Origin of the sequence: Labrenzia sp. 011, assembly GCF_003075075.1 — a bacterium.
GTDB lineage: Bacteria > Pseudomonadota > Alphaproteobacteria > Rhizobiales > Stappiaceae > Roseibium.
Map to the genome: position 1 here is coordinate 1 of NZ_QCYM01000024.1, position 57,010 is coordinate 57,010.

General features: G+C 61.8%; 54 protein-coding genes (1 of these 54 cut by a window edge). 21 read left to right on the forward strand and 33 right to left on the reverse strand.

The genetic code is table 11. The features are described from left to right. Positions 1-12: 12 nt before the first annotated feature. The 12 genes from DCO57_RS19325 to DCO57_RS19380 all read right to left on the reverse strand — a co-directional run bounded on the left by DCO57_RS19325 (position 13) and on the right by DCO57_RS19380 (position 15,925). Positions 13-729, reverse strand: coding sequence for an NAD(P)-dependent oxidoreductase (locus DCO57_RS19325; protein WP_165814790.1), 717 nt, complete (start codon positions 727-729; stop codon positions 13-15). Next, the gene (locus tag DCO57_RS19330) at positions 701-3,385 is read right to left on the reverse strand and encodes a nitrate reductase (protein ID WP_116700560.1); all 2,685 of its coding nucleotides are present in this window, start codon (positions 3,383-3,385) and stop codon (positions 701-703) included. Before DCO57_RS19330 ends, DCO57_RS19325 begins: the two co-directional genes overlap by 29 nt. A 22-nt stretch (positions 3,386-3,407) precedes the next feature. Next, positions 3,408-3,857 (reverse strand): cyanase, encoded by a 450-nt coding sequence (gene cynS, locus DCO57_RS19335; RefSeq protein ID WP_116700561.1) that lies wholly within the window; start codon positions 3,855-3,857, stop codon positions 3,408-3,410. Between the two features lie 9 nt (positions 3,858-3,866). Continuing rightward, positions 3,867-5,603, reverse strand: a complete 1,737-nt coding sequence (locus DCO57_RS19340; protein WP_116700606.1) for a bifunctional protein-serine/threonine kinase/phosphatase — start codon at positions 5,601-5,603, stop codon at positions 3,867-3,869. A gap of 68 nt (positions 5,604-5,671) precedes the next feature. After that, positions 5,672-6,517 (reverse strand): formate/nitrite transporter family protein, encoded by an 846-nt coding sequence (locus DCO57_RS19345; protein ID WP_116700562.1) that lies wholly within the window; start codon positions 6,515-6,517, stop codon positions 5,672-5,674. Between the two features lie 30 nt (positions 6,518-6,547). Continuing rightward, positions 6,548-6,889, reverse strand: coding sequence for a nitrite reductase small subunit NirD (nirD, locus tag DCO57_RS19350; protein WP_116700563.1), 342 nt, complete (start codon positions 6,887-6,889; stop codon positions 6,548-6,550). After that, on the reverse strand, positions 6,886-9,333 hold the full coding sequence (gene nirB, locus DCO57_RS19355; protein WP_116700564.1) for a nitrite reductase large subunit NirB: 2,448 nt from the start codon (positions 9,331-9,333) through the stop codon (positions 6,886-6,888). The genes nirD and nirB overlap by 4 nt, the downstream gene beginning before the upstream one ends. Positions 9,334-9,452: 119 nt before the next feature. Beyond that, positions 9,453-11,213, reverse strand: coding sequence for a nitrate ABC transporter ATP-binding protein (locus tag DCO57_RS19360; protein WP_116700565.1), 1,761 nt, complete (start codon positions 11,211-11,213; stop codon positions 9,453-9,455). A 10-nt stretch (positions 11,214-11,223) separates the two neighbouring features. Beyond that, a complete protein-coding gene (locus DCO57_RS19365) occupies positions 11,224-12,306 on the reverse strand; it encodes an ABC transporter permease (protein WP_116700566.1) in 1,083 nt (360 codons plus the stop codon). Positions 12,307-12,397: 91 nt separating this feature from the next. After that, a complete protein-coding gene (locus tag DCO57_RS19370; protein WP_116700567.1) occupies positions 12,398-13,798 on the reverse strand; it encodes a CmpA/NrtA family ABC transporter substrate-binding protein in 1,401 nt (466 codons plus the stop codon). Positions 13,799-14,168: 370 nt separating this feature from the next. Next, entirely contained in the window at positions 14,169-15,278 is a 1,110-nt protein-coding gene (locus DCO57_RS19375; RefSeq protein ID WP_116700568.1) for a CmpA/NrtA family ABC transporter substrate-binding protein, read from the reverse strand. Between the two features lie 59 nt (positions 15,279-15,337). Continuing rightward, entirely contained in the window at positions 15,338-15,925 is a 588-nt protein-coding gene (locus DCO57_RS19380) for an ANTAR domain-containing protein (RefSeq protein ID WP_116700569.1), read from the reverse strand. Between the two features lie 227 nt (positions 15,926-16,152). Between DCO57_RS19380 and DCO57_RS23835 the strand changes: the two genes are divergently transcribed. The 7 genes from DCO57_RS23835 to DCO57_RS19420 all read left to right on the forward strand — a co-directional run bounded on the left by DCO57_RS23835 (position 16,153) and on the right by DCO57_RS19420 (position 22,616). Then, a complete protein-coding gene (locus tag DCO57_RS23835; protein WP_244287979.1) occupies positions 16,153-16,566 on the forward strand; it encodes a LysR family transcriptional regulator in 414 nt (137 codons plus the stop codon). Then, positions 16,563-17,690 (forward strand): TIGR03364 family FAD-dependent oxidoreductase, encoded by a 1,128-nt coding sequence (locus tag DCO57_RS19395; RefSeq protein ID WP_116700570.1) that lies wholly within the window; start codon positions 16,563-16,565, stop codon positions 17,688-17,690. Before DCO57_RS23835 ends, DCO57_RS19395 begins: the two co-directional genes overlap by 4 nt. Positions 17,691-17,702: 12 nt before the next feature. Continuing rightward, positions 17,703-18,485, forward strand: a complete 783-nt coding sequence (gene phnX / locus DCO57_RS19400; protein WP_116700571.1) for a phosphonoacetaldehyde hydrolase — start codon at positions 17,703-17,705, stop codon at positions 18,483-18,485. Beyond that, positions 18,482-19,981, forward strand: coding sequence for a sulfatase-like hydrolase/transferase (locus DCO57_RS19405; RefSeq protein ID WP_116700572.1), 1,500 nt, complete (start codon positions 18,482-18,484; stop codon positions 19,979-19,981). The genes phnX and DCO57_RS19405 overlap by 4 nt, the downstream gene beginning before the upstream one ends. Before the next feature lie 172 nt (positions 19,982-20,153). After that, entirely contained in the window at positions 20,154-20,975 is an 822-nt protein-coding gene (locus DCO57_RS19410; RefSeq protein WP_208978047.1) for a trypsin-like serine protease, read from the forward strand. Between the two features lie 154 nt (positions 20,976-21,129). Next, positions 21,130-21,942: an NAD kinase gene (locus tag DCO57_RS19415; protein ID WP_205756222.1), complete on the forward strand. Its 813-nt coding sequence runs from the start codon at positions 21,130-21,132 to the stop codon at positions 21,940-21,942. A gap of 149 nt (positions 21,943-22,091) precedes the next feature. Continuing rightward, positions 22,092-22,616 (forward strand): Hpt domain-containing protein, encoded by a 525-nt coding sequence (locus tag DCO57_RS19420; RefSeq protein ID WP_116700609.1) that lies wholly within the window; start codon positions 22,092-22,094, stop codon positions 22,614-22,616. A 290-nt stretch (positions 22,617-22,906) separates the two neighbouring features. On the opposite strand, the gene DCO57_RS19425 is transcribed toward DCO57_RS19420, so the two are convergent. From DCO57_RS19425 to DCO57_RS19440, 4 genes are all read right to left on the reverse strand, one after another. After that, complete coding sequence (locus DCO57_RS19425) at positions 22,907-24,058, reverse strand: DUF2336 domain-containing protein (RefSeq protein WP_116700573.1); 1,152 nt, start codon at positions 24,056-24,058, stop codon at positions 22,907-22,909. 100 nt (positions 24,059-24,158) lie between these two features. Next, the gene (locus DCO57_RS19430) at positions 24,159-25,463 is read right to left on the reverse strand and encodes a transglycosylase SLT domain-containing protein (RefSeq protein ID WP_116700574.1); all 1,305 of its coding nucleotides are present in this window, start codon (positions 25,461-25,463) and stop codon (positions 24,159-24,161) included. Positions 25,464-25,826: 363 nt separating this feature from the next. Further along, on the reverse strand, positions 25,827-26,429 hold the full coding sequence (locus tag DCO57_RS19435) for a flavin reductase family protein (protein ID WP_116700575.1): 603 nt from the start codon (positions 26,427-26,429) through the stop codon (positions 25,827-25,829). Between the two features lie 3 nt (positions 26,430-26,432). Beyond that, positions 26,433-27,056, reverse strand: coding sequence for a nitroreductase (locus tag DCO57_RS19440; protein ID WP_347876557.1), 624 nt, complete (start codon positions 27,054-27,056; stop codon positions 26,433-26,435). A 334-nt stretch (positions 27,057-27,390) separates the two neighbouring features. Between DCO57_RS19440 and DCO57_RS19445 the strand changes: the two genes are divergently transcribed. Continuing rightward, entirely contained in the window at positions 27,391-28,434 is a 1,044-nt protein-coding gene (locus DCO57_RS19445) for a hypothetical protein (protein WP_208978048.1), read from the forward strand. Positions 28,435-28,538: 104 nt separating this feature from the next. On the opposite strand, the gene DCO57_RS19450 is transcribed toward DCO57_RS19445, so the two are convergent. From DCO57_RS19450 to DCO57_RS19475, 6 genes are all read right to left on the reverse strand, one after another. After that, positions 28,539-29,387, reverse strand: a complete 849-nt coding sequence (locus DCO57_RS19450) for a lysophospholipid acyltransferase family protein (protein WP_116700577.1) — start codon at positions 29,385-29,387, stop codon at positions 28,539-28,541. Positions 29,388-29,561: 174 nt separating this feature from the next. Continuing rightward, entirely contained in the window at positions 29,562-31,532 is a 1,971-nt protein-coding gene (gene thrS / locus DCO57_RS19455; protein WP_116700578.1) for a threonine--tRNA ligase, read from the reverse strand. A 135-nt stretch (positions 31,533-31,667) separates the two neighbouring features. Further along, positions 31,668-33,134, reverse strand: a complete 1,467-nt coding sequence (locus DCO57_RS19460; RefSeq protein WP_116700579.1) for a RimK family protein — start codon at positions 33,132-33,134, stop codon at positions 31,668-31,670. Positions 33,135-33,138: 4 nt separating this feature from the next. Then, positions 33,139-34,269, reverse strand: coding sequence for a GNAT family N-acetyltransferase/peptidase C39 family protein (locus tag DCO57_RS19465; RefSeq protein WP_116700580.1), 1,131 nt, complete (start codon positions 34,267-34,269; stop codon positions 33,139-33,141). Positions 34,270-34,649: 380 nt separating this feature from the next. Continuing rightward, entirely contained in the window at positions 34,650-35,000 is a 351-nt protein-coding gene (gene yidD / locus DCO57_RS19470; RefSeq protein ID WP_116700581.1) for a membrane protein insertion efficiency factor YidD, read from the reverse strand. A 27-nt stretch (positions 35,001-35,027) separates the two neighbouring features. After that, positions 35,028-35,480, reverse strand: coding sequence for an iron-sulfur cluster assembly scaffold protein (locus DCO57_RS19475; RefSeq protein ID WP_116700611.1), 453 nt, complete (start codon positions 35,478-35,480; stop codon positions 35,028-35,030). A 299-nt stretch (positions 35,481-35,779) separates the two neighbouring features. On the opposite strand from DCO57_RS19475, the gene folE reads away from it, so the two are divergent. Together folE and hisI are read left to right on the forward strand one after the other, a co-directional pair. After that, positions 35,780-36,415, forward strand: a complete 636-nt coding sequence (folE, locus tag DCO57_RS19480; RefSeq protein WP_116700612.1) for a GTP cyclohydrolase I FolE — start codon at positions 35,780-35,782, stop codon at positions 36,413-36,415. 44 nt (positions 36,416-36,459) lie between these two features. Next, a complete protein-coding gene (hisI, locus tag DCO57_RS19485) occupies positions 36,460-36,915 on the forward strand; it encodes a phosphoribosyl-AMP cyclohydrolase (RefSeq protein WP_116700613.1) in 456 nt (151 codons plus the stop codon). A 70-nt stretch (positions 36,916-36,985) separates the two neighbouring features. Here hisI and DCO57_RS19490 read toward each other — a convergent pair whose 3' ends face one another. Both DCO57_RS19490 and DCO57_RS19495 read right to left on the reverse strand, forming a co-directional pair. Next, the gene (locus tag DCO57_RS19490; RefSeq protein WP_116700582.1) at positions 36,986-37,417 is read right to left on the reverse strand and encodes a CBS domain-containing protein; all 432 of its coding nucleotides are present in this window, start codon (positions 37,415-37,417) and stop codon (positions 36,986-36,988) included. Between the two features lie 103 nt (positions 37,418-37,520). After that, a complete protein-coding gene (locus DCO57_RS19495) occupies positions 37,521-38,306 on the reverse strand; it encodes a rhomboid family intramembrane serine protease (protein ID WP_116700583.1) in 786 nt (261 codons plus the stop codon). Positions 38,307-38,850: 544 nt separating this feature from the next. On the opposite strand from DCO57_RS19495, the gene DCO57_RS19500 reads away from it, so the two are divergent. The 3 genes from DCO57_RS19500 to DCO57_RS19510 all read left to right on the forward strand — a co-directional run bounded on the left by DCO57_RS19500 (position 38,851) and on the right by DCO57_RS19510 (position 41,547). Continuing rightward, positions 38,851-39,516, forward strand: a complete 666-nt coding sequence (locus tag DCO57_RS19500; RefSeq protein WP_116700584.1) for a PAS domain-containing protein — start codon at positions 38,851-38,853, stop codon at positions 39,514-39,516. A 336-nt stretch (positions 39,517-39,852) separates the two neighbouring features. After that, positions 39,853-40,488 carry a PilZ domain-containing protein gene (locus DCO57_RS19505; RefSeq protein WP_116700585.1) on the forward strand — a complete coding sequence of 212 codons (636 nt, stop codon included), beginning with the start codon at positions 39,853-39,855 and terminating at the stop codon, positions 40,486-40,488. A 537-nt stretch (positions 40,489-41,025) separates the two neighbouring features. Further along, positions 41,026-41,547, forward strand: coding sequence for a transglutaminase-like cysteine peptidase (locus DCO57_RS19510; protein ID WP_208978049.1), 522 nt, complete (start codon positions 41,026-41,028; stop codon positions 41,545-41,547). A 165-nt stretch (positions 41,548-41,712) separates the two neighbouring features. Here DCO57_RS19510 and DCO57_RS19515 read toward each other — a convergent pair whose 3' ends face one another. Further along, positions 41,713-42,240: a gamma carbonic anhydrase family protein gene (locus DCO57_RS19515; protein WP_116700587.1), complete on the reverse strand. Its 528-nt coding sequence runs from the start codon at positions 42,238-42,240 to the stop codon at positions 41,713-41,715. Between the two features lie 6 nt (positions 42,241-42,246). Beyond that, positions 42,247-42,573: a hypothetical protein gene (locus tag DCO57_RS19520; protein ID WP_116700588.1), complete on the reverse strand. Its 327-nt coding sequence runs from the start codon at positions 42,571-42,573 to the stop codon at positions 42,247-42,249. A 213-nt stretch (positions 42,574-42,786) separates the two neighbouring features. On the opposite strand from DCO57_RS19520, the gene DCO57_RS19525 reads away from it, so the two are divergent. Then, entirely contained in the window at positions 42,787-43,500 is a 714-nt protein-coding gene (locus DCO57_RS19525; protein WP_133192713.1) for a hypothetical protein, read from the forward strand. 155 nt (positions 43,501-43,655) lie between these two features. Here the strand turns inward: DCO57_RS19525 and DCO57_RS19530 are convergent, their stop codons facing one another. Then, positions 43,656-43,868 carry a DUF3126 family protein gene (locus DCO57_RS19530; protein ID WP_116700590.1) on the reverse strand — a complete coding sequence of 71 codons (213 nt, stop codon included), beginning with the start codon at positions 43,866-43,868 and terminating at the stop codon, positions 43,656-43,658. Positions 43,869-43,972: 104 nt separating this feature from the next. Continuing rightward, positions 43,973-44,809, reverse strand: a complete 837-nt coding sequence (cysE, locus tag DCO57_RS19535) for a serine O-acetyltransferase (protein WP_116700591.1) — start codon at positions 44,807-44,809, stop codon at positions 43,973-43,975. A gap of 165 nt (positions 44,810-44,974) precedes the next feature. On the opposite strand from cysE, the gene DCO57_RS19540 reads away from it, so the two are divergent. Next, the gene (locus DCO57_RS19540; RefSeq protein ID WP_279629138.1) at positions 44,975-45,790 is read left to right on the forward strand and encodes an enoyl-CoA hydratase; all 816 of its coding nucleotides are present in this window, start codon (positions 44,975-44,977) and stop codon (positions 45,788-45,790) included. A gap of 70 nt (positions 45,791-45,860) precedes the next feature. Here the strand turns inward: DCO57_RS19540 and DCO57_RS19545 are convergent, their stop codons facing one another. Both DCO57_RS19545 and DCO57_RS19550 read right to left on the reverse strand, forming a co-directional pair. Then, positions 45,861-46,745 carry an alpha/beta hydrolase gene (locus DCO57_RS19545; protein ID WP_116700592.1) on the reverse strand — a complete coding sequence of 295 codons (885 nt, stop codon included), beginning with the start codon at positions 46,743-46,745 and terminating at the stop codon, positions 45,861-45,863. A 35-nt stretch (positions 46,746-46,780) separates the two neighbouring features. Then, positions 46,781-47,536, reverse strand: coding sequence for an alpha/beta hydrolase (locus tag DCO57_RS19550; RefSeq protein WP_116700593.1), 756 nt, complete (start codon positions 47,534-47,536; stop codon positions 46,781-46,783). 228 nt (positions 47,537-47,764) lie between these two features. Here DCO57_RS19550 and DCO57_RS19555 point away from each other — a divergent pair, with 228 nt between their 5' ends. The 5 genes from DCO57_RS19555 to DCO57_RS19575 all read left to right on the forward strand — a co-directional run bounded on the left by DCO57_RS19555 (position 47,765) and on the right by DCO57_RS19575 (position 51,835). Next, complete coding sequence (locus DCO57_RS19555) at positions 47,765-48,010, forward strand: zinc-finger domain-containing protein (protein ID WP_116700594.1); 246 nt, start codon at positions 47,765-47,767, stop codon at positions 48,008-48,010. Between the two features lie 15 nt (positions 48,011-48,025). Next, positions 48,026-49,237 carry an FAD-dependent monooxygenase gene (locus DCO57_RS19560; RefSeq protein WP_116700595.1) on the forward strand — a complete coding sequence of 404 codons (1,212 nt, stop codon included), beginning with the start codon at positions 48,026-48,028 and terminating at the stop codon, positions 49,235-49,237. Positions 49,238-49,610: 373 nt separating this feature from the next. Beyond that, positions 49,611-50,354: a molybdopterin-binding protein gene (locus DCO57_RS19565; protein WP_116700596.1), complete on the forward strand. Its 744-nt coding sequence runs from the start codon at positions 49,611-49,613 to the stop codon at positions 50,352-50,354. A 15-nt stretch (positions 50,355-50,369) separates the two neighbouring features. Next, the gene (gpt, locus tag DCO57_RS19570; RefSeq protein WP_116700597.1) at positions 50,370-50,879 is read left to right on the forward strand and encodes a xanthine phosphoribosyltransferase; all 510 of its coding nucleotides are present in this window, start codon (positions 50,370-50,372) and stop codon (positions 50,877-50,879) included. A 290-nt stretch (positions 50,880-51,169) separates the two neighbouring features. Next, positions 51,170-51,835 carry a L,D-transpeptidase gene (locus DCO57_RS19575; protein ID WP_205756223.1) on the forward strand — a complete coding sequence of 222 codons (666 nt, stop codon included), beginning with the start codon at positions 51,170-51,172 and terminating at the stop codon, positions 51,833-51,835. A 26-nt stretch (positions 51,836-51,861) separates the two neighbouring features. On the opposite strand, the gene sfsA is transcribed toward DCO57_RS19575, so the two are convergent. Together sfsA and DCO57_RS19585 are read right to left on the reverse strand one after the other, a co-directional pair. Continuing rightward, entirely contained in the window at positions 51,862-52,566 is a 705-nt protein-coding gene (gene sfsA, locus DCO57_RS19580; RefSeq protein ID WP_116700598.1) for a DNA/RNA nuclease SfsA, read from the reverse strand. A 42-nt stretch (positions 52,567-52,608) separates the two neighbouring features. Next, a complete protein-coding gene (locus tag DCO57_RS19585) occupies positions 52,609-54,033 on the reverse strand; it encodes a TrkH family potassium uptake protein (protein ID WP_116700599.1) in 1,425 nt (474 codons plus the stop codon). A 530-nt stretch (positions 54,034-54,563) separates the two neighbouring features. Here DCO57_RS19585 and DCO57_RS19590 point away from each other — a divergent pair. After that, entirely contained in the window at positions 54,564-56,687 is a 2,124-nt protein-coding gene (locus DCO57_RS19590; protein ID WP_116700600.1) for an EAL domain-containing protein, read from the forward strand. 95 nt (positions 56,688-56,782) lie between these two features. On the opposite strand, the gene DCO57_RS19595 is transcribed toward DCO57_RS19590, so the two are convergent. Further along, a protein-coding gene (locus DCO57_RS19595; RefSeq protein ID WP_116700601.1) for a MarR family transcriptional regulator crosses the window boundary here: on the reverse strand, positions 56,783-57,010 show its end. The gene runs 249 nt beyond the window's last position; only the last 228 of its 477 coding nucleotides appear in the window; the start codon falls outside the window, past its right edge — the gene reads right to left on this strand; its stop codon occupies positions 56,783-56,785.

Genomic DNA, 57,010 nt, shown 5'->3' on the forward strand with positions numbered 1-57,010 from the left:
GCCCGAGGCCCTTCAGACCTGGGCCGCCCTTGCCTCATCGACCAGCGCAGCCTGCAGGCCACCGCTCTCCTCGGGCGCCATGCGTCCACTAAAGGCAAGATCCGAAAACCGTTCCCAGAAGCGGCGCCGTTCCTGCCCGGCCTTGAGCATGGCCAGCGCACCGGACCGCAGCTTGCCCGCAAGGCCGGCCCAGGTCTGAAGGGCCTCGGGCAGCAGGGTTTCGATGCGTCGCCTGATGGCCTGACCCAGGATCGGCGCGACACCATTGGTCGAGATGCCGATCACCACCGGCGACCGGTTGACGATGGAGCCGAACTGGAAGTCGCAAAAGGCCGGATTGTCGATCACATTGACAGGCACGCCTGCCTTCCGGGCCGCACAAACGAAGGATTGCGCCTCGCCGTCACTCTCCGCATCCGCGATCGCAAGTGCCGCCCCGTCGAGGCTGTCCGGCACCCAGGGTCCGGCGTGATGCACGAGCCGCCCCCCTCGGCTGCCGGCCGCAGACAGGGCATCGAAGGCCGCGTCCAGCTCCACCGCATGGACATGAACCTCCGCCCCGGCAGCAACCAGGAGCTCTGCTTTCCAGGCGGCAGCCTCCGTTCCCCCCGCAACCACGACCTTGCGGCCCGCAAGCGGAAAGAACAGAGGTAGACTGGCCAGCGCACCGATCCTTGCCGGACGGCGGCGGCGTTCGACTTCAACCGGCTTGCGCGATGTCACTGTCATTGGAGGTGTCCCTTGTGATGTCGTCGAGAAGCGCACGGATTTCCGAACGGCAGGAACCGCAATTGGTACCCGCCTGCAGGCTTTCCCCGATGGCTGCGACACTATCGGCCCCCCTCAGGGCCGCTTCGGTGATCTGGTTGCAGCCGACCTGGAAGCAGGAGCAGACGATTGCTCCACAATCCGGCCGGTCCGCCGGAGCACGCCCGGCAAGGATCTGCGCGCGCAAATCCTTGCGGCCCGGCGTGGCGGCAAGCAGCCCGCAGGCCCATTGCCGTGACACCTGCACCGGCCCTGCGGAAAAGAAGAACGCCGCCTGCAGCAGATCGTCCTGCCAATATGCCTGCCGGCTGAGCCCGGCCACCGTATCCTCGATGCGGATCCGGTCCTCGCCCGAGGCTCCGAGCGAGACGGCGATGGCCTGAAAGTCCGCTCTGTTCCTGCCGGCACATTCCAGCCGGTAGCCCCCATCCACCGGCGCAAGTGCCCAGTAGTCCGCGTCGATCCCCTCCGGACGTTCCTTCAGCACCGCGAAGCCGAACCAGGCCATGTCGGCCCTGGCAAGGGCAACCGGCGTGAATTTCAGTCCCGGCTGGCCCGAATGCGGATCGGTTTCGGGGGCCACCACCGCGTCGACCCGGCCGCGCGCGGCGAAGCGGTCAGTCCAGTGCATGGGCACATAGATCTCGCCCCTGCGCACCCGGGAGGTCACCAGCGCCCGTACGAGAACGGAGCCATGCTGGCTTTTCACCTCGACGATATCCGCTGCTGCGATTGCGAGCCGACCGGCGTCTTCAGGATGTATCTCGGCGAAGGGTTCCGCGATATGCGCCATCAGCCGCGGGGCTTTGGCCGTGCGGGTCATCATGTGCCACTGGTCGCGGACACGGCCCGTGTTGAGGATGAACGGCCATGTTCTCTCCCGTTTGCGGGGCGCCTGAAAGGCGACCGGTACGAAGCGGCCTTTCCGGCCGTCCGTGAAGAAACCGCCGTCGGCGAAGAAGCGCGTTTCCGCCGCAGCGCTCCGTGCCGCCTGAGGCCATTGAAACGGCTGCAGGCTGTCGTAATGCGCGTCGGATATATCCTTGTAGGCTCCGATATCGAAATCCCGGGTCCCGCCGTTGCGAAAACCGGACAGTGCGGCATGTTCGCGGAAGATGGCCGCAGCATTGCGATAGGAGAACCGCTTGCCGAACCCCATTTTCCGCGCCATCTCGCTCATCTGCCACCAGTCGGGCCGCGCCTCTCCCGGCAGGGCGAGGAACGGCTTCTGCCGGGAAATGCGGCGCTCGGAATTGGTCACCGTGCCGTCCTTCTCCCCCCAGGAAGCGGCGGGCAGAAGAACATCGGCGAAGGGCACCGTGCCAGCGCTCCGCGACACCTCCGACACCACCACGAACGGACAGACCTTCAGTGCCTCGGCGATACCATCCGCATCCGGCAGGCTGTCGACCGGACTGGTCGCCATGATCCACAGCGCCTTGATCCGCCCTGCCCCGACTGCCTTGAAGAGATCGACCGCTTTCAGGCCCGGCCTGTCCGCAATGACCGGACTTTGCCAGAAGTCCTGCACGATCCGGCGATGATGGGGATTGCCGAGCTCCATATGGCCCGCGAGCATATTGGCCAGCCCGCCGACCTCGCGCCCGCCCATGGCGTTCGGCTGGCCGGTAACCGAGAACGGACCCATGCCCGGCCTGCCGATCCGCCCCGTTGCCAGATGGGTGTTGATGATGGCGTTGACCTTGTCCGTTCCCGCCACCGACTGGTTGACGCCCTGGCTGTAGACGGTCACCGTCTTTTCCGTGCGTGCAACCATCTTGTAGAACAGGGCAATATCCTGCCGCTCCAGTCCGGAGGCCTCGGCAATGGCTCCGATTTCACACGGTCCGGACACTTCCAGTGTTTTATGAAAATTCTCCGTGAACCTCTTGATATAATTCTTGTTGATAGATTTCGACTCAACGAGAAAACTCAGCAGGCCATTGAAGAGTGCGACATCCGTGTCCGGCTTCAGCGCAAGATGAAGGTCGGCGATGGCACAGGTCGCCGTCCGGCGCGGATCGATCACCACGATCCGCATCGCCGGATTGACCGCCCTCGCGGCTTCCAGCCGCTGGAACAGGACCGGATGGCACCAGGCCAGGTTGGAGCCGACCAGAACCACCAGATCGGCCAGCTCCAGGTCCTCATAGGTCCCCGGCACCGTATCGGATCCGAAGGCACGCCTGTGTCCGGCCACCGATGAGGCCATGCAAAGCCGCGAATTCGTGTCGATATTGGCCGATCCGATGAACCCCTTCATCAGCTTGTTGGCGACGTAATAGTCCTCGGTCAGGATCTGCCCGGACACGTAAAACGCGACACTGTCCGGACCGTGATCGTCAATGGCCTCGGTGAATTTTCCGGCGACAAGATCCAGCGCCGTATCCCAGTCGCTGCGCCTGCCGGCGATTTCCGGATGAAGCAGCCGATCCTCGAGCGACAGGGTTTCCCCCAGCGCCGAGCCCTTGGAGCAGAGCCGGCCGAAATTGGCCGGGTGATCGGGATCCCCCGCAACGGTCACGGTCCCGTCCCCATGCCGGGTGGCGAGCACACCGCAACCGACTCCGCAATAGGGACAGGTCGTCCGGGTGGTCGTCTTGTCGATATCGGTCATGCCATCCCTTCCGGCGCCGGTCTCACCAGGCGTTGTAGGCAAGATATTTGCCCGACATTTCGATCTTCACCCGATCGCCCTTCGGGTTCTCGACCCGGGTTACCGACATGTCGAAATCGATGGCCGACATGATGCCGTCGCCGAATTTCTCATGGATCAGCGCCTTGACGGTCGGCCCGTAGACACCCACGATCTCGTACAGACGGTAGATGCAGGGGTCTGTCGGAACCGTCTGTTCCCAGATCTTGGTCGGGCTTTCCTGCAGGAGGAGCGCCGCTTCCCCGGACAGCCCGAGGGTCTCCGCAAAGGCGGCCGCCTTGTCCTGCGGCATGGCGTTCATGCCCATGGCAGCAGAGTGGGTCCAGACTGGAGACATGCCGATCTTCTCGGCGATGCCCTCCCAGGTCAGACCCGCCTCGCGCTTCGCGGACAGGATCATTGCGGTTACATCTTCACGGCTGAGAGCAGACATGGGTACCTCCTAGGGGTTGCCGGACAATTGGACGAAGAGCGCCAGGCACAGCAGTGCGAGGACCGCCGAGACAAGCTGCCAGAAACGGACGGGGTCGCGTTCGGCAAGGGGAACGAACGTGCCATGTGTGTTGGCCGGATCGGGGCGGCGCAGATCTTCCAGAAATGCGCTCAGCGCCTCATACCGCTTGCCCGGAACGGGATGCACCGCCCGGCACAACGCGCTGTCGACCCAGTCCGGCACCCGGGCGGTGACAGCCGAGGCACTGCGGTAACGGAGCGCCGCCTGGGCCTTCGCGCTGCCGGCCCTGGCAACCCCCGCGCCATAAGGCAAACGCCCGGTCAGCATCTCGTAGGCGATCACGCCCAGGGAGAACTGGTCGCTGAGTTCCGTACCCAGATAGCCGAGAAACACCTCCGGGGCGGTATACTGGTGGGTTCCAAGAATTTCCGCCCTGTCGAGCGCCGGCGCGGCTTCCATGACACCGGCAATGCGCACCGCGCCGAAGTCGATGATCTTCACCGTCCCTGACGTGTCGATCATGATGTTTTCAGGCCTGAGATCCTGGTGAACCATCTCCTTGCGGTGAAAGGCACGCAGGCCTTTCGCGATCTGCTCCAGCAGTCCGCGAACGGTTTCCAGATCGGGATGGGGATTGTCGCGCATCCATTGCCGCAGGGTCTGGCCTTCGACAAATTCCGTCGCCAGAAACAGGGTCTGCCGTCCCTGCGGATATTCGCCCGCCTTCAGGACATGCGGAGAGGCCATCCGGCGGGCAACCCATTCCTCCATGGCGAAACGGCGCAGGTAGTCTTCGTCGCCGCGCAGGTCCAGGGAGGGGAACTTGAGGGCGACCCGCGCGCCGCTGGTCTCGTCCTCCGCAAGACAGATGTGACTGCGGCTGCTGTCATGCAGACTGCGCAGCAGCCGGAAGCCTTCGAAAGATCCCGGAACGCGCGGCAGTGGAGCCGGCGGCAGGCCCTGCTCCTCCGCCAGCAGTTCCGGAGCCGCCGGATCCGGCAATCCGGTGACCCGCACGATCTGGATGGTCAGATTGTCCGTGCTGCCGGCCTCCAGCGCCTGAGCGACGATCGCCGAAGCGGCGGCCTCCAGGCAGCCGGGTCCGCTAACTTCCGTTGCGATTTGCTGCGGCGTCAGGACATCATGCACCCCGTCGGTGGTCAGAACGAAAACATCGCCCGGCCGCAGGTCGACCGCCAGATAATCGATCTCCACGGACCGCGAAAGCCCCAGCGCCCGGCCGAGATAGCTTTCGTCCGGTGAGACCTGTACCCGGTGATCCTCCGTCAACTGCTCGAGACTTTGTCCGGAAAGCCGCCAGATCCGGCTGTCGCCCGCATGAAAGAGATGCGCCTTGCGCCCTTTCAGCACCAGGGCGGAAAAGGTGCAGACATAACCGCGGTCGCCGATACCGCCGCCGCGTCTCGACTGGTCGAAGAGCCAGGAATTCGTCGCTGCGATCACCCGGCCGGCAGCGGTTTTCACCAGCCAGGCCTCGGACGTGCAGTAGTAGTCGGCGAGGAAGGATTTGACCGCCGTCTCGGCGGCCACACGGGCAACCGGACTGGAGGAAATGCCGTCGGCCAGGGCGAAGGCAATCCCCTTGTGAAGCAGCGCCGGCCCCTCCGGAATCACGGCACCGTGGAAATCCTGATTTTCGGATTTCCTGCCTGCCAGCGTTTGCTGGCCGGACTCGATGCTCAGATGTGACCTGGATGTTTGCATCAGCACTGGAAGGGTTTCCTGTGAAAGTGAAACCTCCCGCCGCGGGTGCGGCGGGAGAAAGACCGCACTTATTCGGCCGGTGTTGCTGCCGGTGCTTTTTCATAGCCGGCGTTGCGTTTCGGCGAGGTCCTGTAATGGGTGGCGTAGATCATGCCGCCCACGAAGGTCAGGCCGCCGACCAGATTGCCGATGACCACCGGAATTTCGTTGTAGGCGAGGTAGTCGAACCAGGTGAACTGACCGCCGAGCATGATGCCGGAGGGGAACAGGAACATGTTGACGATGGAGTGCTCGAAGCCGAGATAGAAGAACACCATGATCGGCATCCACATGGCCATGATCTTGCCGGAAACCGAATTCGACATCATCGCCGCGACGACACCGGTGGAGACCATCCAGTTGCACATGACGGCGCGGATGAAGACGGTCAGGAGGCCGGCGCCGCCCGCCTCCGCGTAACCCAGTGTCCTGACCTCACCGATCTTGCCGATCCTCTGGCCGATGGCATTCGGTTCCTCGCTGAACCCCATGGTAAAGATGATGGCCATGAAGACGGCGGTCGTCAGCGCCCCGGCGAAGTTGCCGCAGAACACCAGGCCCCAGTTGCGCAGCACGCCACCCCAGGTGCAGCCCGCCCGCTTGGCGATGACGGCCAGCGGCGCGAGGGTGAATACGCCGGTCAGAAGATCGAAGCCGAGCAGATAGAGCATGCAGAAGCCGACCGGAAAGAGGATCGAGGCGACGAGAAAATTGCCGGTGTTGACGGCAATGGTCACGGAAAAGGCAGCCGCCAGCGCGAGAATGGCGCCGGCCATATAGGCGCGGATGAGCGTGTCCTTGGTGGACATGAAGATCTTCGATTCCCCCGCATCGATCATCTTGTGGGCGAATTCCTGGGGAGTGACATAGGACATGCAAGTTCCTTTCGCGGTTGAGCCGTCGGTTCAGACAGCTTCGTGTGAGTAGGAAAGGTCGATATAGATCCGGCTGTTCTCCAGCCGGACGGGGAAAGCCAGGGTCCGGCCCTCGTCGGCGCCTTGCGCGGCACCCGTTTCCAGGGCGATCACCCAGTTGTGCAGCGGACAGGTCACGCAGCCGTCATGCACGATCCCCTGGCTGAGTGGCCCGTTCTTGTGCGGGCACCTGTCTTCCAGGGCGAACACATCGTCCGTGGCGGTGCGGAACACCGCGACGGTCATGTCCCCGCTTTTCACGCAGCGTGCGCCCTGCCGGGGAATGTCTTCCAGGGATCCGATATGAACCCAGTTGCGGATTTCGGCGGTCATTCTGCTGCCTCCCGGGTAAGATCGGCCATCGGCTTGAACTCGTGCTTGTCCTTGCCGGACACGCGTTCCGACCACGGATCGACCTGGGCAAATTTCTGGGAATGGACGAAGCGGTCGTAATAGGCCTTGCGCCTGTCCGCATCCTCCATGATCTGGCGGCGGACCTCGTCATGGCCGATGCGCTTGGCCCACTTGTAGATCCGCTCCAGGTAGTGCCCCTGCTCGCGGTACATCTGCACCAGGGCCACGATGTGCTCCAGGGCCTCGTCCTCGCTCCCGACGTGGCCGAGAACCTCCGTGCCCTTGATGTCCAGACCGGCCGCGCCGGCGAAATGGATCTCGAATCCGCTGTCGACGCAGATCACCCCCACATCCTTGCAGGTGGCTTCCGAGCAGTTACGCGGACATCCGGAAACCGCCATCTTCACCTTGGCCGGAGTCCAGGAGCCCCACATGAATCTTTCGATCCTGATGCCCAGACCGGTGGAATCCTGGGTGCCGAAGCGGCACCAGTCGGTTCCCACGCAGGTTTTCACCGTTCTCAGGCCCTTGGCATAGGCCTGGCCGGAGACGAAACCGGCCTTGCCCAGATCCGCCCAGACCGCCGGAAGGTCCTCCTTGCGGATCCCCAGCATGTCGATCCGCTGGCCACCGGTGCATTTGACCGCCGGGATGTCGAACTTGTCGACGACGTCGGCGATCGCCCTGAGTTCCTTGGAGGACGTCATGCCCCCCCACATCCGCGGCACGACCGAATAGGTACCGTCTTTCTGGATGTTGGCGTGCACGCGCTCGTTGATGAAGCGGGACTGGTAGTCGTCCGCATATTCGTCCGGCCAGTCCGAAACGAGATAGTAGTTCAGCGCCGGGCGGCACTTGGCGCATCCGCCCGAGGAGGTCCATTCAAGCTCCTGCATGACGGCGGGAATGCTCTTCAGCTGCTTGGATTTGATCAGCCGCCGCACGTCGCTGTGCCCCAGATGCGTGCAGCCGCACATGGGCGTGACCGCCGCCGGATTATAGGACTCACCGAGCGTGACCTGCAGGAGCTGTTCGACAAGCCCCGTGCAGGTGCCGCAGGAGCCGGACGCCTTGGTGTGCGCCCTGACCCCATCCAGATTGCTCAGGCCCTTTTCCGAGATGGCGGAAACGATGGTTCCCTTGCAAATGCCGTTGCAGCCGCAGATTTCCGCATCATCCGGCAAGGCTGCAACGGCCGCCGTAGGGTCCAGGGGAGCGCCCCCCTGAAACGCCTGGCCGAAGATCAGCGTCTCGCGCATGTCCGAGACGTCTGTTCCCTTTTTCAAAAGATCGAAGAACCAGCCGCCGTCGGACGTCTCCCCGTAAAGCACCGCACCGAGAATGCGGTTTTCCTTCAGCACCAGGCGTTTGTAGACCCCTGCCGCGGCATCGCGCAGAATGATCTCCTCCCGGTCCTCGCCGTCGGCAAAATCGCCGGCGGAGTAGAGCGTGACCCCGGTAACCTTCAGCTGCGTCGCGGTTTCGACCGGCCGGAAGGCCGCTTCCTTGCCCGCAAGCGTATTCGCAGCGACCTTCGCCATGTCGTAAAGTGGCGCGACGAGGCCGTAGCACATCTTGTTGTGCTCGACGCATTCGCCGATGGCCAGAATATCCGGATCGGACGACTGCATCCGGTCGTCGACGATGATGCCCCGCTCCACATGGATGCCCGAGTCCGTGGCGATCCGGACTTCGGGCCGGATTCCCACTGCCATCACCACCAGATCGGCGGGATAGACGGTCCCGTCGTCCAGCAGAACCGCCTCTGCCCGGTCCTCGCCGAGAATTGCCTTGGTCTGCGCCTCGCAGTGAACCCGGATGCCGCGCCCCTCGAGATCCTTTTGCAGAAGGAAACCGGCGGCCGGATCGAGCTGCCGCTCCATCAGGTGTCCCATCAGATGAAGGACGACGACCTCCATGCCGCGCAGACGCAGTGCGGCGGCGGCCTCCAGACCGAGCAGTCCGCCGCCGATGACAACGGCCTTGGCGTTCGGCCGGCCCGCCGCGGCCACCATCGCCTCCACATCGTCAAGATCCCGGAAGGCCCGTACACCCGGAAGATCCTTGCCGGCGATGGGAATGACGAAGGGCGCGGAGCCCGTCGCCACGACGAGCCTGTCGTAGGGCGTCTCGCCCTTGCCGGTGACTACCGTCTTGTTCTCGCGATCGATGGCGATAACCGTTTCGCCGAACCGGCAGTCGACACCGTGTCCGGCATACCAATCGGCGTCATGGGTAACGATCTGGTCGAAGGACTTTTCTCCCGCCAGCACCGGCGAGAGCATGATGCGATTGTAGTTCCCGCGCGGTTCGGCGCCGAAAAGCGTGACGTCATAGACGTCCGGCGCAGTTTCAAAAAGATGTTCGAGCATGCGGCCGGAAGCCATCCCGGCGCCGACGACAACAAGTTTCTGTCTGGTCATGGGGTTACTCCGCTGCTGCAGCGTTCGAAGACGCAGGCCCGGCCCATGCGCCCGAAAGGGCGGCACAGGCGGTCTGCACGAACTGGATCTGATCTGGCGTCACGTCATTCACCTCTCTTTCATTCGGCCGCTTCGACGGCAGCCTTCTGCCGGGCCATGCGTACGGCCCGCTTTTCCTGGATCGATTTCAGCTGGTCCGGACCCGGATCCGCGCCGCCCTCATAGGCTTCCAGGAAGTCCAGAAGCTCCTCGCGGTAGGCGTAATAGTCCGGGTGGGCGAGCAGCTCCCGGCGGGAGCGCGGACGCGGCAGATCGACTTCCATGATGTTGCCGATGCGGGCATTCGGGCCGTTGGACATCATCACCACCCGGTCGGCGAGCAGGATGGCTTCATCCACATCATGGGTGACGCAGATCGCCGTCACCCGGGTGCGCTTCCACACATCCATCAGGACGTCCTGCAATTCCCAGCGCGTCAGGCTGTCCAGCATGCCGAAAGGCTCGTCGAGAAGCAGCAGCTTGGGCGACAGGGCGAAGGCCCTGGCGATGCCGACGCGCTGCTTCATGCCATTGGACAGATCGGCCGCGGCCTTTTGCATCGCATCGCCCAGCCCGACCTTGCCGAGATAGTATTCGATCACATCCCGCTTTTCGGACCGGGAAGCGTCCGGATAGACCTTGTCGACACCAAGCTCGACGTTTTCATAGGCCGTCAGCCAGGGCATCAGGCTCGGCGCCTGAAAGACCACGGCCCGGTCCGGACCTGCCTTGGTCACATGCGTGCCGTCGAGGATGATCGCCCCGTCGGTGATCGGGTTGAGACCGGCGACCATGGACAGGACCGTGGACTTGCCGCAGCCGGAGTGCCCGATCAGGGTGACGAACTCGCCCTTTTGCATTTTCAGGTCGAACCCGTCGACGACCGTCAGCGGCCCCTTCGCGGTCGGATAGACCTTCCTGAGCCGGGAGAACTCCAGATAGCGGTCTTGCGTGGCGGTTTCGGCCGCACGCTCATAGGCCTCGGGCAACGCCTCCCCGCCCTTCGTCCGCCGGGTGATCGGAACGATATTCGGCAGGACGATTTCCCGTTCCGCTTCCGCCCCGCGCCGGGCACCGGCCTCCATCAGATAGGCGGTCACCTCGGCGCGCAGACTGATGAAATCCTCGTCGTGATTGAGCTCCGCCCGATCCCGGGGGCGCTTGAACGGCACCTTGAATTCCGGGCCGAGCGTCGCGCTCGTTCCCGGCTTGAGAGGAACGATCCGGTCCGCCAGCAGGATCGCCTCGTCCACATCGTTGGTGATGAGGACGATGGTCTTTTTCTCCTCGTCGCAGATCGCGGCGAACTCGTCCTGCAGCTTGGCGCGGGTCAGCGCGTCCAGTGCCGACAGGGGCTCGTCGAGCAGCAGAAGGTCCGGCTGCATCGCCAGTGCGCGGGCAACGGCCACCCTCTGGCGCATCCCCCCGGAAAGTTCCGCCGGTTTCCTGTCCCTTGCATGCTCGAGCCCGACCATGGCGATATACCTGTCGCCGATGGCCCTGCGCTGCGTGGCGCTCTTTTTCCTGAAGACACTGTCGACGGCCAGCCCCACATTGCCCGCGACCGTCAGCCAGGGCATCAGCGAATAGGACTGGAAAACCACGCCCCGGTCAGGACTTGGTCCGTCGATTTCCTTTCCCTTGAAGACGATGCCGCCCGTATCCGGCTCCATGAGACCTGCAAGCAGGGAGATGAGAGTTGTCTTGCCCGTGCCGGAAAAGCCGACAATGGCGATGAATTCTCCCTCCTCCACCTTCAGATTGATGTCCTTGAGCACATCCGTCCGGTTGGCGCCTTCGCCGTAGGATTTGGAGACACCGGAGATTTCCAGAAAGGCCATGTCGGTCTCCTTACCTGTTCGCCGAGAAGGTGAAGGCGCGTTGCAGGGCGAACATCAGCCGGTCGAGCAGGAAGCCGATGATCCCGATGGTCAGGACCGCGACCATGATCTTCGCGAGCGACTGGGAAGAGCCGTTCTGGAACTCGTCCCAGACGAATTTTCCCAGCCCCGGATTCTGCGCCAGCATTTCCGCGGCAATCAGCACCATCCAGCCCACGCCAAGCGACAGGCGCAGCCCCGTGAAGATCAGCGGCAGGGACGACGGCAGAACCAGTTTGGTGATGGTCTTCCAGGTCGGCAATTGCAGCACACGGCCGACATTCATCAGATCCTTGTCGACGGAGGCAACGCCCAGCGCCGTGTTGATCAGGGTCGGCCACATGGAACACAGCGTCACGGTGACGGCGGAGATCAGCAGGGATTTCGACAGCCAGTCGACGGGATTGGCATAGGTCGCCGATATGATCATCGTGACGATCGGCAGCCACGCGAGCGGCGAGACCGGTTTGAAGATCTGGATCAGCGGATTGATCGCTCCGTTGAAGGACCGGGACAGGCCGGAAGCGATCCCGAGCGGGACAGCGATGATCGTCGCGATCAGGAAGCCCAGCCCGACGGTTTTGAGCGATGTGCCGATCTGGTCGATATAGGTCGGCTTGCCCGTATAGCTGCGCCACTTGACCTTGTCGGACCTGCCCTCGGCTTCCAGCTTGGCGTTGCGCTTGTCCTGGCGCGCGAAAAAGGCTTCCGCCTTGCCGCGCTCGCGCACATGGTCCTCCCAGAGATTGACGGTCTGCTCCCAGACCTGCGCCGGACCGGGCACCGCTCCCAGAGACGTTTGCACCTGCGGTGCCAGAACGCCCCACAGGACCAGGAAGGTGGCAATGCCCAGCAGCGGGATCACAAGCACCCGCTTGAGTTCCCCCATCTGTTCCTTCGGGCTGTCTCCAGCGGCAATTTTCAGAAGCGGCACGGTCCAGGACAGACCAAGCGCGTCCAGCCAGCCGGCTGCCTTGTTGATCCGCGTGAAGAGCTTCTCCCGGCGCGCGGCGCGGGCAAGATCCTTGCTGCCTGCGGTATCGGCATTGGCCATGATGAGGGTCCCCGTTTCGAGTATCTGTTGGTTCGTTTCATTGGAATGGGACGGCACGGCGGGGCTGCGACCGCCGTGCCGTCGCAGGCCGCTAGCCGCCGACGACGTCGTTTCCGGTCACGACCTGCCTGCCTTTCAGGCCGATCGGCAGGCTGTCGATGTAGGCGTTGGGCTGTTTGCCGTCGTAGGCGATGCCGTCGATGATGTCCGCGGCCGGGGTCGGCGCACGGTAGCCGTCGCTCTCCCAGGGAAAGTCTTCCCTGGCGACCTGGCCTTCCTCGACCAGCATTTCGGCGGCCTTGAGATAGATGTCCGGGCGGTAGACGGAGCGGGCCACCTCGTCGTACCAGCTGTCCGGCTTGTATTCGCCGATCTGGCCCCAGCGGCGCATCTGGGTCAGATACCAGACCGCATCGGAATAGTAGGGATAGGTGGCGAAGTAGCGGTAGAAGACGTTGAAATCGGGAACATCGCGCTTGTCGCCCTTCTCGTATTCGAAGGTGCCCGTCATGGAGTTGGCGATGACTTCCGCGTCCGCGCCGACATATTCGGATCTGGACAGGATTTCGACCGCTTCCATCCGGTTGGCGTTGTCGTTCTCGTCAAGCCATCTGGCCGCACGGATCAGGGCCTTGGTGACGGCAAGCGTGGTGTTCGGATATTCCCGGGTGAAGGCTTCGGTCATGCCGAAGACCTTCTCCGGATTGTTCTTCCAGATTTCGTAGTCGGTGATCACCGGAACGCCGATCCCCTTGAAGACCGCCTGCTGGTTCCACGGTTCGCCGACGCAATAGCCATAGATGGTGCCGGCCTCGAGCGTTGACGGCATCTGCGGCGGCGGCGTGACCGACAGAAGCGCCTCCCCCTGGATCTGTCCGGAAATGTCGGTGTCGGAATAGAAACCCGGGTGAATGTCGCCGGAGGCCAGCCAGTAGCGCAGCTCGTAATTGTGCGTGGAGACCGGGAACACCATGCCCATGTTGAACGGCTTGCCGTCGGCCTTGAATTTCTCGACCACGGGCTTGAGCGCGGACGCCTTGACAGGATGCACCGGCCTGCCGTCCGCCTGCATTTCCAGATGCGGCTTCATCATCTCCCAGATCTCGTTGGAGACGGTGATGCCGTTGCCGTTGAGATCCATGGAAAACGGCGTGACGATATGTGCCTTTGTGCCGAAACCGATGGTGGCGGCCAGCGGCTGGCCTGCCAGCATATGCGCTCCGTCCAGTTCGCCGGTAATCACCCGGTCGAGCAGAACCTTCCAGTTGGCCTGCGGCTCCAGGGTGACGAAAAGCCCCTCGTCCTCGAAATATCCCAGCTCATAGGCCACCGCGAGCGGCGCCATGTCGGTCAGCTTGATGAAACCGAAGGTCAGCTCGTCCTTTTCGACATCCAGCATGTCGGCAAGGGCGCCGGAAGCGGGTACCAGCGCCGTGGCTGCCATCAAGGCGCAAAAAACGACCCGGCGGGTGATCCTGTTCGTAGTCGACATTTTGTCTCGTCCTCTTCCCTCTTTGCCCTGCACAGACCTCAACAGGCCCCCAGGCAAAAATAAAAAAAGCCGCCGACTGACTTGCATGTATGGAAGGAGGACCATGCAAGTCAGTGCGGCGGCTTTGCCTGAGCGCCCTGCGGTGAGCGCGATATGAATTGGGCCAACGTCGGCCACGCCAAACTCAAGCAGGATGCGTGCCAACCCGAAGAATTTGATATTATCTTATTATTTTCAGACTGTTAGAAAAAAGGGGAAGTCAGGGACTTTGCTACCCGTGCACGAAACAGTGGCGCAAACCGCAGGCAATTGGTCTTTTTTTGTGCAACGCAACGTGCCGATCCGGAAACCACAACCACCTTTTCCGCATCTAGATATGCGGTTCGTCGAACATGTGAAGCGGCGTGTCATCGGAAAGCTTTTCCAGTCCCAGCGCATCCAGATAGAGATCCGGGGAAAAGATCCTCGCCGTGGCGGCGGCGGCCGCGGCGGACCGCTCCACCTGCCCCCAGCGCACCATCTGATCGTAGAACCACTTTCCGTGTGAGGGCATCGGAGCCGCCCGCGCGCCGCCCGAGAAACTCAGGAAATCGGGAATCTGTTTTACGGTGTTCCTGCCAAGGCGTATGCGGCCAGTAAGCGCCGGCAGGCAGATGTCAGCAGGACAGGCCAGAAGATCACTGCGTGAGAGCAGCGCGGCCAGCTCCTCCCCGTTCCCGGTCTCGGCACACCAGTCCGCGGCCCTCGACAGGGCGCGCAACAGGGCTGCCAGCGTCTCCGGATTGGCCTCCGCCCATTTCCGGGTAACACCGAGAACCTTTTCCGGACTGTCCGGCCAGATGGCCTGCTTGAAAGTGGCGATTCTGCCCGTTCCGGCAGTCACCGCAGCCGTATTCCACGGCTCTCCGGCGCAATAGCCGTCGAGCTGGCCGGTCGCGAGCGCATCCGCCATGATCTGCGGCGCCAGCACGGTGATTTCCATATCCCTGTCGGGATCCAGTCCGGCGGCGGCGATCCAGTAGCGCAATTCATAGGCGTGCCCGGAAAACGGATGGACCACGCCGAAGCGCAGGGGCGGCGCCCCTTCAGTCCGTCGCGTCGCGATGACCGTCCCCAGAGCCTTGCCGGTCGAGGCAGGATCGCCGCCGCTGTCAGCACCAGCGGCAACCATATCCGCCCACAGGCCTGTCGAAACCGTGATGGCGTTGCCGCCCAGACCGAGCAGCATGGGTGCCAGCATCGGCACCGCCAGACTGGTCAGGTTCAGGCTCGCCGCTATCGGCATCGGCGCCAGCATATGGGCGACATCGAAATGACCGACGGCGATCCGGTCGCGGATATTCGCCCAGGACGTTTCCCGCACAAGCTTCAGCGCGATGCCTTCCTGCCCGGCAAAGCCCTTTTCCGCGGCCGCCACCAGAACCGCGCTGTCCAGCAGCGGAATGAAACCGGCAATGACGGGTGTTGCGTTCTTGTCCATTATCCTCCGGTCTCCCGGTTGGCCGTTCTGCTCCGGCAGGTTCTTTTCACAAGCATGGCCTAGTCCCCCAGCAGTCCGCTGGCGATGACCAGGCTCCGGGCCACTTCGATGATCTTGCGACTCTGGTTCATGGCCGACCGGCGCAGGAGGTCATAGGCTTCCTGCTCCGACAGCCCCTTGGATTTCATGAGAATGCCCTTGGCCCGGTCCAGGGTTTTCCGGTCGGCAAGTTCGTTGCGGGCTTCCTCCAGCTCTTCTGCCAGCTTGGAAAAGGCCCGGAATCGGCTGATGGCCATGTCCAGGATCGGTTTCACCCGCTCCCGCTTCAGCCCGTCGACCACATAGGCGGAGACCCCGGCATCGACGGCCTCCTCGATCGAATGCCTGTCAGACTTGTCGACGAACATCGCGATCGGGCGCCGGACCGCCCGGGAAACCTGGAACATGTGTTCGAGCTGGTCGCGATTCGGGTTTTCCAGGTCGATGACGATCACATCAGGATTGATATCGGCGATCCGCCGCATCAGGCCGTCCATCCGGTGCACGAGAATGACCCGGTCATGCCCCGCATCGCGCAATCCCTGCTCGATGATGGATGCCCGGATCTTGTTGTCGTCAATGACCAGAATGGAAAGCCCGCCGCTCATGCCGCCATTATGCGCAGGGCTAGTTTTTATGCAACATTCATGCTGCGGCGCAGCAACAAATTTATCGCCGGATTGTTTTAAGGCCGAAAATTTCTCCCGGTTTCTTGAGCATTTTCATGTATATGGTGCCTCAAAACAGTGTTGGAAACTTCTGAACCGGACAGTCGGCACCGTTCCCTGGAAGGGTCTGGCCAGTGGCTGAGGCAATGCGGATGGCAGGTCCCGAAATGGAAAAGCAGCAGATCCGAACCAGGAACACGCTGACGCTCGCCCGGCTCCGGGCACTGGAAGCGGTGGTCCGCACAGGCAACTGTTCCGCGGCCGCCAAGGAAACCGGCGTTTCGCAGCCGTCGGCCTCCAACCATGTGCAGGATCTGAAAAGCCGCTTCAAGACCAGGCTCCGGGGCTTTCGAAAGCGCCCCTCAGCGTGGACACCCTGCATCACCGGCAGTCTCCCGTACCCGGCGATATTCCGAGCCCCACGGAAAGACCCTTGGGTTGCCCGTTTGCAAGGGAACGCTGCGTGGTGGAAACTCCCCAATGGCAGGAAGCGGCACCGGAACATTTCGTGGCCTGCCACTTCGCCGAAGAATTCGATTTTTCAAGACCAAACGCAAAACGCCACGAGCACCATTGAATGAAACAGACATCATACGACCTCGCGATCGTCGGTGCGGGAATTGTCGGGCTGGCCCATGCCCTGGCTGCGGCAAAACGGGGCAAGAAGGTTCTGGTGATCGACCGGGACAGCGTTGCCAACGGTGCCTCCATCCGCAACTTCGGCTTTGTCACTGTCACCGGACAGCAGGCGGGGGATTGCTGGCAGAAGGCCTCCCGCAGCCGCCAGGTCTGGGCGGAAGTTGCCGAGGCGGCCCGGATCCCGTTGCTGCACCAGGGACTGACCATGACAGCCCGTCTGCCGGAATCCGAAGCGGTGATCGATGCCTTTCTGGACACCGAGATGGGCACGCACTGCTGCCGCCTGACAGCGGAAGAAGCCGCCCTGAAGGTGCCGTCACTGCGGCCCGGCAGCATTTCCTGTGCGCTCTATTCTCCCCTGGAAGTGCGCGTTGAATCCAGGGATGCCCTTCCGCAGATCGCCAACTGGCTTGAGGAAGTCCATCAGGTCGATTTTCTCTGGCAGACAAGCGTCAATTCCGTGGCAACACCGACCCTCGAAACCTCGCGCGGTACGGTGAGCGCGGATACGGTGATCGTTTGCCCCGGAGACGACGGAACGACCCTGTTCGCGGAGCGCATCGCCGCCTACGGACTCACCCGCTGCAAACTGCAGATGTTGCGCGTCCGTCCCCGCGAGCCCATGCGTCTGGGGACCGCCGTCATGTCCGATCTCGGTCTTGCGCGCTATCTCGGCTATGCCGAACTGCCCGAGGCGGAGGCGCTCAAGGCACGGCTCGACCGGGAAATGAGCGGACACCGGGAGAACGGCATTCATCTGATCGTGGTCCAGTCGGAAGACGGCAGTCTGGTCGTCGGCGACAGCCACCACTACGACCTCACGCCGGATCCCTTCATCGACCGGTCCGTAAACGACCTGATCCTCGCCGAAATGGACACTATCCTCGATCTCGGATCATACGATATCTCCGAAACCTGGATTGGCACCTACGCCTCTGCCCCCGACCGCTGGCGGCTGACCGACACGCCGGACGACGCGACACGCATCGTCATCGTGACGGCGGGATGCGGTGCTTCCACCGCTTTCGCCATTGGCGAGGAAACCGTTGCCGACCTCTATAGATAGGACAGACACAAAATGAGCAAATTCAAGGCCGTGGTATTCGACTGGGCCGGCACGATGATCGACTTCGGATCCTTCGCCCCCATGGGCGTCTTCGTCAGCGCCTTTGAACGGTTCGGTATTACCGTGTCCATAGCCCAGGCGCGTGCGCCCATGGGCAAGCCGAAATGGAACCACATCCGCACCATGATGGACGATCCGGATATAGCGGCCCAGTGGACCGAGCGGTACGGACACGCCCCGACAGATGCGGATGTCGACAAGGTCTACGAGGTTTTCGTACCGATGAACGAAGAGGTTGTCGCCGATTACGCCGATCTGGTTCCGGGAGCGGCCGAAGTTGTCAAAACGCTGCGGGACAAGGGGCTGAAAATCGGCTCCACCACCGGCTACACCCGCTCGATCATGGAGCGGGTGCTCCCGAAGGCTGCGGAACAGGGTTACGTGCCGGACAACCTGATCTGCGCCGACGATCTGCCGGAGGGCCGCCCGGGCCCCCTGGGCATGTACCAGTGCTTTGTCGATCTGGTCGCCTATCCGCCGAGCGCGGTGATCAAGGTGGACGACACGGAGCCCGGCATCGCCGAAGGCGTCGCCGCCGGATGCCTGACGGTTGGCCTGGCGCTGTCCGGCAATTACGCCGGCAAGACACCCGACGAGCTCGCGGCCTTGTCCGAGGCGGAAGTCGACAGCCTCCGGCAGCACGCCACATCAAAGCTGAAGGACGCCGGCGCCGACCATGTGATCGACACGGTCGCCGATCTTCCCGCGCTCATCGAAAAACTCGAACACGCATGAGCCGGCGCCCGAATATCCTGCTGATCACCGCCGACCAGTGGCGCGGTGACTGTCTTGGCACCATGGGGCATCCGGTCGTCCGGACGCCCAATCTGGATGCCCTGGCCGAGACGGCAACGGTGTTCGAACACCATTATGCGGCGACCGCCCCCTGCTCTCCGGCACGCGCATCGCTGTATACCGGGCTCTACCAGATGAACCACCGGGTGGTGTGGAACGGTGCTCCGCTCGATGACCGCTTCGACAATATTGCCCGCGCGGCGCGCCGGGCCGGATACAGGCCGACACTCTTCGGCTACACCGACACCTCGCCTGATCCGCGGCAGCTCCACCCGGACGACCCGGCCCTGCAGACCTATGAAGGCGTCCTGCCCGGATTTGCCGTCCGCCAGGCTCTGCCGGAAGATGACGCGCCGTGGCTGTCCTGGCTAGCCGCACGCGGCCATGATCCCGCCTCCCTCGATACGATCCATCTCGTGGAGGAGGAAGACGGCGAGCTGATTTCCAGGAACGCCCCCCGCTATTCCAGCGACGAAACGCAGACCGCCTTTCTGACGGACGCCTTTCTGACCTGGCTGCGGGAACAGGGCCGGGAACAGCCCTGGATGGCCCATATCTCTTTCCTGCGCCCTCACCCGCCCATTGTCGTCCCGGCGCCGTTCAACACCATGTACGATCCCCATGACGGCCCGGAGTTTGCCGGGGCAGAAACTGCGGAGGCGGAAGCCGCCTTCCATCCGCTGATCGCGGCGCTGCAGGATTATCAGCACCTTGCCAGCCACATACCGGGCACTGACAGGCATGTCCGCGACCTCGGCCGGGAGGACCTCAGGCGCATCCGCGCCCTCTATTACGGCATGATTACCGAGGTCGACGCCCAGCTCGGCCGCATCTTCACTGCCCTCGAAGATCTGGAAGACACCCTGATCATATTTACCTCCGATCATGCGGAAATGATGGGTGACCACTGGATGCTCGGCAAGGGCGGCTTCTACCGCGAAAGCTATCACATCCCGCTGATGATCCGCGCGCCGGGCGGTGCGAAAGGCAACCGCGTTTCGGCCTTCACATCCGCCACGGACATTTTCCCCACGCTGCTCGGATTTCTCGATATCGACGCCGAGCACGCCCCGGACGGTGAGAGCCTGTGGCCCTTTCTCCGCGGCGGGACGCCGCTTTGCTGGCGGGATGCCGCCCTGTGGGAATTCGACTACCGTCAGCTGCTGGAAAGAGCGCCGCAGCATTTCCCCGACCAGACAGGAAGGAACTCTCCCGCGCTGATCAGCCGGATGGGACCTGACTGGCAATATATCCATTTTTCCGGACTGGAAAGTCTGCTGCTGACTTCCACGCCCTCCTCCGGCCGGCTTGAAAACGCGGCAGCCGATCATCCCGACGCCGTGCTCGCAAATCTGGATCTCCTGCTGTCCGAGCGTCAGCGGCACAATGACGAAACGCTCGCGCGCTCCATGGTCTGGGACTATCATTCGGCTTAGGGTGTGATCTCCTGAATGCAGATGAACCGGTTTGGGGCGACCTGATCTTCATCAGGGAGCGAAAGCTCAGGACACGGGGTGAAGTTGTTTCGTCATCATGTATGAGGTCACACCCCAGAACCGCCCGGCAGTCCCGGCCCGCAGGAGGGTTGAAAGCGGCAAGACAGGTGATATGCGACCCGCAGTGCGCTACAAGCAAGGCATGAAGCCCGCAAGACTGCTCCCTTCCCGTCCCCGGGCCGCCATGCTGCTGGCCGCCTGTCTCTCGGTCCTCGCACCGGGGTCCGCGGGTGCCGCAAATCTCCAGGTGATCGACAGTACCCAGGCCCCCTGGCCCTCCATAGGCCGGGTGAATGTCGCCGGATACCGGACGACATCCATGTGCACGGGAACGCTGATAGCCCCAACGATCGTGCTGACCGCGGCTCATTGCCTCTACGACAGCCGGACCCTGAAGCCCTTTCCGCCTGACCGGCTCCTCTTCATAGCCGGTGTCCGGCGGAACGAATATGCGGCCCGGCTGGAGACCGCCTGCTTCCTGACCGCCGAGGGTTTCGTTCCTTCCAAAGACGTCAGCCTGGACGACATCCGCAAGGATGTCGGTATCCTCATCCTGAAGGAAGCCAGCTCGCTTGCGCCCGTGCCGCCCCTGGCGGCACGGCAGGCGGTCCACATCGGAAAAGACACGCGATTTCGATCCGTCGGATACCGGCGCAGCCGGCGCTATCTTCCGACGGTGGTTCCCGCCTGCCGGATCCTGGGAAGTCCCCGGGGGATCTGGATCACGGACTGTTCCGCCGAAAGCGGCGTGTCCGGCGGACCTCTCCTCATCGAGACGCAGGACGGACCGCGGGTGGCCGGCGTGACGTCCGCACGGATCGATGCGGACCGGTCCGCGATCGTACCGTTTTCCAATTGGCAGGCCTTGCTGGAAAATCCCTCCTGCCGACAAAGTGCCCCGGCAGCAAAGCCGCCCGCCATCACGGGGCAATGATCCGCATCGGCCTTTTGGGTCTGTGGTGATTTTTCGCTGCCCCTTGCCGGACGGCCCGGCTATGGTGCCGGGATATTGCCGGTGTGCGCGAGATGTCTATGGAAGACCTCCGCTCCCCGGACCCCAGATCGACAGATGCAAAGATTATCGGACGATGAAACAATCCGCGCCGCCGCTTCAACAAGACCAGATCCGGGAGATCCCCCTGAACAAGCTGGCCTTCGTCGCCAGCGACACGGAGGAAGCCCGCACGGCGCTTGAAAGCCTGACCCGCCGCTACGGCAACTTTCCTGTCGATGAAGCCGATGCCATCGTCGCCCTGGGCGGTGACGGGCTGATGCTGCAGACGCTGCACGCCCATATGGACTCCGGCAAGCCGATCTACGGGATGAACCGGGGGTCGGTCGGCTTCCTGATGAACGAATACCGGGAAGACAATCTGAAGGAGCGGCTGGCCAAGGCGGATATCACCACCATCCGCCCGCTTGAAATGACGGCAGTCGACGTGGACGGCATCACGCGAAATGCGCTCGCGATCAATGAAGTCTCGCTCCTGCGCCAGACGTCCCAGGCCGCTCGCCTGAGAATTTCCGTCGACGGCCGGGTCAGGCTGGAAGAACTGGTCTGTGACGGCTGTATCGTCGCCACCCCTGCCGGAAGCACGGCCTATAATCTCTCCGCGCACGGCCCTATCCTGCCGATTACGGCGCATCTGCTCGCACTGACCCCGATCAGCGCCTTTCGCCCGCGGCGCTGGCGCGGGGCGTTGTTGCCGAATCTTGCCAAGGTCGACATTGAAATCCTCGATCCGGGAAAACGGCCGGTGAGCGCTTCGGCCGACCACCGGGAAATCCGGTCCGTCACCCATGTCGCGATCGAGGAATCGACCCGCCTCGAAGGGCTGATCATGTTCGATTCCGATCACGGCTGGGACGAGCGCATCCTGACGGAAATGTTCCGCTACTGATCATGGGCGCCATGTTCGTCCGGGAACAAAGGCTCTGACAAAAGCCGCTGCGGCAACATCCTGTTAAGTATGATTGACGATACTCGACCCCTCGGGAGCGTTTCCGGCGTCTCCCCCTCCAGTCAAAGCGGATGAGGACGAAATCCGACATGGCCGACACCGCCAAGGATCAGACCTGCGAAATCCTGTCGCCGCCAAGCGATCTGCGCAGCAAGGTGCGTGAACTGACGCCCCGCGAAAGCAGGAAGTTCGACCCGGTGAAGGCCGCCGAGGACGCCCTGCACCGCCTCTCGCAGAATTTCGGCACCTGGATGGACAACGAGACCCGGGACCTGACCCGTGCCTGGGAAATCGTGCAAAGCGAAGGCCTGTCGGAAGAAACCCTGGCAACCCTGTTCCAGGCAGCACACAACATCAAGGGTCAGGCCCTCACGCTCGGCTTTCCCCTTGTCGGGGAAGTCGCCGCCAGTTTCTGCCACCTGATCGAAACCGTCCCCTCGCCGTCCGCCCTGCCCCTGGATCTCACCGAACGCTATGTGGAAGCCATTCGGGCGATGGTCAAGGAAGGCGCAAAGGACGACGCCAACAGGACCGGCGTCCAACTGCTGGAAACCCTGAGAGCCGTGACCGGCGATTTCCTGGCACAGTTTCCGCCCGAACCTGACGACATGTGATCTTCGCCGCCCTGCGGATGTTGCCGGGCCTGCCCACAAGCCAGTCGTAATTTCCGATTGACGCCGCCGCTGACGCGCGGTGACGCGGACCCAGGGCGAAGCCGACGTCAAAACCGCCGCCCTTCAAGCAAACCGGCTCATGACAACGCCCCGGTGGGAAGACCCCACGGGTCGGGACGCCGGAGCCTGCCTGTCCATGCGGCGAAAAATCTGCCCGTGGAGGGACAAGAGCGTGTTGCGTCGAACTGAAGAAAGAAAATCGCCCCAGCACATCTGCAATGCAAAAGGCGTCAGGCCGCCGTCGTCAGCAGTCCGCTGTTCTTGAGCAACAGACGCGCTTCCAGGCGGGCCACGTCGATGGCAAACCGGCGCAGGAACGCCGTGACATCCTCATCCGCGCCCAGGGCGCCGTCCTGCATTTCCGCCAGCAGGGTTTCCGTCAGCATCCTGGCTTCATCGAGAGCCAGATCATAGGTGAAGTCCGCATCGGCCTGCCGGGCGATATCGATGGCCAGCAGGAAGGCCTGATGCGCCCTGATAGGCAGACCGGCCTTGCGCAGCATCGCCTGAAGGGCGGAACGCCGGACCGCGATCAGCAGGCTGCGCAGGCGCGGCAGCGGCACCTGGCCCAGATTGGCGAGAGCCGCCGCGAAAAACCGCAGGCGGCCGCAGCACACGGCGCGCAGCAGCAGACGTGTGGTCAGCTTGCCCCTGACCCGCAGATGTTCGACAAAATCCGTCAGATCCTCTTCACTCGCCTCCAGGGCCAGACGCAGGACCACCTTGTCTTCGGCATCGATCAGGAAGGTGTCTCTCTGGTGCTCGGGAACCCGTTCCAGAACAAGCGGGTGATCGTCCAGGCTTTCCGCCAGCCGCATGAGCAGCTCATAGCGGGTCGGCAGCGGAAGATCCCGCGTCTTCAGGAGCGCGTCGCAAATGTCGGGACGGTGTTCGAACCGTTGCGCCAGACGCAGCAGCGAGGACTGCAGTACCTGCGCACTGGAATTGCGCAACAGCGTCCTGCAGGCAATTTCACTGCCAACCTCGCAAACCGCGGCGCAGACGGACGCGGGCAGTCCGACCCGTTCGGCAATGGCGCATTGCACGGCATCGCTGCCTTCAGCGAAGAGATCCACCAGTTCGGCGTCGGAGAGAATCGGCGAGAATTTGAGGACAGGAACCGCCACTTCGTCGACGTCGCCGGCAAGACAGCGCACGACATGACCCGGCGCATGCGGACTGCCGGCAAGGACCTTCGCAATCGCCTTGCGCACGCCGCGGCTCGGATCATCGAGAAGAATTGTCAAGGCCGCAACCATGCTGCTCCAGTCCCTGCTACCGGGTTCGGCTGCCAGACAGTGCTGCGCGAATTCCCGCGCGGCCCGGATGTCCAGCGTGCATTCATCTTCGTTATTCAGCTGCAGAATGTCGTGTACGGTCATGGCGGTAAAACAATCTTCCCAAGTGTCGGATCCTATCCTGACATCAAAGGCTTAACGATCGGTTCACCATAATTTTCACAAGGGTGCCGGATCCCGGGGATCAGGCCGGCGGCAGCAGATCCTTCTGTTCCTCTTCCGCCTTCTGGCGCAGGAAACGCGTGAGATCCAGCGGGCCACCCTGATCGGCAAGGGCCAGTTCCTGGGCCGCTACCTGGTTGGAGGCGCCGGAAAGTGCCCCGAAAAGAGCCACTTCGTCGACAGCGGCAAAAGCGGAAGCAAACCGTGGATTGACCTCGGCCTGCGTGGATCCGTTGTCGTTGCGGAACAGCGCCTCGAAGGGATTGACGGTTTTGGCCGCCTGAAAAGCCGACACGACACGGGTGGTGGCAGCATCAACACTCCCGCCGTTTATGGAGGCCACACCCCGATCCTGTGACACAGTCTCGCCACGGGGTGCCCCGGCCCGCTCCTCCTGCAGGAAAACGGCGCTTGCCGCAGTGCCCGTGGATTGATCGGACCGGGTTTCCGGAAGCTCCAGGCGTGCCTGCGCGAATTCTGGCATCTTGCGTCCGGAAAGCGCCGCTGCAGCAGCGTCGGCCGTCTGCGCGGACGCCGAAGGTTTGCCGCGCATGGCGAAAGCGGCTGCCGGATCGCCGGCCAGATGGTCGAATGAATTCCGGTCGACGCCGGGAGCCCCGTCCCCGGGCTTGGCGTTCGGCAGCTGGGCCACGCCGGTCAGCGCGCCGGAGGTGCGAAGGTTCTTCTTGCCGCTGACTTCCGCGATCATCGTGACCGCGTCGTGCTTGGAGACGATGACGTCATAGACTTCCTGCATCGACCGGGCATTGCCGTTGCGATGATAGAAGATCGGCTTGTTCGCCCTGGCCTGGGCGGAGAACATGCTGTCGGCGCGCACGTCCGGATTGGCGGCCGTGGTTTCAATCAGCTTGCTGGCCCCGTGCGCCCCGAGGAAATGCGCCATATAGAGCTCGCCGTCCGTCGGTTCGCGGCCGATCCTCTGCTCAAGGTAATTGGCATTCTTCTGCGTCAACGCTCCCGCCATCATGGACGAGATCTCCGGATCCTTGCGCAGATCCAGGATCTCGCGCCGCATCTGGGGATCGCTGACGTAAAACCGGCCGTTCTTGCTCTGCTTTATCTCGTCGGAATATTTGCCCAGACCGTGTTTCGGTCCGGCTTCCTTCATTGTCTCCAGCCATGTCGATTCAATGAACTGGAACAGCCCGGTCGCGCTCGAGGTCTTGGCCTTGGCTGCCGGATCGAACGAGGATTCCCGTGCAGCCGTCTTCACCAGGTAGTCGAACGACGTACCTGTTGAACTACTTGCAGACTGAAACGCTAGCTCGATCCGAGACGCGATCGAGGTGGTGTCAGCTATCAGCATGACCCTGTCTCCTCGACGGAACTAAATTATGGTTTCGTTAACCTTAGTGCTCACTTCACGCCCAAAAGGTTAACAATACCTTAACAGCACACAGATGATGGACAGGGCAACTACGGCAGCATGTTTTTTACTTGAACCTGCGCAGTTTTACGCATGCAATCCGCCGGATTTGTGGACACGAAAGACAATCCGAACCTTTTCTTGGGAAAAACATTCCGGCAAACAGATCGTCCGCGCCGGCGAAATACCGACGGTTACGGTGAGTCGGCCCCTCTCGAAGACAAAAGACACCGGCGTCTTCTTCGGATCAATCGTACTGCGCAGAAAAATTTCCGCAGGGTAAGGGAAAGACTCTTTCGCCGGTTACACCTTCGGCCGGTCCATCTGAAAGACCTCGGTAACGACCGCATAGTCCATGTAGCCAAGGCGCGACAGCGGCTTGTAGCGGGTGACATCCACACAACCGTCGACGATGACATCGTCGTCGATATGAACACCGACCACCTGGCCCAGAACCATGTAGCTGTCGGTTTCCACCCCATCGAGCCCCTTCAGACGCACCGTCTGCAGATGCTTGCATTCGAGCGCCGTCACCGCTTTCGCCACCCGGGGGGCCTTGACCATCCGCGAAGGCGTCATCTCCAGACCGGTCAGATCGAACTCGGAAGTTTCGTGCGGCACGGCGGCGGAGGAGATATTCATCTGGTCCCTCAGGTCCCAGCTCGCCATGTTGCAGACGAATTCCCCGGTCGCGTCGACATTCGCGACGCTGTCCTTGTAGCCGGTGGAGGAAAACAGCACGATCGGCGGGCGGTCGCACACGCAATTGAAGAAGCTGTAGGGCGCCAGGTTGGCACGCCCTTCCCCGTCCACCGTGGAGATCCAGCCGACGGGCCGCGGAGCGACAATCGCCTTGAACGGATTGTGGGGAAGCCCGTGATCGTTCTTTTCCGTTTCATAAAACATTGGCTACTCGGTCTCCGTCCAATTGGTGATCAAATCCGCAAGCTCGGGGCGCGGACGTTCGAAAGGCGGCTGGGTCGGCGTGCCGATCTGAATGAATCCGGCGAAACGCTCTCCCGGACGGGCGCCGAGATAGCGGGCGGCCTCGTCGTCCAGGCAATACCATTCGCTCAGCCATTGCGACACGAAACCGGCTGCGGCAGCGGCCGTGACGAGATTCATGCATACGGCGCCCGCGGAAAGCTGCTGTTCCCAGAGGGGAATCTTCGGGTGTTCCGACGCGGTGCTGATAACGCCGACCACGAGCGGCGCCCTTGTAAAGCGGGTCAATTCCTTTTCGCGCTGGTCCGGTTCCAGCGGGCCGTTCCTGCGCTCGCACAGCGCTGCAAGCCAGGCCCCGATCCGTTTCCCCTGCTCCGCCCGATACAGAACGAAACGCCAGGGCGCCAGCTTGCCGTGATCGGGCACGCGCGCGGCGATAGTGAGTATTTCCCTGATCTGCGCCTCGTCCGGCCCCGGCCCGGTCATGGTAACCGAGGGATGGGAGCGCCGTTTACGCAGGAATTCGAGAGTTTCCGGCGAACCGGAATGGAAACTCGGCATGAACGTGTCCTGTACAGATAGTCGCATGTGCAACTATCCCCCTAATTGATTGCCCATATTTGTCAACTTTTACCGCAAGGGCAGGCAAGACGGTTTTGCCTTCCCGGCCCCGGTCCTTGTCACAGGGGACGGAAGACGAAGTCCGCTACATGTCACACTGATCGCCCAATTGAAACGGCAGCCCTGGCGGCATTGCTCGCATTGTCTTGAATTTGCCCGATTTTCAGTCCCAATAGGGAAAAAGGTCTCTCGACTCAAAAGACGGCTTTTCCTGTCGGAGAAAAATGATAATGAAGTGGGCATGTTGAACGCAGGATCTGTTTCAATCCGGAGATTTTTCGCAAGTCGCATCATCAGGAGCGTGGCGCTTCCGCTGATGCTTTGCGCCTCGGTGCTGTCCGGCTACGGCCTTTCTGCCCGGGCCCAGTCTCCAGAGCTGCCGCCTCCCCCCGCGGTCAAACCGGATCCAGACGCGCCTTCCGCACTCCCCGAAGAACCGATCATAAATCTGCTCGACCGGGAACCGGAGCCTCTCTTTTCCGATACCCTCGTTCCCTATGCTCCGGCGCGCTCCGCCACAACGGGCATCTCCGAAGGCCTTGATCAGGGCGCCCTCTATCTGATGGCGAAACTCACCCCGGACAGCCCGCCCCTCAACGACGGCCTGATCTGGCGCATCTACTCCGAGACAACCAATGCGGACGGTCGGCTGCAACTGGTCGCGACGTCCCACGGTGGTGATGCGGAATTCCGGCTCGATCCGGGAACCTATCTCGTCCATACCGCCTACGGCTTTGCCCAGGCGACAAACCGGATCATGATCGGCAAGGAAGTCCAGTCCAAGATGCTGACCCTCAATGCGGGTGGCATCAAGTTCGGCGCCGCGCTCAAGGACGGCGAGGATCTGGATGACCCCACCGTGGTCTTCGACATCTACGGCAGGGAATTTGACGAGCGCGGCGAACGCGACCTGATCGCCAGCAATGTCAAACCTGGTTCCATTGTCCGGTTGGCCGCCGATACCTATCATGTGGTCAGCCGCTACGGCAACGTGAACGCCGTCGTGCGCGCTGACATTCAGGTCCTTCCGGGGAAGCTGACGGAAGCGACCATCTTCCACAAGGCCGCGGATATCACCCTGAAGCTGGTCAACGAACGCGGCGGCGAAGCCATCGCCAACACCACCTGGTCCGTCCTGAGCCCCGGCGGCGACATCGTGGTGGAAGCCACCGGCGCCTTCCCGGATTTCGTGCTGGCCGAGGGGGAATACGAAGCGGTCGCCCGCAACAACGGCCGCACCTACATGCACACCTTCGAAGTCGCACCGGGTGACGACCGCGAAGTCGAGGTCGTCACCAGCATGGCCGAACTGGCTGACCAGCAAGAGACCGTATCAAGCAACTGACGGCCCGGCGCCTCGGCGCTGACAGCGGAGGCTGCCACGTCTCGCGTTCCGTCCAGGCGGCTTCAAGGTTTCATGAATTCAGTTCAATGCAACAGGCTGTGGAACTACAGGCGCCGGGCAAGCACGCGGTGTGCCTGTGTCGCCGGCTCCATTTCCATGACCTTGGTCTGCAGGAAATCCATGATTTCCTTCTGGTCGCCGAGCCCTTCCAGGGTTTCGAACGGGATCGGCTGACCGGCGCGGGCGGTCATCACCGAACCGATGATGCGGCGGAATTCACGCACCAGCAACGACAGGCGCAGGGTCAGCGAATATTTGCTCACCAGATGGAACAGCCAGGAATTCTGCCCGTCGAAATAGAGCGGCAGAACCGTCGCCCGTGAGGAGCGGATCATCTTTGCCGTGAAGGTCTTCCAGGGCAGTTCCTGCGCGCGGCCGAACGGTTTGGCAGCCGTGGCGACGCCGCCCCCCGGGAACACGATGATCGTCGTGCCTTCCTTCAGAAGCCGCAAAGCCTCCTTGCGGGTCTGCATGTTGGTTTTCAGCGCTTCCTTGGTTTCCTCGAAATCCACGGGAAGCGAAAACGGCCGCACCTCCGGCACTTTCAGAAGCTCGTTGTTGATCAGGATCTTGAACGGCCGGTCGAGTTTCTCTGCCAGCGCCAGGAGCGCCAGGCCATCGCCGATGCCATAGGGATGATTCGCGATCAGCACCAGCGGACCTTCGGGCAGGTTCTGCGGCGGCCACTCGCCACCGGCGACGGAGACATTCAGATTGATCAGTCCGAGAAGATCGTTCCAGATGTATTCCGACGTGCCGACCATGGTGTCTTTCCACACCTCGTAAAGGTCAACAAGCTTTCCTCGCCCGGAAAGACCTTCAATCGCCCGGATGGTCCAGCGCTTGAGCGGCGGATGTTCGGGGTTTGCGTAACTGAATTCGGTGTGGTGCACGGTGGTCGTCTTGAACCTGGTTTCATTCTGGCAAATTTGGAACCCAATACCAGACAGAGTGTATCACGAATATGACAACAGGACACGGCAGATCGGCTTGCCTCATGCGGAGCGGGATGCCCTTGAAAAAGGGCATCCCTCAATCTGCGGTTTTCCCGCCGACAGGAAAAGAGGCTAGCGCAGGTCCGGCGGCAGAGCCTCCTCGACAAAGGCCGCCACGGCGTCATCGAGCCCCATGGAGGTCTGGTCCTTGGAGCCGAGACGGCGGACATTCACCGTCCGCTCCTCCGCCTCGCGCATGCCGCAGACCACGATCACCGGAACCTTGGCGAGCGAATGTTCCCGGACCTTGTAGTTGATCTTCTCGTTGCGGAAGTCGGTCTCCACTTTCAGGCCTTTCGACTTCAGAAGATCGGCGACTTCCTGACCGTAGGAATCGGCTTCGGAAGTGATGGTCGCCACGACGATCTGTAACGGTGCGAACCACAGCGGGAAATGGCCGGCGTAGTTCTCGATCAGGATCCCGAGAAACCGCTCCATCGAGCCGCAGATCGCCCGGTGGATCATCACCGGCGTCTTCTTCTCGCCGTCGCTGTCCACATAGAAGGCACCGAACCGCTCCGGCAGGTTGAAATCGACCTGGGTCGTTCCGCACTGCCACTCGCGGCCGATCGCATCCCGCAGCGTATACTCGAACTTCGGGCCGTAGAACGCCCCCTCACCCGGAAGAATGTCGGTCTTCACCCGTCCTTCCGACTGGGCCTCGATCTGTTTCAGAACCTCGCCCATGACCTCTTCGGCATGATCCCACATCTCGTCGGTGCCGACACGCTTGTCCGGACGCGTCGACAGTTTGACGACGATCTCCTCGAAACCGAAGTCCTTGTAGACCGACAGGATCAGGTCGTTTATCTTCAGGCACTCGTCCGCAAGCTGCTCCTCGGTACAGAACACATGCGCATCGTCCTGGGTGAAGCCGCGCACGCGCATCAGGCCGTGCAACGCCCCGGAAGGCTCATACCTGTGCACCACACCGAACTCCGCGAGCCGCATCGGCAGATCGCGGTAGCTCTTCAGTCCGTGCTTGAAGATCTGGACATGTCCGGGGCAGTTCATCGGCTTCAGCGCGAAGACACGATCGTCCTCGGCCTCCGGATCGGCGCATTGCACGGAGAACATGTTCTCCTTGTACCAGCCCCAGTGACCGGAGGTCTCCCAAAGCGAGGTATGCAGGATCTGCGGCGCGTTCACTTCCTTGTAGGTGTCTCTCAGGATCCGGCGCTTGTAGGCGATGAGGTTCTGGAACATGTCCCAACCGTTCGGATGCCAGAAGACGACACCCGGTCCCTCTTCCTGGAAGTGGAAGAGATCCATTTCCCGGCCGAGCTTGCGGTGGTCGCGCTTTTCCGCTTCCTCCAGCATGTGAAGGTAGGCCTTCAGTTCCTTTTCATTATGCCACGCCGTCGCATAGATACGCGTCAGCATCTCGTTGTCGGAATCGCCGCGCCAGTAGGCGCCGGCAACCTTCATCAGCTTGAACGCATCGCCGATCTGCCGGGTGGAAACCATATGCGGACCGCGGCACAGATCGAGCCACTGGCCCTGTTTGTAGATCTTGAGTTCCTGATCCTCGGGAATGGCGTCGACAAGCTCAACCTTGTAGGTCTCGCCCTTGGACGCGAAATAGCGCTTGGCTTCCTCGCGGGACCAGATTTCCTTGGTGAACTGCGCACCGCGCGCGATGATTTCGCGCATCTTCTTTTCGATGACCGGCAGCTCTTCGGGCGTGAACGGCCAGTCGTCGCCGCTGTCCGGATGCACACGCTTGAAATCGTAGTAGAAACCGTTCTCGATCACCGGTCCGATGGTGACCTGGGTACCGGGCCACAATTCCTGAACCGCTTCGGCCATCACATGGGCCGCATCGTGGCGGATCAGCTCCAGCGCGCGCGGATCGTCGCGGGTGACGATCTCGATCTTGTGGCTGGTGTCGATCGGATCGGTGAGATCTCTCAGCTCCCCGTCCAGTGTCATCGCCACGGCCTTCTTGGCCAGCGACTTGGATATGCCTTCGGCGACCGCCAGGCCGGTAATGCCTGCTTCGTAGTCGCGCACGGAATTGTCGGGGAAAGTCAGTTGGATCATTTTTTTCTCCTGCTCACTCCTGCAGACAAGGCAGGTAAGCTGTTCTAAGAACTTGCAACGGGTCGGGAATACGGGATTCAGAATAACCCGGCAACCTTTTCCGAAGGTTTCCTTACGTTTTATATCGGCAGCCCGTCACCTGACTTCAAGTCGGCGGACGAACCAGCGGATTAGCCGCTCCCAGACCGTATCCCTTTCCGCAAGATCCTCGACGCCGTGCTCGAGATTGGGGTTGTCGTTGATTTCTATGACCACGACCCGGTCATCGATCAGCTTCAGGTCCACGCCGTAAAACCCGTCGCCGATCAGCCGGGCGGCCCGCACGGCAAGCTCGACGACGGCCGGCGGGGCCTCGGCCAGGGAGACGGTCAGGAAGCCGCCCTCCACCGATTTCTTTCCCGCTTCGTGACGCACGATCTGCCAGTGCTTCTTGGCCATCTTGTACTGGCAGGCAAACAGCGGTTCACCGTCGAGCACGCCAATGCGCCAGTCGAAATCGGTCGGACAGTACTCCTGGGCCAGGAGAATGGCGCTCTCCTGAAAGAGTTCCTTCAGCTTCGCTCCGATCTGTTCGTTCCCGGCAACCCGGAAGACGCCGCGGCTGAAGGAACCGTCAGGGATCTTGAGTACCACCGGCGTTCCGAGCCGGTCCTCCAGATCCCCCGCATCTCTCATGGACGACAGCACGATCGTCTTCGGCGTGGCAATGCCGTTGCTGTTCAGTAGTTCCGTCAGATAGACCTTGTTGGTGCAGCGGATCATCGACACCGGATCGTCGACGACGGGCATGCCTTCCTGGACCGCCCGGCGGGCAAAGCGATAGGTGTGATTGTCGATGTTGGTGGTCTCGCGAATGAACAGCGCGTCGAATTGCGCCAGCCTGTCGAGATCTCCCCTGCCGATCGGCACCACCTCGACACCCTGACGTGCAGCGACTTTCGCCATGTGCCTGAGCGAGGCCTGGCTGGAGGGCGGCAATTCCTCCTTCGGGTCGGACAGGACCGCCAGCGAGTATTTCATCACCGCGCGCTGCTTCGGGGCCCGCCATGGCCGCGTCGTATAGCTGTCGACGGCAGCCAGAAACAGCTGCCGTTCCGGCGGAGCAAGATCATTCACTGCAAGCACGCGGATCCGCCTGATGCTGCGCCATTCTCCCGGCTCCACCACGACTTCCAGAACCGGCGCGCGAAACCAGTCGAACAGCAGACGGGCGAAACGATCCAGAAGCGGGACGCCGGTCTGGCCGAGGTGGACCAGCAACCGTCCGACCCCATCGGCCTCCTGCGCCGCCATCTTGCGCAGGCACCTGTTCAGCTTGTCTTCCAGTTCCGGCAGGGCATGCTGGTAGAGCTGCTTGCGTGACAGTTCGATCATCGTTTCGACGGCCGGCACGACCCGGTGCTGACGGGCTTCCGCCAGGAGGGAAGCGTAATATCCGGCGCCCTGATAGGCATAGGAGCGCGACAGGTTCAGGATCGACGGATTGGAACCGGCAAACAGCTTCGGATGCATGAGATATTCACGCACCGTCATGACCTTGTGCGGTGTTTCCGCGTTGGAAACATCCTTGAGATGGTCGACCAGAATGACCCAGGAGGACATGGGGTCAGGGTTCCTTTCGTATGAGTATCTGCGCACGAACACCGTCGCGGCCCCAGCGGGCCATGCGGTCGAATTCGGCAAAGGGAACGGGAAGATTGGCGGCATCCGCCGGACTTTCGTGGCGTTCATGCCCGAGCCAGGGATCGTGCAGGATCAGATGCCGGTCGTCCGCGTCATGGACCAGCACCCAGTGCGGGGTTTTCTCGCCGAACATCCGGTATCCCGAGATCAGCACGATCGCCATCGCCCCGCCGGAGACCCGTTCCGCAAGAGCCGGGGCGTCCAGCGGGTGACCGGACCGCGCCACTCCGAGCATTTGCGCTTCCGCCCGGTAGCCTTCCTGCACCAGGATCAGCACCTTGCGCTTTTCCGGATCGCGAACGGAACTCACGAACAGCGGCCCGTCGGGGGACAGGCGGACTTCCGCCGACAGTCCACGGCGCGCAAGCGCGTTGGCAAGGCCGAAGGGACCGCAGCCGCCATGGCCGGCGGCAAGATAGATCGTCGTCGCCTCACGCCACAAGGTAAGTTCCTGCAACGGGCCGGTGGGAAACGTCCCGTCGAAATGCCGGATCGCCATCAGCGCGCAGGCAGGACCGCAGGTGAAATCGGTGGTCTGCGAATAATAAGGCGCCCTGCCGGAACCGAGATCCGGCCCGTGAAGAAGCCTTTCCATCCGAAGAGCCGCGCAGCCGTCCTCATAGTAGTTTGCAACCCGCCCCAGCACCCGGTAGCCGCTGGCCTCGTAAAGACCGAGAGCGGCCCGGTTGTCGGCGCGCACCTCGAGCCGCAGGACGATCCTGTCGGCCTCGAAGGCGGCTGCTTCCGCCGCCTTCAGCAGCGCCGCGCCCACGCCCTGTCCCCGATGCCCGGTGTCCAGTGCCAGCGAATAAAGCCGTGCAAGCGCTGTTCCGCAGCGCAAAAGCAGCAACGCATAGCCGTACACGCCCGCGTCCCCGCAGGCGACCAGTATCCGTGCTCCCGGACTGTCCAGAAACCTGCGGAAACTGCGCCTTGAGATCCGGTCTGACGAAAAGGCGTCGTTTTCGATATGAAGAAGCGCGGCAAGATCGTCCGAAACGGCCGCACGGATCTGGATATCCCCGGTTCCGGCCCGGGGCAGAGCCTTGTTCATGGCGTCCTGATAGACCCCAATCGCCCGGTGTGCCGCGCCCGGTGTCCATCCATGATTGGCAACGGTCCGGGAGGGCGCTGCAGTCAGCGTTTCATCTCACCCGCAACCTGTCGGCGGCTCTTGCCGAATACACCCGATTTCACGCTCTGTCTTTCGATTTTCGCGTTGCCTCGAAAAATTTTCACCGGCATCCGCACAGGCCAGATGAGGAGGCGCGCTTCGTTCGTCGCGGGTCGGCCAGATCATCGCGACATGGAAGCCGCATTCGGTCATATCCATTCCACCTTTCGGTCGATGGAAAGAGCACGGCACCAGCTTTCCGATACATCGACATTTTACCGAGGAATTGGGCTTCTCCGGCTTCGGGGCAAGGACCCGCCTCAGTCGAGCCGGTGTTCTTCCGCGATATGGCTGCCCGTCCAGCGGCCATAGCGCCAGGGCCTCCACCACCGGGCGTTTTCCGGCAAGGTCTCCGGCACCGGATCGAAGCCCGAGGCGCCCCAGGGATTGCACCTGAGGATCCGCGCCAGCCCGATCCAGCCACCTGTCCAGAAACCGAACCTGCGGATGGCCTGCTCGGTATAGTCCGAGCAGGTCGGCGCGTAGCGGCAGCCGCGCCCCATGAAGAGCGACAGGGAATGACGGTAGATCCAGATCAGCGAGATTGCCGCACGCCCCGCGATGGAGAGCGGCCTGCCGTGCGCCGAGCCGGGTTTCGGGGATGGACACATGATGTCGAATTGCGGGCCCTGCCGGCGTCAGGCTGCGGCGCCGCCCTCTTTCCGTTTCGCCTCGATCTGATCGAGCGCATCCACAACGGCGTCGAAGGTCAGCAGGGTGGAAGCGTGTCTGGCCTTGTACTCGCGCACCGGCTCGAGAAACTTGAGGTCGGCGAAACGCCCCTCTGGCGGGGAGCCGCCCTCCTTCAGCATCGCACGCATGGTGTCGCGCAGCTCACGCAATTCCCCGGCGGTCGCGCCGACGATATTCTGCGCCATGATGGAGGAGGATGCCTGACCGAGGGCGCAGGCCTTCACGTCATGCGCGAAATCCGTCACCACACCGTCCGACAGGCAAAGATCGACGAGGACGGTCGAGCCGCACAGCTTGGAATGCGCCTTCGCGGTTGCGTCAGGATGCTCCAGACGGCCGATCCGCGGAATATTTCCGGCGAATTCCAGTATCCTGGCATTGTAGATATCGTCGAGCATTCTCGCCTCTTCGTGAAAGCCTGTGATACGCGACACATTGATGGCGCACATCTTTCATATATATAGATCAGACGCCACGGCAAATTCGCAAGGGGCTGAGTGGTCGCAGCCGGTGATTGCAGGAGACGCATACGTGCTTGCACCCGCCCCGCGCCACCCGGAAACTGCGCCTTGGCTTATGGACGAAGTGTGATAAGGATCCGCGGCCTGAAAACCCGATCTTTATGATTGGATGTCATGATCTGTGCACAAACGAGCGCCGTATGACGAGTGACGAAGGTAATATTGCGAGGATTTCCATGGACGCCGTCCTCAAGCCGGTTGCGAAACCGATCGAACGGAAGTCACCTGATCAGCTGCAGCGCCCGAGCCGGGAAGAGGCGGAGGCCGCCGTGCGGACGATCCTGGCCTGGACCGGAGACGATCCGGACCGCGAAGGCCTTGTTGAGACGCCCAAGCGGGTCGTCAAGGCACTGAGCCAGCTCTACGGCGGGTATTTCGAGGATCCTGCCGAACATCTCGAGCGGACTTTCGAGGATGTCGGCGGCTACCGGGACATCGTCGTCGTCCGCGGGATTCCGTTCAATTCCCACTGCGAACACCACATGCTGCCCTTCATCGGCGAGGCGCATATCGCCTATTATCCGGCCGAAGGCGTCGTCGGCCTGTCCAAGCTTGCCCGTGTTGTCGATATCTATGCCAAGCGCCTGCAGACTCAGGAGAACTTGACGGCGCAGATCTCTTCCGTCATTGACGACGCGCTGGCACCGCGCGGCCTTGCAGTGATGCTGGAAGCAGAGCATCAGTGCATGACCATGCGCGGCGTCCAAAAACCGGGGGTCTCCACGATCACCACCCAATTCACCGGCGTTTTCCAGGACGATCCGGCCGAGCAGGCCAAATTCATGACCCTGGTACGCGGCAAGGGCGCCTGATACCACCGCCCTTGCGCCAGGAATTCAGGCAAGGGCTGTTTTTCATGCAAAATTCCCGACTGTCAGACCGCGGCGAAAACGATGCCGTGGAAAACGGCGACCTTCTCATGCCCAAATTCGATGCCGACGGTCTGATTGCCGCCGTCGTGACCGATGTGGCCTCCGGAGAGGTCCTCATGGTCGGCTACATGAACGCCGAGGCGTTGCAGCGGACTGTCGAGACCGGTGAAGCCTGGTATTGGAGCCGGTCGCGGCAACAATACTGGAAGAAGGGCGAAACATCCGGTCAGGTCCAGAAGGTGCATGAAATCCTCACCGACTGCGATCAGGATGCCCTGGTTCTCAAGGTCTCCGTGGCCGGGAATGGCGCCACCTGTCACGTCGGCTACAGAAGCTGCTTCTACCGCAAGATCGTCAAGCCGGAAACCGGTCCCCTGCGCCTGGAAAACATCGAGGCCGGCAAGGTCTACGATCCGCAGGACGTTTACGGAAAAAAATAGCGCAGGTATCTGCGAAAACACGATGCCCCGGCAGGACCGCACGATTCGGCAGGTCCTGCCGGGCGACTGTTCAGGCCATCGTGATGTAGCTGCGCATCTGCTCGGCTTCGAGTTCGACCTGCGCGATCTTGAACTTCACCACGTCGCCGATGGAGATCACGCCGGTCAGCTTGCCGTCCTTGACCACGGGCATGTGCCTGAACCGGCCCTGGGTCATCCGCGCCATCACCTCGTTGACACTGTTTTCTTCCGTACAGGTCATGACTTCCCTGGTCATGACACTGGAAACAGGATGCTTCAGCGCCGATTCGCCCTGGTTTCCCAACACACGGACGATGTCGCGTTCGGACACGATGCCGTCAATGGCCTCCGGGCCATCGCAGACAACGACGGCGCCGATCTTGTGTTTTGCCAGGGTTTTACAAACTTCGCTCAACGGCACATCACCGGAAACAGTGATTGTGTCGTGGCCTTTTCCACTCAAGATTGCGGCAACGGTCATTTTTGCACCTCTCCCATGGCATCAACCGGCCCGCTTTTCACGGGGGGTTCGCTCATCATGGCAAAAAAAACCGGTCACGCAAACCGTTGAGGTGGCCGCCCCGTTAAAAACGACGTCGGGGAACCGGGTCCAGAAGAGGGAAAAGGGCAAGGCCGGCGACAAATCCGCCGATATGCGCCTGCCAGGCAACGCTGGCCGGCTGGCCTGCAACCGGACCGCTCATCAGGCCGAAGAAAAGGTTCAGGCCGAACCATACGGCCACGAACACCAGGACCTGCCGGTTCTGCAAGCAGTCGGCCAGCGGCTGGGCGGGTACGGAATAGGCCGCATGATCGGACCGCCGGATGGCACCCAGGGGACCACCGAGTTCGAAAACGAAGCGGATGGCCGCCGCCATCTGGCCGGAAACCGCGGCCGAAGCCCCGATCATCGGCGCGGTCTCGCCCCAGTTCGTCGCCAGATGCGCGGCGGCCCCGCCGACCGAACACAGGGCGGAGAAGACCAGAAAGCGCATGGCTCCGAACCGTCGGGCGACGGCGCTGCCGAAGATCGCCATCCAGAGCAGGTTGAAGATGATGTGCGTGGCACCGCCATGAAGCAGGCTGTAGGTCACCGTTCCCCAGAGGCTCGATGCCATGTCCAGCGGGGTCAGATGCAGGAAAGCGGCATATTTCGCCGGCCAGAAGGCAAACAGATAGATGATCCAGTTGTCCCAGCTCTCCGGCAGAGCGTAGGAACGCAGCAGATGGATGGCGATCATCGCCCCTCCCAGCCAGACAATGACATCGGGAAGATTGAACACAGGCGGTGCGACAGGCGGCCGAGCCTCCTTTTCCTGCCGGGCCTGCTCCCTCCGGGCGCGCTCTTCGTCGAATTTGTAGACGTTCATGTACCCTGTGCCTTTGACTGTTTGTCTTCCGGGTGAACCTGCTTTCGCGTCCCCATAGTGACAGCAGAAAGGTTGATCGATCTTGAAGTGACGATGGGTAACTTGTCCATATTCATCCAATTGCGGCATTTCAAGAACAGCAAAGCGAAGCGCCGGCCACCCGAAGGATGACCGGCGCTGCCCCCCTGCCCCCCTGGATCGGCCGCGTCCCCACACGTCCGGTCAAGGCAGTCGTTCACGGATTCTCCGGCGCCTGTTTTCCCCGGCGGACCTTACGGCCATTCATTCCGGTTCGCAGCCTGGAAAACGGCAAGGTCCTCCCACCCGCAACTCATTGTGAACAGAACCTTAAGCTGCCAGCGGACACGACACGAAACAACCTTTACCCGATTTTAACCTTAACAGAGCCACCCGGAGCGGCGGAAAACCGCGACCTGCAGAGTTGGCACACCACCTGCTTAGCTTCAGCCAGAAACCAACAGGGAAGCATATTCGTCCCGTTTTGAAACAGACAGTGTCTTGAGACGGAACAGCGGACGAAAGAATGGCGAAGAGGCGAAACAAGATGAAACACGGCGTAACGCAAACTCTTTATTCCTACTGGGACAATCTGCGCGGCGCCCGTCCCGCTCCAAACCGCAGTGAAGTCGATCCGGGCGAAATTCGCGGCCTTCTCGGAGACACGTTCATCCTGGAGGTCAACGATCCGCAGGATGTCCGCTATCGCCTCGCCGGCACCCGGCTGTGCTCGGCACATTGCCGGGAGCTGAAGGGCCGCGATTTCCTGCGCGGCTGGAGCACCAAGGACCGGGAAGCTCTCGAAAGCCTGATCGCCGCCATAACGGAAGACGCAGCGGTGGCGGTCATCGGCGTGAACGGCCAGACGGAACGTGGCCAGGTCCTGCAGATGGAAATGCTGCTGGTACCGCTCAACGTTCCCGGCGAAGGGCGCATCCGCATTCTGGGCAGCTGCACCCCGATGGAGAAACCCTACTGGATCGGTCTCCATCCGATTCTCAGCCAGTCGATCAGCAGCCTGCGTCTCGTCTGGCCCGATGAACGTCCCTATTTCATGGAGGCGCGGACAACCGTCAATCCGATCCTCCCGCGCTTTACCGCGGAGGGCATGACCATGCCGACACCGCCGCTTCCGAGAGGCGCCGAAAAGAAGGTTGGACACCTGACGGTCTATTCCGGCGGCAAGGCCTGACATCTGACACGAACCGATGCGGCACCGCCGGACCGGCCTTGCGGATCGGCGGCACCCGATTCAGGCCGCGCAGACCTGCCCGATTCGAGTCACGTCGAACAGGTTGCATTTTGGAAAGATTCAATTTCAACAGGTTATTTCAACCCTTCATTCCACCTTCCCTGCGTTTTGCCACCCGAACGCGAAATTAATGCCCCGTGAGGCTGGACCTGAGCGGCGTGTAAGCTAAACTCTTACACATCGTTAACCTCAACTGCCTAAAGTGCTTAAGGTAAATACCGGGATTCTTCCCGGCGGGAGGCAGTGCGGTTTCCGCACGGTATTGGATAGACAGGCATGGGCGCCGGATTGGCAACAGCACCTGAGGGAAGCAGATCGCTTCAAGTCACTGATCGTCGGCGACATCAACGGGTTCAGGTCAATATTCTGGGCCGGTTCATGCTTGAAGACCGGCGTGAATATCCCTGCCAGGTTATCGACATGTCCCCCGGCGGAATGGCAATGATCACTCCCGTCGTCGGCCGCGTCGGCGAACGCGTGGTTGCCTATCTCGACCATCTCAGCCGTGTTGAAGGGCAGATCTCACGCCTGATCGAAGGCGGTTTCGCCGTTCAGCTGCGCAACACGGCACGCAAGCGCGACAAGATCGCCAATGTCCTGACGTGGCTCGCCAACAGGGACGTGCTCAATCTTCCCGAAGACCGCCGTCATGACCGCTTCGTACCGAAGAACCCCATGACCCGGATGATCCTGCCGGACGGCTCCCAGCACATGTGCCGGGTCATTGACGTTTCCCTGTCCGGAGCAGCCATCGCGACCGACATCATACCGCAAACGGGCGACAGTATCACTCTGGGCAAGATGCGTGCCCGCGTTGTCCGTCCCATCGAGGGCGGCATCGCGGTGGAATTTGCCCCGGTTCAGAACCGCGATCTTCTGGAACAGCATATCACCTCCACCGGAGACAGCTGATCCGGGTCCCGGCGGCGATTGCGCGCCGCCGGCTGCCGCACCACTTTCCAGGTGAAAGCATCTCCAGCCGCCTGCCTTGCGGCCATCAGCGTCTTCCTTTCCCCTGCGCTCCGATTTTTTTTCGCCCGAACAGATAAAAGTTTTCGCGACCGTTACGCCGCAAAACCCGCGTCTGCGCGTAAAAAACGCTGCGTAAACCAGGCGGAACCTCCCCCCCTGTTTCCGGGTCGAAATTCAATGAATCTCCAAGATTTCAGATACTTATCGAGGATACATACAATTTTACTAAAATTTGGCGACAATTTATCTAAAACAAACATCGAATTAAGATCATATTTGAGTAAAACTCGCCTACAATTATATTATTGTTTTACGACCCGGATTTCACTCAAGTAAAATTCAGTAATGCATCGTTGCGTCAGCCTTGGGGAGGGCGTAGCGATGAATTTACTTCGAAATATCTTGTTGGCATGCGCCATAGTGTTACCGGCAGCCGTAGCGGCAGGAACCGCCGCCAGTGCAGATCCGGGCCGTTTCATGGAAATGAACACCGTGGTGAAGGCCCCCATCGGTCACAAGCAGTTCTGCCGAGACAACGCCTGGGCCTGCCCGGATGAGCAAACCGAGCCTGTCGTGGTGCGCCTGGATGAGGCACGCTGGCAGGAACTTATCGACATCAATGCCGAGGTCAACCGGCGTGTCCGGCCCATGACCGACGAGGATCTCTTCGGCGTGGCCGAACGCTGGACCTATCCGGTCGAGGGTTACGGCGATTGCGAGGAATATGTGCTGGAAAAACAGCGCATCCTGGAGGAAGCCGGCTGGCCCAGGAGCGCGCTTCTGATCACCGTTGCCAAGGACGTCAAGAACTCGGGACATGCGGTCCTGACCGTCAGGACGGACCATGGTGACGTGATCCTCGACAACCAGATCGAGGCGGTTCTGCCATGGTATTCGACGCCTTACCGCTACATCAAACGCCAGTCGGCCAGTTCCCCCGTGATCTGGACCGGTATTTCCGACACCCGTGTCACGACGGTCAGCAGCGTATCGAATTAAGGCCGACACCGGCCTCAACAGGATAGGGATTGGTTCGGTTCGCCGAACCTCTTGGACGATCCGGTCGCGTCCCCACCCTCCCCATCCCTACCACGACCGGATCCAGGAAACCGGCCTGCTCCCCCGCTGGCCGGTTTCCGCTTTTTTCCGATAGTGGCAGACCGTTCAGGTCTCGCTCAGTCCGGCCTTGAAGCGCCGCCAGTTGCGGACATAGCCTGCGGCCGACTTGCGCAAACCATCGATAGCCTCTTCGTCCAGCGTCCGTATGACCCTGCCCGGCATGCCGACCACCAGCGAATTGTCGGGAATGATCTTGCCTTCCCCCACCAGGGCATTGGCGCCGACGATGCAGTTTTCACCGATCACCGCACCGTTGAGGATGGTCGCTCCCATACCGACGAGAGAATTGTCCCCGATCGTGCAGCCGTGAAGAATGGCCTTGTGGCCTATGGTGCAGTCCGTACCGATGGTCAGCGGAAATCCCAAATCGGTATGGAAGACACATCCGTCCTGCACATTCGAGCGGCGGCCGACCGTGATGGGCTCGTTGTCGCCGCGCAGGATCGCCCCGAACCAGACACTCGCCTCCTCCAGCAACCGGATATCCCCGATCAGGGTGGCGGTCGGCGCGATCCAGAAGTCGCCGTTATCGGGAAAGGCAGGCCTGCGGCCGTCAAGTGCGAAAACCGGCATGGGACCTCACGAATAGCCGACCAGAATCAGGGCGACATTCAACACCATGATACCGGAACACATGCTCCACATCCCGGCAATGGTCGAGGAGGCGACAAGCCAGCCGAGGGGCCTGTTTTCAATCCGGCGCCCGCGAATGGCATTGCGCATGATGATGAACGGTCCAGCGAAAATACACATCATGACGCCTGTCAGGAACGCCATGACACCCTCTCCGGTGAAATTGAACCGCGGCGGCTCCTTGGTGACAAGCTGATAGAGGCTGCCAAGCACGCCCGCGGCTACGAACCCGGCGCATGCAATGTATCCAACGAGAAGTAGATCGAATAACACGCCCGTTAACCTCCTGTTAACCCATTCATCCGGAAAGTGATTAAGAAATCCTAAAGGGTCAAGAGCAAAGACTGTGCCGGAAGGGCAAATGGGCGTAATTCCCGAAAAATGGCCGTTCCTGCCGGAAACGGATGCATCCCTCTCCGGGACGTGTGTTCCGTTTCAGGACAGGGTGTCCCGAAACCGTGCAATGTCCGTATCGGAGATTGACCGGTGATCCCTCTGTCGCTCCCCGCGCCGATCGGGGCTCAAACCCGTCGTTTCACATATCTGGCAGTGGCCATCTGCATTCTGGGCACGGCGCATATTGCGGCCCGGGTCAGCCACTGGTCGACAGTCTGGCAGGACCATGCGGCTGCGCGCTCCGGCGACGCCCCGGTCTCCCTGACGGTCGGCGACGTGCGGTTCCGCTTTCCGCCGGACTATCGCGTCAGCGCCCACCGCCAGTCGCCCCGAGAGGCCGGCCGGTTCGACTTCCTGCGCCTGGCCATGGTCTGGCCCGGCCTAGACGGGGACCGGCTGCGATCCGCGGGCGACAGCGATCTGCCGCCCGCGGACAGCACCATCCAGATCGAGCTGGAACACAATCCGGGACGGGAAAATCTTCGCGCGCGGATCGACCCGTTCTACCGGCGTCTTGCCCGGGGCGGAGAACTTGACGGGCCGGACGGATTGAAGATTCTCAACCTGTCCTCGCGCGGCACATCACGCACCGAGCTGATCGTCTACGATCCGTCGGCGCAAAACGGCTTCATTGCCCGCTGCCTCAAGGCATCCCCGAAGGAAGAGCGCACGATGTGCAATCGCGCCCTCCTGCTGGCCTCCGGACTTGAGCTGCGTTACAGGTTCTCGCGAGAGCTGCTGCCGGACTGGCGGCAGCTGGACAATGCCATTCTTCGCAAAATCGACAGTTTCAGGGTCCCGTGAACGGGCACTCCCGGAGCGGAAGACGATTCGGGCCGCGGCGCTCACCTCATGAAAAAGGCGGCCCCTGGAAGGACCGCCTGATACCGCACCCCGGCTGTCGTCGCCCTGCCTCACTCCCATGGGCGTGAGGCGCCAGCAACCTTAATCGGTCGGGTTCAGCCTTCCAGATCGATTTCCAGAATCGCCATCTGGAAGTTCCAGCTGAGATCGTCGTCTTCATCGTCCCGGAAGATCACGCCGATAAATTCGTCACCGATATACACTTCCGCGGAGTCGTCCTTGATCGGACGGGCACGCACCTGAAGGCTGGCCAACTCGAACTTCGAGCGAAGGTAGGCTTCGATCTTGCGGATTTCATCGGGTTTCAAGGCGCTCTCCTAATGGTCTTCTATCTGCGTATTCCGGCGCGGACCCTACAAGACCGGATGGAAATGCCCAAGCGTTTCCACCGGCTATCCCCGTCTTCCTGCCGTCAGTCTGCCTGTCCCGCGTCTTCACCCAGAAGCTGGTTCATGCTGCGGGCCGGTTCCGCGCAGCCGGCCTTGCCGACGATCCTGGCCGGCACGCCCGCAACCGTGGTGTTCTCGGGAACGTCCGCCAGAACCACCGAACCGGAAGCGATCCGCGAGCAATGGCCGATCTCCAGATTGCCGAGCACCTTCGCACCGGCGCCAAGCAGGACCCCGTGGCGGATCTTCGGATGACGGTCGCCGCCCGCCTTGCCCGTCCCGCCGAGCGTCACGCCCTGCAGAATGGAAACATCGTCCTCGATCACCGCCGTACCACCGACCACGATGCCTGTGCCGTGGTCGATGAAAATGCCGCGCCCGACCGGCACGGCCGGGTGAATGTCGATCTGGAAGACCTCCGAGGCCCGGCTTTGCAGATAGAGGGCGAAATCCCGGCGGCCCTGCCGCCACAGCCAGTGAGCCAGCCGGTGCGTCTGCAGTCCGTGGAACCCCTTGAAGTAGAGAACCGGCTCCAGGTAGCGGAAGCAGGCGGGATCGCGGTCGAAAACCGCGACGATGTCCACACGGAAAATCTCCGCAAGCTCCGGTTCGTCCGCCAGCGCCTCCAGATAGGTCTGGCGGATCAGCGATGCCGAGACGATATCCCGGCCCAGCCGGTCTCCAAGCCGATGGACGACGGCCTCTTCCAGACTCTCGTGATTGAGAACGGTTTCATAGACGAAAGACGACAGGGCCGGTTCCGCGGCAACCATGTCCTGCGCCTCTTCCCGCAGCTTCTGCCAGACCGGATCATGGGTCGGAACTCGCTTCAGGTCGGACTTCCCGATTGGTGCCGACATGACCTGTCTCCTTTTCAAGCCGTCACGTTCAAGTCCCTAAAATAGGACTGTCGTCTGATTTTCCAAAATCAAACTTGCTGATATCAGATATGTGACCCTGTTATGAATGCCGAAATCTTAAATTTCCCGGCATCTTGCCATACCGGATCGAAAAGCAGAGGACAAATGATGCCGCCCGCCAGTCCACAGACCGAGACTTCAGCCAATCCGCTCCTGAGCATCAAGGGACCGGTGGCGGAACTGCTGCTCAACGCACCGGCGAGAAAAAACGCCCTGCCCCTGGCCGCCTGGCAGCGTCTGCCCGATTTCCTTGAAACCGTCCGCAACACGCCTTCCGTGCGCGTCTGTGTCGTCAGGGGAGCCGGCGGCGAAAGCTTCTGTGCCGGTGCGGATATTTCAGAATTCGAGGCCATTCGCGCGACACCGGAGGCCGCCAGACGCTATGACGCCATCAATGTGGCCGCGTTTCAGGCCCTGAAATCCCTTCCGGTGCCGGTGATTGCCGCGATCAGCGGCCCCTGTCTCGGTGGCGGCCTCGGCATCGCCCTCGCCTGCGATATCCGCATTGCCGCCCAATCGTCGGTCTTCAGCATACCGGCGGCCCGGCTGGGTCTTGCCTATCCGCCCGAAGCGCTCGCCGATCTGCTGGAAGCGGTCTCGGTCTCCGATGCCAAGCACCTGCTGTTCACCGCCGAGCGCATTCCGGCGGACAGGGCACTGGCAATCGGACTGATCAACGAAGTCGTCGCGGACTCCGCCCTCGACAGCCGCATCGCCTCCCTGTGCGAGAAGATGGCAGGCAATGCCCCCCTGTCGCTCAAGGCAGCCAAACAGGCCCTGAACCACCTGGCGCAACCGGCACAGGCCACGGATCTTGACGCCGCGCACCGGGACGCGCGCGTCTGCATCGACAGCGCCGACTACCGGGAAGGATGCAGGGCCTTTCTGGAAAAGCGCCCGCCGCAATTCAGGGGGCTGTGAACGGACCGCCCGCGGATTCGGTTTCTCAGGAAATCGCCGCAACAAATTGACGCAACGTCATTTTTACTATTCAGGCAATCGCCGCGGCGGCTTTCAGATCGAGAAGGAATGTCTCGACGGCCGCGGCGAAGACGTCGTTCCGGTCCCCGGCGACCATGTGCCCCGCATCGCGGATATCCGTGAATCTGGCCTGGGGCACCCGCTCGCGAAACTCCCTTACGTGCTCCATGGAGACCAGTTCCGAATTCTGGCCGCGAATGAGCAGGACCGGCAGGGTGAGATTTGATACGGCAGCTAGCACCTCTTCCTGCACGGATGCTGCCAGCTCTGGATCCTGGTGCTGCCGGGAATTCAGGAACGCCGGATCCCAGTGCCAGCGCAATCGCCCGTCGTCGTGAAGCCGCAGGTTCTTGGACAGTCCGGAGAGATCTTTCGGCCGCGCCCGGTTGGGCAGATAGCGTGCGATCGCCTCGGCGGCTTCCTCCACATTCGCGAAGCCGTCCTCGACCCGCTCGCCCATGAAGCCGAGTATCTTGCTGACACCCCCCATGTCGATCCGTGGCGTGATGTCCACAAGCACCAGCGCGGCAAGACCGCCGACATTCTCCCGGCCCTCGGCCAGCATGCCCGCGAAGCCGCCGAGCGAGGCCCCGACGACGACCGGCTTCGCACCGTGACGGGAGCGGATTTCCCCGGTTACGGCCGCAAGGTCCTTCGCGAAGTCGAAAAAGCCGTAGTTGCCGCTGTCCACCCAGTCGCTCTCGCCATGACCGCGCTGGTCGAGCGCATAGACCGGATGCCCCAGACCGGCGATACGCCGGGACGCAGCGTCCCAGGAATGCCGCGTCTGGCCCCCGCCATGCAGCATCACCACCGGCTGGTTTCCCGCGCCGTAGAGATCGGCGATCAGGGTGTTGTTCTCGGCACCCCGGAATTCAACGCGCTCAGGTTTCATGACAGCTCCCGTGTTGCCGGCATCCGCGATGCTCCTCAGGCGTCCACATTGTTCAGGAACGTCAGAACGCCCTGCTTGTAGACCTTGTCCCCGACCGCCACCATGTGGTCGCGTCCCGGAATGTCCAGAACCTCGGCATGCGGCATGAGGTCGGCCAGTTTCTGCGGCGATCCGGCAATATCGTCCTTTGTCCCGACGGCGACGAGCACCGGCCGTTCGATCCGCGCCACATCCGCTTCGCTGATTTTCTGGCGGGAGGAACGCATGCAGGCAGCCAGGGCACGCCGGTCCGAGCCGGTTTGTTCGGCAAATGCGCGGAAGGCACGCCCGGAGCGGTCCGATACGTCCTGCAGACGCTCGGCTTCAAGCGCGGCGGCAATCGGCTCGGGATCTCCCACGCCCGAAACCATGCCGTAGCCGAGACCGCCGAACACCGCCCGGCGGACACGGCCGGGATGGTTGAGCGTCAGGAACGCGGAAATACGCGCGCCCATGGAATAGCCCATCACATCGGTCTGTTCGATCTCCAGATGGTCGAGCAATTGCCGCGCATCTTCCGCCATCACCGGCGCGCCATAGGCGGCCGGATCGTAAAATTTCTGGCTCTCTCCGTGTCCCCGGTTGTCGATGGCGATCACCCGCCGGCCGTCCTTCACCAGCAGGTCGACCCAGCCGGGATAGGCCCAGTTCACCTGCCTGTTCGACGCAAACCCGTGAATCAGCAGGATCGGATCGCCCTCCCCCTCGTCGAGATATGCGATCCGCACTCCATCGAATTCAAACTGAGGCATGAATACAGCTAACCTTTACGTAAACGGAAAACAGAAAAGACTTCGATAAAGTAAGAGGTTTGTCCGCTGAAGGCAAAGACGAATTGAAACGGGTGGCAGCCTGGCGTCCGCTGCGGCGGTGGATCGCGCCCGTCAGCCCTACCCTTTCATTTAACAAATGGATATGCTTGAAAAAATTTGCTAACGGGGTCTCCGACAAAGACCCCCGGTATTGAGAGGAATGAGACAATGGCGGATCACGTTGTCCCGCATTTTCAGAACTCGAGCGGACATGATTCTGTAGCGATCGGTGCCCGTGAGTTCATGTGCATCGGTGCAAATCCCCCGTTTGATCATCCTCACGTCTTTCTGGACATGGGCAGCGAGCCGGAAATCGTCTGCCCCTACTGCTCCACCCTTTACAAGTTCGACGCCACCTTGAAGGCGAACGAATCCTCGCCGGCGGACTGCACCTGGACACCGGTCGCGGCGTAACCTGAAAGCGCCGTCATGACCCGGACCGGGGCTGCCCATCAGCCGATCGTCATCGCCGGGGCCGGTATTGGCGGCCTCGCGGCCGCCCTTGCGCTGCGGCAACAGGGTCATGAAATCGTCCTGATGGACAAGGCCAACGCTCTTTCGGAAGTCGGCGCGGGACTGCAGCTGTCACCGAATGCCTGTTCGGTTCTGGACAGGCTCGGCGTGCTGGAGGCCCTGAGGCCCCATGTCTACGCCCCGGACTATCTGAGAATCTGGTCGGGCAAATCCGGCCGTCAGCTGGGCCGCGTGCGCTTCGGCGACTTTCTCAGGCAGCGTCACGGATTTCCCTTCTGGGTGATCCACCGGGCGGACCTGCAGCGCGTGCTGCTGGAGCAGGTCGAGCAGACCCCGGGTATTGCCGTCCGGCTGGCCACCGAAGTCCTGGATCTCGAGCCCACGCCCTACGATCACCTGTCCTGCGTCTACCGGAACAACGAAACGACCGGAAACCTGAGCTGCAGGGCTCTTGTCGGCGCAGACGGGGTCTGGTCCAGATCCCGGCGGCTCGTCCCCGGGCATGAAAACGCCGTGTTCAGCGGCCAGGTCGCCTACCGGGCAACGATCCCGCTGGAGGCCGCGCCCGAACGCTGGCGAAAGGATTCCGGCCTCTGGATGCATCGGGACTCCCATCTTGTCCATTACCCGGTCAGAGGCGGCCGGGAGCTGAACATCGTCGCCCTGGCCGCCGAAGCCTGGCAGGACGAAACATGGTCGACCAAAACGGACACCAAATCGGTCCTGCATGTGTTCCGGGACTGGCCGGCGGAAGTGCGGACCCTGCTCGCACAACCCGACGGATGGCTGAAATGGGCCCTGTGCAGCGTGGATGCCTCCGGCCCCTGGAGCCATGGACACGTGACGCTGATGGGCGATGCGGCCCATGCGATGCTCCCCTATATGGCGCAGGGAGCCGCCATGGCCATCGAGGACGCCGCCGTGCTGGGCAAGCATCTGCCGCCGGATGTGACAAACATTCCCGCCGCGCTGCGTGCCTTCGAGCGTGAACGCAAGTCACGGGTCAGACATATCCAGGGAATCGCCTCTCGCAACGCGAAGGTGTTCCATTTCTCCGGCGTGATGGCATTGGCCCGCGACACGGTCCTGAACCTGTCCTCCCCGGAGACCCTCACCGCGCGGTTTGACGATGTCTACGGCTGGACCGCCGGGAACGGAAACCGCTAAGGCAAGACCGGAGCCGGCTTCATCTCGTCACCGCAACGCCCCAGCGTGTGACCTCATAAATGAAGATCAACCGGTTCGAGACGACACGGTCGTCCTCAAGGAGCAAAAGCGCGGGACAGGTGGTTCATTTTCAAGCCTTTCACGACGCAGAGGAGCACCAGATCGGTCACATCCGAAGGACATGGAAATGACGACACCGCTTGTCGCCAGCCTGGCTTGACCGGGCAGGAAGCCAGCTGCGCGCACACGTCCTGACGGGAGCGCCATTTCCCTTGCTGGTTCGTCCTGATTCAGGAGTTCACACCCTAAAGCTTGAGCTCGACGGTAAGCTGGGATAAAGCCAGACACCATCCAAGTCCCAGGGAGTTCCAAGATGACCGGTCAGAAGGCAGACAACGTCGTAACCGGCGCATTCCTGGTCATCGGAGACGAAATTCTCTCCGGCCGCACCAAGGACAGGAACATCGGCTTTGCGGCCGACTATCTCACATCGATCGGCATCGATCTGAAGGAAGCCAGGATCGTACCGGATGACCGGGAGGAGATCGCCGCGGCCGTCAACGCCCTGCGCACCAGGTATGACTATGTCTTCACCTCCGGCGGCATCGGTCCGACCCACGACGACATCACCGCCGAATGCATCGCCGAAGCCTTCGGCGTTCCGCTGATCCTGGATCCCCGGGCCGTGGCCATTCTGGAAGCCCATTATCCTCCCGGCCAGTTCACTCCCGCCCGCCAGCGCATGGCGCGGATACCCGAAGGCGCGGACCTGATCGAGAACAAGGTCTCCAAGGCCCCGGGCTTCAGGATTGAAAATGTCTACGTCATGGCCGGAGTGCCCGCCATCATGCAGGCCATGATGGATGCGATCGCCCCGACGCTTGCCACCGGGCGGAAAATGCTGTCGGAAACCATTCCCGCTGACATGCCGGAAAGCCGGATCGCCGAACGGCTCGCCGCCATTCAGGACGCCCACCCCCAGACGCTCATCGGGTCCTATCCCCAGGCCGACAATGGAAAATTCACCACACAGATCGTCATCCGTTCGCGGGACGAGGCAATCCTGAAGGCCGCGGCACAGGACGTCGCCAGGGCCGTTGCCGAACTGTCAGGATAATCTGAAGGAAAAAACATGGAAAACCCCGCCCAAAACAAAGCATTCCCGGTGTCATGGGACATGTTCCACCGGGATTCGCGCGCCCTTGCCTGGCGGCTTTCGAGCGAAGGCGAATGGAAGGCCATCGTCTGCATCACCCGGGGTGGCCTAGTTCCGGCCGGAATCGTCGCGCGCGAACTGGGCATCCGCACCATCGAAACCGTCTGCATCGCCTCCTATCACGATTACGAAAATCAGGGCGAACTGAAGGTGATCAAGCCTGTGGATCCGAAGGTCGTCGACCTGGAAGGTGGTGAAGGCAGCGGTGTGCTCGTCATCGACGACCTGGTCGATACCGGCAAGACCATCAAGGTCGTCCGTGAAATGCTGCCGAAGGCCCATTTCGCGACCGTCTACGCCAAGCCGGTCGGTGTCCCCATGGTCGACACCTTCATCACCGAAGTGTCCCAGGACACCTGGATCTATTTTCCCTGGGACATGGGATGGCAGTTTCAGCCGCCGCTCGCCAAGGACACCGCCGGATAGGCAGCTGGTGGCACTTTTGCCACGGTTCGCACCTCGTGTGACGCTGTCACGTCAAGGTGAAGGCCTTGCCACTATTCCGCCGGAATATTCCTGCTAAGCCTATTCGTGGCCGGTCAGACAATGTGTCTGGCCGGTCGTTTTACGTGTGCAGGAGATTCGGAGGTTTTCGGGAGGAACTTCGAATACCCGGTTCAAAATCACGTCAAAACAGAACTTTACAGTCTGCCGCGCGTTTCCAGTTCATGAAGACACGTTCCAGACGCCCATCACAGAATATTACGGAACCAGGAATGCTGAACCGACGCCTGTTTATTGCCTCCGCCGCTGCCGCGCTTGCCTCCGGGTGCGTGTCCACACGCCAGCCAGTGCCGCAACCGGCCGGTCCCACATACAAGGGCCGGCGGATCTCGCCCGAATATCTGCAGATGTACCGGGCCATGCCGGAAGAACGCTTTCCCATCCCCGCCGTCGACCTGACCAAAATCGACCCGGGCTATTACCGCCGGATGGTGGACTACAGCTCTCCCGAGGCAATAGGAACGATCATCGTCGATACGCCGAACCGCTATCTCTATCTGACGATGGAAAACGGCAAGGCCATGCGCTATGGCGTCGGCATCGGTCGGGCCGGCTTCGAATGGGGCGGCCGGGCACGCATTCAGTACAAGAAGGAATGGCCGACCTGGACCCCGCCGGCGGAGATGATCGCCCGTGAGCCGGAACTCGAGAAATACCGGAACGGCATGCCGCCCGGCCTGGACAATCCCCTCGGCGCGCGCGCACTCTACATCTTCGAAGGCGGCCGGGACACGCTCTACCGCTTGCACGGGACCTCCGAATACTGGTCCATCGGCAAGGCCGTGTCTTCAGGCTGTGTCCGCATGCTCCATCAGGATGTCATCGATCTTTACAACCGGGTCCCCAACGGCACGCCGATCGTGGTGCGGCAGGCCTGAGCCTGCCTTTCACGGCCGGCCGCAGGTCAGATTGAAATTCTGACCGGCCTGATCGCGTCGATGCCGTCGAGCCTGACATCGCAGCCAATGGCATATGCCTCGACGCCGGCCGCCCTCGCGCTTTCGAAGGCCGCCGCATAGGCCGGGTCCAGATCCGCAGCCAGGCTGAGCGTATCGCAATCGGGCCGCTGAACGAGAAAGACCATGGCCGCCCTGTGTCCTTCGCGGACCATGTCGGAGAGCTCGGCCAGATGCTTTGCCCCGCGGGCCGTCACGCTGTCGGGAAACTCCGCCAGCCCGGGCTGGCGCATGAGGTGAACGTTTTTCACCTCGACGTAGGTCTTCGCACCGCTCCCGCTTTCCAGCAGGATGTCGATCCGCGAGTTCTTGCCGTATTTCACCTCCCGGCGGAGGGTCTGAAATCCGGACAGTTCGTCGATGCGCCCGGCTTCCAGCGCCTCCTCGACCAGCCTGTTGGGATGCGCTGTATTGATCCCAACCAGTGCCCCGTCGGCCTCCATCACTTCCCAGGAATATTTCAGCTTGCGTTTCGGATTGTCGGATCGCGACAGCCACACCCGCGAGCCGGGCTCCTTCAGGCCGAGCATGGACCCCGGATTGGCGCAATGGGCGGTGATCTCCGTGCCCTCCCCATCCAGGACAACATCGGCGAGAAACCGCTTGTAACGCTTGACGAGACGGCCGCTGACCAGGGGTTCCGGAAATTTCATCTTGAGCCTCTTGCAAGCGCGAATCGGACTGGGTCCGCGACCCTATTTCGACCAGAAATCCGGATCAAGGAGCACCAGCACGGTGAAGAGTTCCAGGCGCCCCACCAGCATGGCGAAGGACAGCAGCCACTTGGCGCCATCCGGAAGCGGTGCGAAATGGCCGCCCGGTCCGATGACCGGACCAAGACCGGGCCCCACATTGCCGATCGACGTGGCCGCCGCCGATACAGCGGTCACGAGATCCAGATCGAAAAAGGACAGGGCAACCGTGACGACGCCCACCGAGCCCATGTAGACCACAAGGAAGGCCAGAACCGAGAACGACAGTTCCTGCGTCAGCCGCGTGCCGGCATATTCCTCCGACATGACCCGGTGCGGCCGCACCATCCGGCGCAGGTGGGCGCGAACGGTTCCGAAAAACACCAGAAAGCGGAACATCTTGATCCCGCCCGTTGTCGAACCGGTGCAGCCGCCGACGAACATCAGGAGAAAGGCAACGCCGACAACGGGCGGCCCCCATTGCGTGAAATCGCCCAGCGCGTAGCCGGTCCCCGTGACGATGGACACCACGTTGAAGGTTGCCCGCAGCAAGGCGTCGTCAAAGGGAAAGCGCATGTTGATGCCCAGATAGACGGTCATCGTCAGGGACACCAGCGCCAGGAACCCCAGAAGCGCCTTCACCTGCGGGTCGCGCCACAACAGCAGCGGATGCCCGCGCAGAGCCTGGATGAGCAGCACGAACGGCAGGGAACCGACGATCATGAAGAAGACCGCCACCCAGCCCGATGCGGGATTGGTGAAATAGCCGAAGGACGCATCATGGGTCGAATACCCGCCGGTCGAAATCGTGGTCAGGGCATGATTGAACGCGTCGAACAGATCCATGCCGGTTGCCAGATAGGAGGCGATGCACAGGACGGTCAGGAACACATAGGCGAGCCCGAGCAGGCGGATGAGTTCGACGGAGCGGCTGACGATCTTCTCAGACCGGTCGGAATTCTCGCTCTGGAACAGTTGCATTCCGCCGATTCTGAGAAATGGAAGCAGCACGATCGCCATGACGATGATCCCCACCCCGCCCATCCATTGCATGATCGAACGCCAGACCAGGAGGCCCGGTGGCAGGCCGTCCAGTCCGGTCAGCACGGTCGCCCCCGTGGTGGTGAAGCCGGACACCGCTTCAAAAACCGCGTCCGCGTAATCGATGCCAAGCCAGAGGAACGGCAGCGCCCCGAACGCCGGAAGCGTGGCCCAGGCCAGCGTCGTCAGGATGAAGGTCTGGCGGGTATCCAGCCCTTCCAGCAACGAGCCGCCAACCGCCAGCGACAGCAGCATGCCGACCATCCCGGTCAGCAGCGCGGAAAACACGAAGGCCTGCCAGTCGGCATTCTTCTGGGCCACGTCGACAATGGCCGGAATGAGCATGGCGGTGGCAAGGCCGACATACAGGAAGCCGAGAACGTTCAAAACTGGTCTGAGAGAAATCAAGTAATGTTCTTCCCGAAAACCTGTGACCGAAGCCTCTGGTCCAAAACGTCCCGCACAATGCCGTTGATCCATGCCCCGGTTCCGCGGAAACCCGAATCCCGAGCCCGAACGGTTCCGCGAACGAGGACGCAATGGCTCCCCGTCCTAGCCTCTTTCGGATAATTTTCCAATGGGGCGGGTGAAGCCTACCCCCAAAGAAGCGTCCGCGCGCTCCCGGAAGCGGGAAATTCGCCGAGCCACGCCGAAAGCCGCATCACACATGTATCTGTTTTCACGATTATTTTCACTGAACAGCGTAATTTTCACCGCACGAAAGCCCATTCCTTCGGTTTTGGACACTTTGATTCATTTTCAGAGTCATTCTTCAGAGTTTCGTAGCGAATGAATTTTACTTTAACGTGCCCGCATTCAGATAAGCTCTTAATACGAGAAATTGGCAAGGAAGCAGTGAGATAAAGAGGCTCGGCCCACATTCGCTTGTTTATCGGATTAGCGTCATCCTGGTTGTCATGGTGCTTTGCAGCATCGGTCTGATTTCCGGCCTGAGCTACTTTGAGCTTTCAAGGACCACCGAAGACAACGCATCCATCCGCATCGATCGCGCCGCCAGGGCAGCCGTGGCGATCCTGTGTTTCGGCACGGACAGGTTTTTTGAACCCGAGTTCGACGACACGGACAATCCCGTCTCTCTGCGCATGACCGCCATCGACGGCTCGCCGCTGGTGAAGAACGCAAAGCTCGAACAGCTTGTGGACGCCATCGGCCGGACCAATCAGGGTGCGGCCAATCTGTTCGCATGGGCTCCGCAGACTGCCTCCTTCGACCGGTTCGTCACGACCTTCAAGCCCCCCGACGGAAGTCCTCCGGCGGCATTTTCAATCCGGGAAGGCCATCCCGCCTATACCAGCCTCGCCGCGGGACAACCCTTCATTGGTGAAGTGCCGCTGATGGGCCGCTTCAGGTTGGCCTATCTGACGCCGATCCTGACGGAAAACGGCAAGGTTGCGGGCGCCCTTGCGGTCGATGTCGGCTGGGTGGACGATCTGTCGACCGCCGAAACCCGCCTCAAGACCAGAATCGCGTCAGCCGCAATCGTGATTCTGATGGGCGTCATCCTGATGGGCGGCATCTTCCTGCGCTTCGAGCTGCGTCCTTTGCGCCGTCTTGCCAGAACAGCGGACGAACTTGCAGCGGGAACACAGCCCCGGGAGATCCCTTTCACGGACAGGCAGGATGAAATCGGCGATCTTGCGCATGGCCTTGAGCGGGTCACCGACCTGCAGGACAAGTTGCAGAAGCTCGCCTATACAGACCCGGTCACGACCGCCGGCAACCGAGCCCGCTACTTCTCGGATCTCAACAAGGCCCTGAAACGGGCAAAGGACGGGACGTTTCGTGCTTCCCTGATTCATCTCGACTTCAACGGCTTTGCCAAGATCAACGACACCTTCGGTCAACAGGTCGGCAACCGTGTTCTACTGCAGGCCTATGCCCGTCTTGCCAAGATCTTCGGCCCCAGCGCGCAGATTGCCCGTATTTCGGCAGACGATTTCTGCATTCTCCTGCCTTTCGACGCCCAGGGCGCCATTGCCGAAGACTATGCAATCCAGGCAATCGAATTGCTGTCCGTTCCCTTCCATATGGAAGAAGGGGAAATTCGCGTGGAGCCGAGCATCGGCATCGCCCTGCTGCCTCAGGACGCCCATGACGCGGAAACCGCTCATCGGGTCGCAGGGCTCGCGCTCCGGGCCGCCAAGGAGAGCAAAAGCGCAAGGCATATTTTCTTCTCAGCCCCGCTCAACGAACGCGTCCAGACGGACATGTTGCTGGAAACGCTGCTGCGGACCGCGCTCAAGACCGGACAGCTCGAGCTTCACTACCAGCCGCAGATCTGCCCTGCAGACGACCGCCTCGTCGGGCTGGAAGCCCTGATCCGCTGGCCGAATGAAAAACGCGGTCATATCCCGCCGGCGGAATTCATACCCATTGCGGAAAAGACGGGGCTCATTCTGGAACTCGGACAATATGTCCTCGAACGCGCCTGCAAACAGGCCGCCGAATGGCAACAGGCCGGCTTCGAGTTCGGTCAGGTTTCCGTGAATGTCTCTCCCCTGCAATTCCGTCAGCCCAGTTTTGCGGCGACTGTCAGGCAGATGCTCGCCGCCCACCGGCTGCCCGCCCAGATGCTGTGTCTCGAACTGACCGAAAACGTCTTCGTCGATACGGGCGAGCAGATGGTTCTCGATATCCTTTCCGAACTTCAGCAGATCGGCGTGCAGCTTTCGCTGGACGATTTCGGTTCCGGATATTCCTCGCTCATCTATCTGCACCGGCTGCCGTTCCAGGAGCTGAAGATCGACCGCGCCTTCCTCGCCGGCGCCGACAGGGACCCGCAGAAGGAACAGCTGTTTCAGGCCATTGTGGGTCTGGGGCGCAGCCTTGGGCTGCGCGTGATCGCGGAAGGTGCGGAAACGCCCGGCGAATATGCACTGACGGCCGCCCATGGCTGCGACGGCATGCAGGGGTTTTTCTGCTCACCCGCCGTGGCCGCCCAGGACGTCCGAGAGTGTATTGATGCCTTCCGGAAGTCCAGACCGGCGCGGTCTGCCACGATGGAAAAGAAACGGGCCTGACCACACGGATCGGGCCCGGTGCAAGGTCCTGAGGATAATGGAGGCGTTGTTCCCTGGCACATCGCAAACCGAGAGGCTCCGGCTCCCGGCCGTCCTCAATCGCGCAACTTGCCTGTCATCAGAATGGGAGCCGCGTCCAGCTTGTGTGCATTCATCATCTCGGCGATCTGTTCGATCGCATCGACCAGCTGCCGCCGCTCGTCGTTTTCCAGACCGGCGAACTTCTTCTCGAATTCCTCATGGAGCAGGCCGGGGAGACCGGAGGCGGTTTCCCTGCCTTTCGCGGTCAGTTTCGCGTGCACGATTCGCCGGTCGGAAACCGA

Bases quoted from the DNA above. Each gene is read 5' to 3' on its own strand.
- DCO57_RS19435 (WP_116700575.1), bottom strand. From the start codon at position 26,429: ATGTTTTATGAAACGGAAAAGAACGATCACGGGCTTCCCCACAATCCG.
- DCO57_RS19375 (WP_116700568.1), bottom strand. From the start codon at position 15,278: ATGGACAAGAACGCAACACCCGTCATTGCCGGTTTCATTCCGCTGCTG.
- cysE (WP_116700591.1), bottom strand. From the start codon at position 44,809: ATGTCGGCACCAATCGGGAAGTCCGACCTGAAGCGAGTTCCGACCCAT.
- DCO57_RS23835 (WP_244287979.1), top strand. From the start codon at position 16,153: ATGGAAAAGCAGCAGATCCGAACCAGGAACACGCTGACGCTCGCCCGG.
- DCO57_RS19395 (WP_116700570.1), top strand. From the start codon at position 16,563: ATGAAACAGACATCATACGACCTCGCGATCGTCGGTGCGGGAATTGTC.
- nirB (WP_116700564.1), bottom strand. From the start codon at position 9,333: ATGACCAGACAGAAACTTGTTGTCGTCGGCGCCGGGATGGCTTCCGGC.
- DCO57_RS19410 (WP_208978047.1), top strand. From the start codon at position 20,154: ATGCGACCCGCAGTGCGCTACAAGCAAGGCATGAAGCCCGCAAGACTG.
- DCO57_RS19560 (WP_116700595.1), top strand. From the start codon at position 48,026: ATGACCCGGACCGGGGCTGCCCATCAGCCGATCGTCATCGCCGGGGCC.
- gpt (WP_116700597.1), top strand. From the start codon at position 50,370: ATGGAAAACCCCGCCCAAAACAAAGCATTCCCGGTGTCATGGGACATG.
- DCO57_RS19420 (WP_116700609.1), top strand. From the start codon at position 22,092: ATGGCCGACACCGCCAAGGATCAGACCTGCGAAATCCTGTCGCCGCCA.
- DCO57_RS19500 (WP_116700584.1), top strand. From the start codon at position 38,851: ATGGCGAAGAGGCGAAACAAGATGAAACACGGCGTAACGCAAACTCTT.
- DCO57_RS19440 (WP_347876557.1), bottom strand. From the start codon at position 27,056: ATGCGACTATCTGTACAGGACACGTTCATGCCGAGTTTCCATTCCGGT.
- DCO57_RS19495 (WP_116700583.1), bottom strand. From the start codon at position 38,306: ATGAACGTCTACAAATTCGACGAAGAGCGCGCCCGGAGGGAGCAGGCC.
- DCO57_RS19340 (WP_116700606.1), bottom strand. From the start codon at position 5,603: ATGCAAACATCCAGGTCACATCTGAGCATCGAGTCCGGCCAGCAAACG.
- DCO57_RS19415 (WP_205756222.1), top strand. From the start codon at position 21,130: ATGAAACAATCCGCGCCGCCGCTTCAACAAGACCAGATCCGGGAGATC.
- DCO57_RS19540 (WP_279629138.1), top strand. From the start codon at position 44,975: ATGATGCCGCCCGCCAGTCCACAGACCGAGACTTCAGCCAATCCGCTC.
- cynS (WP_116700561.1), bottom strand. From the start codon at position 3,857: ATGTCTGCTCTCAGCCGTGAAGATGTAACCGCAATGATCCTGTCCGCG.
- DCO57_RS19505 (WP_116700585.1), top strand. From the start codon at position 39,853: ATGGGCGCCGGATTGGCAACAGCACCTGAGGGAAGCAGATCGCTTCAA.
- DCO57_RS19330 (WP_116700560.1), bottom strand. From the start codon at position 3,385: ATGACCGATATCGACAAGACGACCACCCGGACGACCTGTCCCTATTGC.
- DCO57_RS19370 (WP_116700567.1), bottom strand. From the start codon at position 13,798: ATGTCGACTACGAACAGGATCACCCGCCGGGTCGTTTTTTGCGCCTTG.
- sfsA (WP_116700598.1), bottom strand. From the start codon at position 52,566: ATGAAATTTCCGGAACCCCTGGTCAGCGGCCGTCTCGTCAAGCGTTAC.
- DCO57_RS19460 (WP_116700579.1), bottom strand. From the start codon at position 33,134: ATGTCCTCCTGGGTCATTCTGGTCGACCATCTCAAGGATGTTTCCAAC.
- DCO57_RS19430 (WP_116700574.1), bottom strand. From the start codon at position 25,463: ATGCTGATAGCTGACACCACCTCGATCGCGTCTCGGATCGAGCTAGCG.
- DCO57_RS19545 (WP_116700592.1), bottom strand. From the start codon at position 46,745: ATGAAACCTGAGCGCGTTGAATTCCGGGGTGCCGAGAACAACACCCTG.
- DCO57_RS19380 (WP_116700569.1), bottom strand. From the start codon at position 15,925: ATGAGCGGCGGGCTTTCCATTCTGGTCATTGACGACAACAAGATCCGG.
- DCO57_RS19565 (WP_116700596.1), top strand. From the start codon at position 49,611: ATGACCGGTCAGAAGGCAGACAACGTCGTAACCGGCGCATTCCTGGTC.
- yidD (WP_116700581.1), bottom strand. From the start codon at position 35,000: ATGTGTCCATCCCCGAAACCCGGCTCGGCGCACGGCAGGCCGCTCTCC.
- thrS (WP_116700578.1), bottom strand. From the start codon at position 31,532: ATGATCCAACTGACTTTCCCCGACAATTCCGTGCGCGACTACGAAGCA.
- DCO57_RS19345 (WP_116700562.1), bottom strand. From the start codon at position 6,517: ATGTCCTATGTCACTCCCCAGGAATTCGCCCACAAGATGATCGATGCG.
- DCO57_RS19515 (WP_116700587.1), bottom strand. From the start codon at position 42,240: ATGCCGGTTTTCGCACTTGACGGCCGCAGGCCTGCCTTTCCCGATAAC.
- nirD (WP_116700563.1), bottom strand. From the start codon at position 6,889: ATGACCGCCGAAATCCGCAACTGGGTTCATATCGGATCCCTGGAAGAC.
- phnX (WP_116700571.1), top strand. From the start codon at position 17,703: ATGAGCAAATTCAAGGCCGTGGTATTCGACTGGGCCGGCACGATGATC.
- DCO57_RS19360 (WP_116700565.1), bottom strand. From the start codon at position 11,213: ATGGCCTTTCTGGAAATCTCCGGTGTCTCCAAATCCTACGGCGAAGGC.
- DCO57_RS19365 (WP_116700566.1), bottom strand. From the start codon at position 12,306: ATGGCCAATGCCGATACCGCAGGCAGCAAGGATCTTGCCCGCGCCGCG.
- folE (WP_116700612.1), top strand. From the start codon at position 35,780: ATGGACGCCGTCCTCAAGCCGGTTGCGAAACCGATCGAACGGAAGTCA.
- hisI (WP_116700613.1), top strand. From the start codon at position 36,460: ATGCAAAATTCCCGACTGTCAGACCGCGGCGAAAACGATGCCGTGGAA.
- DCO57_RS19575 (WP_205756223.1), top strand. From the start codon at position 51,170: ATGCTGAACCGACGCCTGTTTATTGCCTCCGCCGCTGCCGCGCTTGCC.
- DCO57_RS19425 (WP_116700573.1), bottom strand. From the start codon at position 24,058: ATGACCGTACACGACATTCTGCAGCTGAATAACGAAGATGAATGCACG.
- DCO57_RS19405 (WP_116700572.1), top strand. From the start codon at position 18,482: ATGAGCCGGCGCCCGAATATCCTGCTGATCACCGCCGACCAGTGGCGC.
- DCO57_RS19465 (WP_116700580.1), bottom strand. From the start codon at position 34,269: ATGAACAAGGCTCTGCCCCGGGCCGGAACCGGGGATATCCAGATCCGT.
- DCO57_RS19325 (WP_165814790.1), bottom strand. From the start codon at position 729: ATGACAGTGACATCGCGCAAGCCGGTTGAAGTCGAACGCCGCCGCCGT.
- DCO57_RS19510 (WP_208978049.1), top strand. From the start codon at position 41,026: ATGGAAATGAACACCGTGGTGAAGGCCCCCATCGGTCACAAGCAGTTC.
- DCO57_RS19490 (WP_116700582.1), bottom strand. From the start codon at position 37,417: ATGACCGTTGCCGCAATCTTGAGTGGAAAAGGCCACGACACAATCACT.
- DCO57_RS19590 (WP_116700600.1), top strand. From the start codon at position 54,564: ATGGTGCTTTGCAGCATCGGTCTGATTTCCGGCCTGAGCTACTTTGAG.
- DCO57_RS19475 (WP_116700611.1), bottom strand. From the start codon at position 35,480: ATGCTCGACGATATCTACAATGCCAGGATACTGGAATTCGCCGGAAAT.
- DCO57_RS19555 (WP_116700594.1), top strand. From the start codon at position 47,765: ATGGCGGATCACGTTGTCCCGCATTTTCAGAACTCGAGCGGACATGAT.
- DCO57_RS19550 (WP_116700593.1), bottom strand. From the start codon at position 47,536: ATGCCTCAGTTTGAATTCGATGGAGTGCGGATCGCATATCTCGACGAG.